The organism is Acinetobacter sp. YZS-X1-1, from assembly GCF_000804305.1.
GTDB classification, from domain to species: domain Bacteria; phylum Pseudomonadota; class Gammaproteobacteria; order Pseudomonadales; family Moraxellaceae; genus Acinetobacter; species Acinetobacter variabilis.
On the sequence record NZ_JWHB01000017.1, the window covers coordinates 1 to 57,671 of the forward strand.

The window sequence follows — 57,671 nt, forward strand, 5'->3', positions numbered from 1 at the left end:
CTGGTGTAGTTGCTAAAGTAACTGCATAATCATAGAATAGAAAATAAGCTGGAGTTTCGGCTCCAGTTTATTTACAGGCCAGTAGTTCAATTGGTAGAGCGTCGGTCTCCAAAACCGAATGTTGGGGGTTCGAGTCCCTCCTGGCCTGCCAAGTTTTTTTCAAAAGACGCTTGATGTCGGCAAAACTGGTCATATAATAAGTCGCGAAACCTACGACGAGTACAAAAATGTCGAATGATAAATCACGCGACGCATTAAGCGAAGCGGCAATTCCTCAAAGAAATAATCCTGCTGTAGATGTAAGTTCTGGTTCTCCATTAGACATTGTTCTATGGGTTATCGCCTTGATTTTATTGGTCGGTGCTATGGTGGTAAACCAATATTTACCTGCATACTGGGCGCCTGCGAATGATATTTGGGTGCGCGTTGGGGTAATTTTGGCTTGTATCGTTGTGGCATTCGGTTTATTATACGCCACCCATCAAGGCAAAGGCTTTGTTCGTCTTCTTAAGGATGCACGAATCGAGTTACGTCGAGTGACCTGGCCTACCAAACAAGAGACTATGACCACATCTTGGCAAGTCCTTGCTGTTGTAGTGATTGCAGCCATTGTTCTATGGTGCTTTGACTATGTTTTAGGCTGGTTAATGAAGTTTATTATCGGGTAAGAGAGCTATGAAACGTTGGTACATTATTCATGCCTATTCAGGTTATGAAAAACAAGTGATGCGTTCGCTTAATGATCGAATCCAGCGTAGCGCTGTTGCCGATAGCTTTGGTGAAGTCCTTGTTCCTACCGAAGAAGTGGTAGAAATGAAGGATGGCAAGAAGCGTAAATCAGAGCGTAAGTTCTTTCCTGGCTATGTATTAGTTGAAATGGAAATGAACGATGACACTTGGCATATTGTTAAAGAATGTCCAAAAGTGCTTGGTTTTATTGGTGGTACGGCTGAAAAACCGGCTCCAATTACGCAAAAAGAAGCTGATGCAATCCTTGCACGTGTACGCAATACTGGTGAAGCACCGCGTCCTAAGACCATGTTTGAACCAGGCGAAGAATTACTCGTAATTGACGGTCCATTCACTGACTTTAAAGGTGTGGTGGAAGAAGTGCTTTACGACAAGTCGCGCTTAACGCTGACGATTAATGTATTTAACCGACCAACTCAGGTTGAACTGGAATTTCGCCAAGTCGAAAAAACAGTTTAATTTGTTCGGGTTGAAAACGCCTGATTTGCGTGCAAATCAGGCATTGTTGTTGTAACGGTATCGTTACTTGAAATCATTGGGGAGCCTAGCGGCGTTTGCACCCAGAGGTAATTTGAAATGGCTAAGAAGATTGACGGCTATATCAAGCTGCAAGTTCCAGCTGGTAAAGCGAATCCATCTCCACCGATTGGTCCTGCACTAGGTCAACGTGGTGTTAACATCATGGCATTCTGTAAAGAATTCAATGCTGCTACACAAAAAGTTGAAGCTGGTCTACCAATTCCAGTCGTGATCACTGTGTACAACGACAAGTCGTTCACATTCATCATGAAAACTCCACCTGCTGCAGTTCTTCTTAAGAAAGCTGCTGGTATCCAAAAGGGTTCTTCTGTACCTAACAAAACTAAAGTTGGTAAGTTGACTCGTGCTCAATTGGAAGAAATCGCGACTACTAAAGAACCAGATTTAACTGGTGCTGATTTAGACGCGCGTGTACGTACCATCGCTGGTTCTGCACGTTCTATGGGCTTGGAAGTGGAGCTATAAGACATGGCAAAGTTAACTAAACGTCAAAAAGCCATTGCTGCTGCTGTAGAAGCACAGAAAGTTTACACTTTAGAAGAAGCTGTAGAAGTTCTTACTAGCCTTCCAGCTGCGAAATTCAAAGAATCTTTGGACATCGCTGTAAACCTGGGTGTTGACCCTCGTAAATCTGATCAGGTTGTTCGTGGCGCGACTACTCTTCCTGCAGGTACTGGTAAAACTGTACGCGTAGCTGTATTTGCTCAAGGCGCTGCTGCTGAAGCTGCGAAAGAAGCTGGTGCAGACGTTGTTGGTTTCGACGATCTTGCTGAAAGCATCCAAGGCGGAAACCTTGACTTCGACGTAGTGATTGCTGCTCCTGATGCAATGCGCGTTGTTGGTAAACTGGGTACGATTCTTGGTCCACGTGGTTTAATGCCAAACCCTAAAGTGGGTACTGTAACTCCTGACGTTGCGACTGCAGTTAAAAATGCAAAAGCTGGTCAAGCACGTTACCGTGTAGACAAAGCGGGTATCATTCACGCTGCGATCGGTCAAGTAGGTTTCTCTGCTGAAGCTGTTCGTCAAAACGTTGAAGCTCTTGTAGCTGACCTTAAGAAAGCAAAACCTGCTACTTCTAAAGGTGTTTACATCCAGAAGATCACTCTAAGCTCTACTATGGGTCCTGGTCTGATCGTTGATGTAGCAAACGTTTCTAAATAAGTTTTAAACTTATACAGAATTTTAAAGCCCTGAGTAAAAATCAAAGCGCTGCTTTGATTTTTACGCAAGAAACGCTCCGTCTCTTGCGAACTTAGGCAGACTTTGAATTGATAAATGTAAATTTATCAGCGTCAAAGACCTCAGGCGAGGGGAGTTTTATGCTTCTTTCTTAATATTCTAGCCTGCGTAGACGCGGTGGTGTGATTTGTTCATCCTCCGCGTGTGATTTCAGAGATGAATTCACGAATTGGGAGTGTGCTTGTATCAGGCACATAAATCACCGTTAGGAGGTTTTACAATGGCTCTTCTTATTGAAGGCAAAAAACAGATCGTAGCTGAAGTAAGTGAAATTGCTTCTACTGCATTTGCCGCTGTTGTTGCTGACTACCAAGGTTTAACAGTTGAGCAATTAACTGCTCTTCGTGTTGAAGCTCGTAAACTAGGTGTTAAAACACGTATCGTGCGTAACACTCTGGCTAAACGCGCTCTTCAAGATACTCAATTCAATATCTTGAACGACAGCCTTGTTGGCCCAACAATCTTAGCTTTCTCGACTTCTGAAGACGACATGGGTGCAGCTGCACGCTTGTTCGAAGAATTCGCAAAAACTAACAAAGCATTCGAACTTAAAGCTGCTGCATTTGATGGCAAAGTTTACGAAGGTGCTGAAGTTAGCGTAATCGCGAACCTTCCGAACCAAGAAAAAGCGCTTACTATGCTTGCAAACGTTCTTCAAGCTCCTATTTCGAAATTGGGTCGCCTTATTACTGCGCTCAAAGAGAAAAACGAGTCAGAAGCAGCTTAAGCTTAAATTTATTTCCACACCATTCAATTTCCATTTGGAGTTATTCTCATGGCTTTAACTAACGAAGAAATCCTAAACGCAGTTGCAGAAAAAACTGTTCTTGAACTTGTTGAACTAATCTCTGCTTTCGAAGAAAAATTCAACGTATCTGCTGCTGCTGTTGCTGTTGCTGCTGCTCCTGGCGCTGCTGCTGCTGCTGAAGAACAATCAGAATTCAACGTTGAGTTAACTTCTTTCGGTGCTAACAAAGTTGCTGTAATTAAAGCAGTTCGTGAAGCTACTGGTCTTGGCTTGAAAGAAGCTAAAGACATGGTTGAGGGCGCACCTACAGTTCTTAAAGAAGGCGTTTCTAAAGAAGAAGGCGAAGAGCTTAAGAAAAAACTTGAAGAAGCTGGTGCTACAGTTACTCTTAAGTAATTTCTTAAAGGAGCCGGTTTTTTATAATCGGCTCCAAAAATTGGCTGATGGCTCTTGGGTCATCAGCCTTTTTGCGTTACAATAATCGGCTCGATTTTTGTTTGCATGATATAAAATTCATACAAATTAAAAATAAACATAATGAACAAACGCTTACCAATATTTTTCATTAAAAAAATATTGTTAAGCGTTTTAATACCACTAAAAATTGCAGCATTTGTAAAGAGTGGTGGCCATATCGGCCAGCGTAATTCCTTCTGAGCCCGTTCTGCAGGCGGGCTTGGTTTACACTTTCCGAGGACTCCAGATGGCATACTCATATACCGAAAAGAAACGGATCCGTAAGAATTTTGGTAAATTGCCTAGCGTCATGGATGCTCCGTACCTGCTCGCGATTCAAGTCGACTCGTACAGAACATTCTTACAAGATGGCAAATCACCAAAAAACCGCGAAGATATCGGTCTCCAAGCCGCATTTCGTTCAGTTTTTCCTATTGAAAGTTATTCTGGCAATGCTGCTTTAGAATTCGTTGAGTATAGTCTTGGTAAGCCTGAGTTTGATGTACGCGAATGTATCCTTCGTGGCTCAACTTATGCAGCACCAATGCGCGTAAAAATTCGTTTGATCCTGAAAGATCGCGAAACTAAATCAATCAAAGACGTACGTGAACAAGAAGTCTACATGGGCGAAATGCCGCTTATGACAGACAACGGTACTTTCGTGATTAACGGTACCGAGCGTGTAATTGTATCGCAATTGCACCGTTCACCGGGCGTATTCTTTGACCACGATAAAGGCAAGACTCACTCAAGCGGTAAAGTCCTTTATTCAGCTCGTATCATTCCTTACCGTGGTTCATGGTTAGACTTTGAATTCGATGCCAAAGACCTGGTCTACGTACGTATTGACCGTCGTCGTAAATTGCTTGCGACTGTGGTGCTTCGTGCGTTGGGTTATGCCAACGAACAAATTCTCGACATGTTCTACGAGAAAGTACCTGTGTATCTGGACATGGGTAGCTATCAGATTGACCTTGTTCCAGAGCGCCTGCGCGGCGAAATGGCACAGTTCGACATTGCTGACAAAGACGGCAAAGTCATTGTTGAACAAGGTAAACGTATTAACGCACGTCATGTACGTCAAATGGAAGCATCTGGTCTTGAGAAGCTTTCTGTTCCTGATGAGTACCTGTACGAACGTATCACTGCTGAAGACATCCCACTGAAAGATGGTGATGTGATTGCAGCCAATACTGTTCTGAGCCATGAAATCATGGTGAAAATTGCAGAAGGCGGCGTGAAACAGTTCAATATCCTGTTTACTAACGATATCGACCGTGGTCCGTTTATTGCGGATACATTACGTGCGGATACCACAGTAAGCCGTGATGAAGCGCTTGTAGAAATCTACAAAGTCATGCGTCCAGGTGAGCCACCAACAAAAGAAGCTGCTGAGAATCTGTTCAACAACCTGTTCTTCTCTTCTGAGCGTTATGACCTGTCTCCAGTGGGTCGTATGAAGTTCAACCGTCGTTTGGGTCGTCCTTACGAAGTGGGTACTGACCAGAAGTCACGCGAAGTTGAAGGCATTCTCTCGAACGAAGATATCACTGATGTATTAAAAACATTAGTAGAAATCCGTAACGGTAAAGGTGAAGTCGACGATATCGACCACTTGGGTAACCGTCGTGTTCGTTCTGTGGGTGAAATGACCGAGAACCAATTCCGTGTAGGTCTGGTTCGTGTAGAGCGTGCGGTTAAAGAACGTCTGTCTCAAGCTGAAACGGATAACCTGTCTCCGCAAGACCTGATCAATGCGAAGCCAGTGGCTGCTGCAATCAAAGAATTCTTTGGTTCAAGCCAGTTGTCTCAGTTCATGGACCAAAACAACCCGTTGTCTGAAATTACACACAAACGTCGTGTATCAGCACTTGGGCCTGGTGGTTTGACTCGTGAACGTGCGGGCTTCGAAGTACGTGACGTACATCAAACTCATTACGGTCGTGTATGTCCAATTGAGACTCCTGAGGGTCCAAACATTGGTTTGATCAACTCGCTGTCTGTTTATGCGAAATGTAACAACTTCGGTTTCCTAGAAACTCCATACCGTAAAGTGGTTGATGGCCGCGTAACTGATGACGTTGAATACCTGTCTGCGATTGAAGAAGTAGGTACTGTGATTGCACAGGCCGACTCTGCAGTAGATAAAGATGGCAACCTGTCTGAAGAATTCGTTTCTGTACGTCACCAAGGTGAATTCGTACGTATGCCTCCTGAAAAAGTGACGCATATGGACGTATCTGCTCAGCAGGTTGTATCTGTAGCAGCATCACTGATTCCGTTCCTTGAGCACGATGACGCCAACCGTGCATTGATGGGTTCGAACATGCAACGTCAGGCTGTTCCTACGTTAATTGCTGACAAACCACTGGTTGGTACCGGTATGGAAGCGAACGTAGCACATGACTCTGGTGTATGTGTAATCGCGAAACGTGGTGGTCGTATTGAATTTGTTGACGCTTCGCGTGTTGTAATTCGTGTCAACGAAGACGAAATGGTTGCAGGCGAAGCAGGTGTAGATATCTATAACCTGATCAAATACACACGTTCTAACCAAAACACTTGTATCAACCAGAAAGTTCTTGTGAACCTGGGCGATAAAGTAGGTCGTGGTGACGTTCTGGCTGACGGTCCATCAACTGATGGCGGTGAGCTTGCGCTTGGTCAAAACATGCGTGTAGCGTTCATGACCTGGAATGGTTACAACTACGAAGACTCGATCTTATTATCTGAGCGTGTTCTTCAAGAAGACCGTTTAACGTCTATTCACATCCAGGAACTTTCATGTGTTGCACGTGATACCAAATTGGGTGCTGAAGAAATTACTGCCGATATTCCGAACGTGGGTGAAGCAGCGCTTTCTAAACTGGACGAGTCAGGTATCGTTTACATCGGTGCTGAAGTGACTGCGGGTGACATCCTGGTAGGTAAAGTAACGCCTAAAGGTGAAACTCAGTTAACTCCTGAAGAAAAACTGCTTCGTGCAATCTTCGGTGAAAAAGCGGCTGACGTAAAAGATTCTTCTTTACGTGTTCCATCGGGTACTAAAGGTACTGTGATCGACGTTCAAGTGTTTACACGTGACGGTCTTGAGAAAGACGAACGTGCTCAGGCAATTGAAAAAGCTCAGCTTGATGCTTACCGTAAAGACTTGAAAGAAGAATACAAAATCTTCGAAGAAGCAGCACGTGAACGTATTGTACGTCTGTTGAAAGGTCAGGAATCTAACGGTGGCGGTACCACTAAACGCGGTGACAAACTGTCTGAAGAATTGTTATCTGGTTTAGAGCTTGTTGATCTGCTTGATATCCAACCAAGTGATGAAGCAATTGCTGAACGTTTAACTCAAATTCAAGTGTTCCTGAAAGAGAAGAGTCTTGAAATTGATGAGAAATTTGCTGAGAAAAAACGCAAACTTTCTACAGGTGACGAACTGACAACTGGCGTATTGAAAGTTGTTAAGGTTTACCTGGCAGTTAAACGTCGTATCCAGCCTGGTGATAAGATGGCGGGTCGTCACGGGAACAAGGGTGTAGTTTCTAACATCCTGCCTGTTGAGGACATGCCGCACGATGCCAATGGTGTACCAGTAGATATCGTACTGAACCCGCTCGGTGTACCATCACGTATGAACGTGGGTCAGATTCTGGAAACTCACTTGGGTATGGCTGCTAAAGGTCTTGGCGATCAAATCGACAAGATGCTGAAAGAACAGCGTACAGTTCTTGAACTGCGTGATTTCCTAGACAAGATTTATAATAAGGTTGGCGGTCAGCAAGAAGATCTTGACAGCCTGACTGATGAAGAAATCTTGAAACTGTCTGGTAACCTGCGTAAAGGTGTTCCTCTGGCAACTCCAGTATTTGATGGTGCTGAAGAAGGTCAGATCAAAGAATTACTTGAGCTTGCTGGCTTGTCACGTACGGGTCAAACTGTATTGTACGATGGCCGTACTGGTGAACGTTTCGATCGTCCTGTAACTGTAGGTTACATGTACATGCTGAAATTGAACCACTTGGTTGACGACAAGATGCATGCGCGTTCTACTGGTTCTTACTCTCTAGTAACGCAACAGCCGCTGGGTGGTAAAGCACAATTCGGTGGTCAGCGTTTCGGTGAGATGGAAGTCTGGGCACTGGAAGCATACGGTGCAGCATATACGCTTCAAGAAATGCTTACTGTGAAGTCGGATGACGTTGAAGGCCGTACCCGTATCTATAAGAACATTGTAGATGGTAACCATTATATGGACCCAGGTATGCCTGAATCGTTCAACGTATTGACCAAAGAGATCCGTTCTTTAGGTATCAACATTGAACTGAAAAATGGTGACTAATTAATCCCCCCGGCCCCCTTTTTCAAAGGGGGAGTTCCCCCTCTTTAGTAAAGAGGGGTTAGGGGAGATTCCAAATTTCAGTTAAAAAACAATATTTGTGACCCAGTCGGGAAGTGAAAATCTCCTCGACACACGGAGAAAAAAATTGAAAGACTTGCTCGATATCATGCGCAAAAAGACGGATTCCGACGGTCATGCTCCAGTAGAGTTTGATCGCATCCGTATTGGTCTTGCGTCACCAGAAATGATTAAGTCGTGGTCTCATGGTGAAGTTAAAAAGCCAGAAACCATTAACTACCGTACGTTCAAACCAGAACGTGACGGTTTATTCTGTGCCAAAATCTTTGGTCCAGTAAAAGATTACGAATGCTTGTGTGGTAAATACAAGCGTATGAAATACAAAGGCGTCATTTGTGAAAAATGTGGCGTTGAAGTAACAACTGCGAAAGTTCGTCGTGAGCGTATGGGTCACATCGAGCTTGCGTCTCCAGTTGCGCACATCTGGTTCCTGAAATCACTGCCTAGCCGTATCGGTCTTTTATTAGACATGACGCTACGTGATATCGAACGCGTATTGTATTTCGAATCTTATGTTGTCACTGACCCAGGTATGACTCCATTTGAGAAATACCAACTTCTTAACGATGAAGAATATTTCAATGCGTTAGAAGAACACGGTGACGAATTCACCGCGAAAATGGGTGCAGAAGCAGTTCAAGACTTGCTTAAAGATATCGATCTTGAAGCTGAAATTGCGCGTCTTCGTGAAGAAATTCCAAATACAACTTCAGAAACTAAGCTTAAAAAAGCCTCTAAGCGTCTGAAATTGATGGAAGCATTTAACGATTCGAACAACAAGCCAGAATGGATGGTGATGAACGTACTTCCAGTACTTCCACCAGATCTTCGTCCGCTTGTACCACTTGAAGGTGGTCGTTTCGCGACTTCTGACCTGAACGACCTTTACCGTCGTGTGATCAACCGTAACAACCGTTTAAAACGTCTTCTTGATCTTGCGGCTCCAGACATCATCGTACGTAACGAAAAACGTATGTTGCAGGAATCTGTAGATGCATTGCTGGATAACGGTCGTCGTGGTCGTGCGATTACTGGTTCTAACAAACGTCCGCTTAAATCTTTGGCAGATATGATCAAAGGTAAACAAGGTCGTTTCCGTCAAAACTTATTGGGTAAACGTGTCGATTACTCTGGTCGTTCGGTAATTACCGTAGGTCCAAGCCTGCGTTTACACCAATGTGGTCTTCCTAAGAAAATGGCGCTTGAACTGTTCAAGCCATTCATCTTTGCGAAACTGCAAGCATCTGGTCAGGCTACAACCATTAAAGCTGCGAAGAAAATGGTTGAGCGTGAAACTCCAGAAGTTTGGGACGTTCTAGCATCAGTCATTCGTCAGCATCCAGTGATGTTGAACCGTGCGCCGACGCTTCACCGTCTAGGTCTTCAAGCATTTGAACCTATCCTGATTGAAGGTAAAGCGATCCGTCTTCACCCACTCGTATGTGCTGCGTTCAACGCCGACTTCGATGGTGACCAAATGGCGGTACACGTACCATTAACACTTGAAGCTCAGTTAGAAGCTCGTGCGTTAATGATGTCGACCAACAACATTCTGTCTCCAGCGAACGGTGAGCCAATCATCGTACCGTCTCAGGACGTTGTCTTGGGTCTTTACTACATCACTCGTGATGCGGTAAATGCTAAAGGTGAAGGCATGGTGTTCGCGGATACTGACGAAGTAAACCGTGCGCTTGCGACTGGTCAGGTGGATATGCACGCTCGCGTGAAAGCACGTGTACACCAAACCGTGATCAACGAAAACGGCGAACGTGAACAGCAAACGATTATCGTAGATACGACTCCTGGTCGCTGTCTGCTTTGGGAAGTTGTGCCTGAAGGTATGGACTTCCAGCAAATTAACGTTGAGATGACCAAAAAGAACATCTCTAAGTTAATCAACTCTTGCTACCGTAAACTGGGTCTGAAAGACACTGTTATCTTCGCTGACCAATTGATGTACCTTGGCTTCCGTCAAGCGACTCGTTCTGGTGTTTCTGTTGGTATGGAAGACATGGTCATTCCACCACAAAAACAAGCGATTATCGGGAAAGCAGAAGCTGAAGTTCGTGAAATCGAACAACAGTTCGAACAAGGTTTCGTAACTGCTGGCGAACGTTATAACAAAGTGGTCGATATCTGGGCGCGTACCAACGACCAGGTAGCGAAAGCGATGATGGACAACTTGTCATTCACAACTGTTAAGAACAAACAGGGTGAAGACGAGAAGCAGAAATCATTCAACAGCATCTACATGATGTCTGACTCTGGTGCCCGTGGTTCCGCAGCTCAGATTCGTCAGTTGGCTGGTATGCGTGGTCTGATGGCGAAACCGGATGGTTCGATCATTGAAACGCCTATTAAAGCAAACTTCCGTGAAGGTTTGACAGTACTTCAGTACTTCATTTCAACACACGGTGCGCGTAAAGGTTTGGCCGATACAGCACTGAAAACAGCGAACTCTGGTTACCTGACTCGTCGTCTGGTAGACGTTGCGCAAGACTTGGTCATCACTGAGCCGGATTGTGGTACGTTGTCTGGTCTTGTCATGACTCCGTTCATTCAAGGCGGTGACGTGATCGAGAACCTGGGTACTCGAGTACTAGGTCGTGTAGTAGCTGAAGATGTGAAACGTGCGGGTACTGAAGAAGTTATTCTGCCGCGTAACACATTGATCGACGAAAAACTTGCAAACTACCTGGAAGAGCAAGGTGTCGACGAAGTTAAAGTACGTTCAGTGGTATCTTGTGAATCTACTTTCGGTGTTTGTGCGAAATGTTACGGTCGTGACCTTGCACGCGGTCACTTGGTAAACCCAGGTGAATCTGTAGGTGTTATGGCTGCTCAGTCGATTGGTGAGCCGGGTACACAGTTAACCATGCGTACCTTCCACGTCGGTGGTGCTGCGAGCCGAACTTCTGCTGCAAACAGCGTACAAGTTCGTAACAAAGGTACTGTACGTTTCCACAACGTGAAAACTGTACAACATGCCAAAGGTCACTTGGTATCAACTTCACGTTCAGGTGAAATCGGTATTGCAGATGACTTAGGTCGTGAACGTGAACGTTACAAACTGCCATACGGTGCGTCTATCTTGCTGAAAGATGGCGAAGCTGTAGAAGCAGGCGGTATCGTAGCGACTTGGGATCCGCATACACATCCACTTGTAACAGAAGTAGCTGGTAAAGTTCGCTTCAGCCAAATCGCTGATGGTGTAACTGCAACATCGAAAACTGATGATGCAACTGGTATGACCACTGTTGAAATCTTGCCTGTAACAGCACGTCCTGCATCTGGTAAAGATTTACGTCCAGCTGTTGTGCTTGACACAGTAGATGGCGGCGAACAGTTCTACTTCTTGCCACAAAACACCATTCTTTCTGTCCGTGATGGCGAAACCATTGGTGTGGGTGACGTAATTGGTCGTGTACCACAAGAATCTTCACGTACTCGTGATATTACCGGTGGTCTGCCACGTGTTGCTGACTTGTTCGAAGCACGTAAACCGAAAGAACACGCAATCCTTGCAGAAGTGTCAGGTGTTGTAAGCTTCGGTAAAGAGACCAAAGGTAAAAACCGTCTGGTGATTACTCCGGATGATGGTTCTGAGATCTACGAAGAATTGATTCCGAAATGGCGTACTATTAACGTGTTCGAAGGCGAACATGTGAACCGTGGTGAAACCATTTCTGATGGTCCACAGAACCCGCATGACATTTTACGTCTGAAAGGTGAAGTGGCGTTGACCAACTACATCGTGAACGAAGTTCAGGACGTTTACCGTCTGCAAGGTGTAAAAATCAACGATAAACACATCGAAGTGATCGTACGTCAAATGCTGCGTAAAGTGGATATCACTGACGGTGGCGATACAAGCTTCATCAAAGGCGAACAAGTGGATTACATCCGTGTGATGCAAGAGAACCAAGCTGTTCTTGCGCAGAACAAGTTCCCTGCGAAGTTTGAACGTCAATTGATGGGTATTACCAAAGCGTCACTTTCTACTGATTCGTTCATCTCTGCTGCATCGTTCCAGGAAACCACTCGTGTGTTAACTGAAGCGGCTGTAACAGGTAAAGAAGATGATCTACGCGGTCTGAAAGAAAACGTAGTTGTAGGTCGTCTGATCCCAGCGGGTACAGGTCTGGCTTACCACTTAGAGCGTCGTCGTCAAGAAGCAGAAGCTGCAGAATTTGAACTGCACAATGACTTCTCTGATGTAGATCAAGCGTTGAGCCAAGCATTCAGCGATGAATTTAACGGTCTGTAATTAGCCGCTAAATCATTTTAAAAAGCCACCTTCGGGTGGCTTTTTTATTTCCCAAATTATTCATATTTATATCGCTAGAAAAGGTCAAATGATCTGGAAGTTACTTGTTCTAAATATAGATAAATCATCAATAGAACATGATCTTTCATGCGCTCTTTACAAAATAAATCATGAGGGTTTCAAGATTTAACATCTTGTTATGAATCGCTCCTTAAAATCAGGTTAATCTTAAGTCAAAGCACGAAGGAAGGCCAAGATCATGAAAAAGTTAATGAGTGTAATGGCTGTTGCAACTATCTCTACTTTTATGTTGGCAGGCTGTGAAAATATGTCTGCTAAAGATCAGCGTATTGGCGCAGCTGCGCTTGGTGGTGCAGTGGGTGGTGGTGTAGGTAACAGAGTGGGTGGTGGTGTTGGTGCAGCAGTTGGCGGTGGTGCGGGTGCAGCAGTCGGCAGTAAAGCTCAAGGCGGTTCAAACCGTAATGCGACCTATAGCGGTGTCGGTGGTGCTGTAGGTTCTGCTGTGGGTAAAAGCATCTTTGGCGGTACAGGTGGTGCTGCAATTGGTGGTGCCATCGGTGGTGGTGCTGGTGCAGCGATCGAACAGAATAACCGTCGTCGTTAATCGACAGAACTATCCTCCAGATAGATTTAAAAGCGCCTCCATGGCGCTTTTAGTTTATTCATATTTTGTTATTTAGCCTCTCGAGGCTTGCCTTTGCTCTGTTTAAGGCGGATATAAACGGTCTTTTGTACCTCAGCGATACGCACACCGGAATCATCATAAATATTAAGCTGATACTGGCGATAAACCGGACTATGGTTAGCTGCCAGTTCTTTTACTGTTTGTACTTCCTACCTAGAAATCCGGATGTCAGAATAGACTGTTCCACGTCCTGGCGCTAGAAACTGAATGGTAGAGCTTTTATCCCAGACAATATATTTCGGACCCAGATGGTGCATCAGTAATAACATATAAAACGGGTCGACCATGGAATACAGGCTGCCACCAAAATGTACTCCCACAATATTCTGATTCTTGCGAGTCATTGGCATTTTCACGCGAACGTGATAATTGGCAAAGTCCATTTCATCAATGACAATGCCTGCTCCACGATAAGGGGCATAGCGATTCAGGATAAATTTGGATAATAAAGGCAGTTGCTGAATTTTTCGTAATAGGCTCATGCGGATATTCTTTTTTCTGGTCTTGTATGCATACTAGAACAACAAAAATAAGCTGGCATTGATAAATCATGCCTATTTCAACAATAAAAGAGTCAATTAGCGAATAAGGATACATCTATGCAAAAACATAGCCTGTGGGTAGATACCAGCGATCATCAACGTCTCTATGTGAAAACCTGGGGCGAGCCTGAGCGACCGGCTTTGGTGCTGGTTCATGGTTATCCTGACCATCAGGATGTCTGGCAAGCGGTGATTTCTCACCTCGTTCAGGATTATTTTGTGGTGACCTATGATGTGCGCGGAGCAGGAGACTCCAGCGTTCCCAAAAAAATTAAGGACTATCGTTTGGAACGTCTGTGTGCAGATTTAGAGCAAGTGGTTGATCAGGTCCTGCCGGGACGAGCTTTCCACCTCGCGGCTCATGACTGGGGTTCAATCCAGGCTTGGGAAGCAGCCACCGAACCTAAATTTAAAGGTCGGATTTTGTCTTTTAGCACCATGTCAGGCCCATGTCTGGATCATGCTGCTTTCTGGATGCGTGAACAGTTTAAACAGCATAAGGCCAAGTTTTTTAAACAGATGACCAGGTCCTGGTATATCGCGGTATTCCAGCTGCCTTTTATAACGCCTACAGCATGGAATTTCTTTAATGCAGAACGTTGGGGCAAAATGATCAGTCAGCTGGAACAGCAGGAAAATCTGCCGCTAAACCAGAATATTGTCAAAGACGGCAAATATGGTGTCAATCTGTATCGGGCGAACTTTTTGCCGCGTTTATCTCGGCCTAGACAGCGTTTTGCGGTCTGTCCGGTACAGGCAATTGTGCTCAAGAAGGACCAGTTTGTTGGCTCGGATCTGATTGATGAAATGCCAAAATGGGTAGAAGATTTTTCCCGGGTAGAACTAAATGCCAATCACTGGGCAATTTTGAGCCAACCGGAACAGGTGGCTCATCTGATTCATAATTTTATTCAGCAAAAATTAACAGCGGCCACTTGATACGGAGATTGGGAATGTGACTCGGCAATGGATAAGTGGAAGAATTTTTATCCGGATTTTCTGATAAAATAGCCGTTTTCTCTCATTCCCAATTCATTATGTTCGCAATTCTTGCTGCTATTGGAGTCATGTTTGGACTCTCATTGGCACGTGTACCTGTGGTTTTTGCCCTGGTCATTGGTGCTGTTACGGGTGGTTTGCTGGCAGGTCTTGGCCTCCAGGGAACTTTAGACGCATTTAACAATGGTCTGGGTGGTGGCGCTAAAATTGCCTTGGCTTATGGCATCCTGGGTGCCTTTGCTTTGGCCTTGGCACGTTCCGGTCTGCCTGACTTGCTGGCCTATAAAATGATTACTACCTTAAAAGGTGAGGCATCAGAAAAGGCACAGAACAAGGTTAAATATCTGATCTTCTGTACCGTGGCATTGGCTGCCGTTTTCTCGCAAAACGTGATTCCGGTACACATCGCCTTTATTCCGGTTCTGATTCCACCGTTATTGCTAGTATTTAACCATCTGAAGCTGGATCGCCGTTTGGTGGCCTGTCTGCTGACCTTTGGTTTGGTGGGAACATATATGCTGGTTCCAGTCGGTTTTGGTGCCATCTTCCTGAACGATATTTTGGGCCATAACATCAATACTTTTGGTAAGCCCTATGGCTTTGAGATTACTTATGACCAGATTCCCGCTGCGATGGCGATTCCGGTCTCAGGTATGTTCGTGGGTTTGCTGGTGGCCATGTTTATCAGCTACCGTAAGCCGCGTCTGTATAGAGATATCCATGTGGAACAGCAGCAAAGTATCTCTGCTGAACTGGGTGTAGAACAAAAATCAGCAAAGCCACAAATTGCTAAATTCACTATCTGGATGGCAGCGGTTGCTGTCTTTGCAACCCTTGCAGTACAGCTCTATTCAGATTCGATGATTCTTGCCGGTCTGGTCGGTGTAGCAATCTTAAGCTGTGCCGGAATCTTTAAATGGAAAGAAGCAGACGATGTGATCATTACCGGTATGCGTATGATGGCCCTGGTTGGTTTTATTATGATTGCCGCGCAAGGTTTTGCTGCCGTAATTGAAGCGACTAATCAGGTACCAGCCTTAGTCGAAGCTTCGGTGAACTGGATTGGCGATAGCCAGGCACTGGCTGCTTTCCTGATGTTATTGATTGGTCTGTTAATTACATTAGGGATCGGTTCATCATTCTCGACTGTTCCAATTCTGGCGATTATTTATGTACCGCTCTGTATTCAATTTGGTTTTAGTCCTGCGGCAACTATTGCGATCATCGGGACTGCGGCTGCTTTGGGCGATGCCGGTTCTCCAGCATCAGATTCAACCCTAGGCCCAACATCCGGTCTGAATATGGATGGTCAGCATGACCATATGAAGGATAGTGTGGTTCCAACCTTCATTCATTTTAATATTCCACTTATGATTTTTGGCTGGATTGCAGCCATGGTTCTGTAAGTCAATTTTAATCTGCTCTGATATAAACCGGAGCAGATTTTCTTAGATTTAAAATAAATTATAAGATGTATTTAAAATATATATTTAAATATAAAATTAATATAAACCTGATTATTTTACTCTGAATATTGTTATATTAACCTGATTAATTTACTGGGTATTTAAAACCAACTAATATAGTCAATTTAAAATAAATATTTAATAATTATATATACTTAAATAATAAATAAAATTTAGTTTTATAATCTCTATTGCATATTAATTTAAGCCATGTTTATTATTATTTAAGAAATATTTTCTTAATAATTATTCTTCCCTTGGGGTATTTTAAAATGTTAAAGCAAGTAGCTCTAATTGCATTAATGGGTCTTTCAGCATCTGCGATGGCAGGTCAATGGCAAGTGAAAGTGGGGGCTTCTGTATTAGCACCTACTCAGGAAACTGACCTGATTCCTGGTGTAGTTGAAGATGTTAAGGCAAGTAGCGAACTCAATTTTACTCCTTCAGTCGAATATTTCTTCAATGACAACATTTCAGCCGAATTATTATTGGCTACCCCATTTAAACATGATGTTGAAATGGCGGGTGATGTGAAAATTGCATCATTAAAACATCTACCACCAACAATCACAGCCAAATATAATTTTAAAAATTCAAGCCGCTTTACTCCATATATCGGTGTAGGTGCTACAGTATTCATTCCATGGGATGAAGAATTTAGCCAAACTGCAAAAGACGCATTAGGTGTAGCAAAGCTTGATGCAGATGTTGCTTATGGGGTAGCTGGCCAAGTCGGTTTTAACTTCCAGCCAGCGGATGCAAAAAACTGGGGTGTCTTTGTTGATGCACGTTATGCAGACTTAGATACAGATCTGGAAGCAAAGGCTGCTGATGGGACAAAAATTAATTTAGGTGAATTTGGAATCGATCCTTGGGTTTATACGATCGGTTATAGCTATAAATTCTAAGCTCCAATTTTTGGGTTTACTTTTTCCAAAAGCTTCATCAAGAATGGGGCTTTTTTCAAAATAACAACGATTTATAACGTATTGAAATTGAGCAGATTGGCAATACTCAAATATATTAAAACGAATAAAGTAAATATTAATTGAATACGACTTAATAATAAGGAAGATCAAAGCATGAGTTTTTTGTCGAAGAGTCTTTTGATCTTCAGCACGCTGTTTATTTCACAGAGTTATGCTGCCAGTTTTAATTGTCAGAAAGCGACAACCGCGACTGAGAAAACAATTTGTGAACATCGTTTGCTGAATGATGCGGATGTCAAAATGAGTACCAGCTATAACATCTTGCGCCGTATGGTGCCGATGGGAACACGTTCGGTGATTCAACGCGATCAGGTGAAATGGCTGCAGTTTCGTGACCGCTGTCAGGAATCTGTATCCTGCTTGAGTCAGGTCTATAATATGCGTCAGCAACAGCTGGATCTGCATTTTGATCGTATCTATAAAATGGGGCCTTATTAAGTCTTGTCCATCCAATCAATTAAATTGATAAAAATAAAAGCCATAAAAATATTTTTTGCGAAAAAATTATTTTGAGGCTATTGAAAATTATTGAACTCACTCCATTCATATAGGCAGCAGTTAACGTCTGTATCTAAAATAATAGGAGTGATTCATGAGCGATTTAAGCGTACAAAAACACAGTTTCCAGGCTGAGGTAGCGCAGTTACTGCACCTCGTGACCCATTCGCTTTATTCAAATCCTGAAATTTTCCTGCGTGAATTGATTTCTAATGCTTCAGATGCGTGTGACAAATTACGTTTTGAAGGGATCAACCATCCTGAATATTATGAAAATGATCCTGACCTCCGCGTACGTGTCAGCCTCGATCCAGAAAATAAAACTATTACCATTTCAGATAACGGGATCGGTTTAAGCCAGCAAGAAGCCATTGAAAATCTGGGGACGATTGCCAAATCAGGGACCAAAGACTTTATGTCAAAACTGACGGGTGATCAGAAAGCTGATGCGCAGCTGATTGGCCAGTTTGGTGTAGGTTTCTACTCAGGCTTTATTGTGGCTGACAAGATTACCGTAGAATCACGCCGTGCCGGTACGGATACCTCAGAAGGGGTGCGCTGGATCAGTGGCGGTACCGGTGAGTTCGAAGTTGAACAGATCACCAAAGAAGGCCGTGGTACCGATATTATTCTGCATCTGCGTGAAGATGCGCTGGATTATCTGCAAAGCTATAAAGTCAAACAGATCATCAATAAATATTCAGATCACATCAGCCTGCCAATCCAGATGCAAAAAGAAGTCTGGCAGGAAGAAGAAACTGCTGAAGGTGAAACACCAAAAGGCGGTCAATATGTGAAGACCGATGAGTGGGAAGCGATTAACTCAGCCAGCGCACTGTGGACTCGGAATAAATCTGAGATTACTGAAGAGCAATATACCGAATTCTATAAGAACCTGACTCATGATTTTGCTGCACCATTGGCTTGGGCGCATAACCGTGTTGAAGGTAGTACTGAATATACCCAACTGCTTTATATCCCAAGCAAGGCGCCACAGGATATTTTCACCCGTGAAGCCAAAGCCGGCATCAAGCTCTATGTGAAACGTGTCTTCATTATGGATGATGCGGATAACCTGATTCCAAACTATCTGCGCTTTGTACAGGGTGTGGTGGACAGTGCCGATCTGCCATTAAACGTGAGCCGTGAATTGCTACAGGAAAGCCGTGATGTGAAAACCATCCGTGAAGGCAATACCCGCCGTATTCTGACCACTTTGGATAATCTGGCAAAATCTGAAGATGAAAAAGATCAGGAAAACTTCAAAACTTTCTACCGCGAATTTGGTGCAGTGCTGAAAGAAGGTCTGGGTGAAGATTTCGGTAATCGCGAACGTATCTTGAAACTGCTGCGCTATGCAACTTCAACGAATGATGAAGTAAGCACTTCATTGGCGGACTATACAGCACGCATGAAAGAAGGCCAGAAAGCGATTTACTACATTACTGCTGAAAGCCTGAATGCTGCGAAAAACTCACCGCAACTGGAAGTGTTCAAGAAAAAAGGCATTGAAGTATTGCTGATGTCAGAGCGTGTTGATGAATGGGCAATGAACTTTGTGCATGAGTTTGATGGTACGCCATTGCAAAATGTTTCTAAGGGTGCAGTCGATCTAGGTGATCTGCAAGATGCGGAAGAGAAGAAAGCACTTGAAGCTGCTGCTGAACAGTTCAAACCTGTGGTTGAAAAGCTGACAGATTCTTTGAAAGATAAAACTAAAGAAGTACGTGTAACGACTCGTCTGGTTGATTCACCAGCCTGTCTGGTCACAGGGGAAGGAGAGCTTTCTCCACAACTGATCCGTATGTTGAAAGATGCAGGTCAGCCTGTACCGGATGTGAAGCCGATTCTGGAGATTAACCCGGAACATCCATTGGTGAAAAAACTGGAAGGTTCTGCTCAGTTTGATGATCTGGCCAATGTAATCTTTGATCAGGCAATGATTGCAGAAGGTGGTCTACCAGAAAATCCGGCTGAGTATGTAAAACGTATTAACAGTCTATTATTGGGTTAATTTTTTATACTTCAAAAATCCCTCTACAGAGGGATTTTTTATGTTCTGAATCTAGTGTTTAAAACTTCAATTTTTCCTTAATGATTTAAAAAAGCGATAGCTAGAATAAAAAAATACTTTTAAGTTTTAAATCTATAAAATAGATAATAATTAAAATATCAATTTATAGTAACGATTATTAAGTTAAGAGAATTCTCCCATGAAAAAATCACTGATGATGAGTCTGAGTACAATCATTCTGATGTCAATGAGCGCAGCCACAATGGCTGATACTGAGTCCAAAAAAGTGACTCGCAGTGATCGTATTAGTTTTCAGGCACCAATGAAAAAAGAAGCACCAAAAGTAAAACGAATTCAGCGTACAGACCGCGCAGTATGGAATATGCCACAGATGGAACAACCTTCTTTGCAGCAAAAACGTGTAATTCGTAGTGATCGTATTGCTTTTACAACGGTTGAGCACCGCCAATAAAAACTCATTGGATTCAGACATTAAAAAGCCCATATTTTATGGGCTTTTATAGTTTCGGATTTGTTCAAATTTAGAAAATGGCCTCAAGACGTACCATCGCACCGAGATAATGGCTGCGGTCCAGTCGGTCATCATTCAGATAGTTCAGGTCGCCTTGCACAAAGAACCATTCACGTAAGAAAGGCTGTCTCCAGGACACATAAGGCCCCCAGCGATTTAAGCGTAAATCTTTATCATCCAGATAGCCGCCCGTATAGATACCATAGTTAAAGCGGTTGCCCTGGAAAAATTGATGCTGTCTGAAGGTATAGTTATCCCAAGTCAGATCGTCTTCCTGCTCATCTGCATAGGTCAAACTTAACTGATTGGAAAAAAAGGCCTCATTGGGACGGGCATGGATCAGTTCTAGGTTGGTCCGCAAATAATTTTCACTCTGCAATCCATAGCGATAAATCTGTTCGGCATGAAAAGAGAAGTCATTCTGCATCGCCCAGTCTTTACTGATTTTGGCCCGTACATAGATATCATCCCCAGAACGTACCCCCAGATCCAGATCGCTATCGAAAGGTAGACCTTTCGAAAATTCTGACCAGCGGAGTGCAAACGAGCTGTTGTTCTCGCGGGTACGGCGAATATCCAGATTTTTATCCCGGGCATTGCCAGGATTTTCATTGGTAATCGCGACATTGGTGTCCAGTTCGTTATCCAGACTGTCATCACCAAAGACCAGACTTAACTTTTGTTCCAAGGTTGGAAGCTTGATTTTTCCTCGAATCCTCGGCTTGATTTCATAGTTTTCATATTTGTCCCAGCTATTATCCAAGATGATTCGCAAAGTCGCTGTTGCTGGCTCATCCGGGTTGGTCTGGCCAAACCAGTTATCAATCTTATGTGCGGTGCGGTCTGCCCATTCACGGATTCTTTTCTGCTTTTTGTCAGCCCAAGATTTATCTTCTGTTTCCTCAGTAGTGGGCACCATCGCTTCGTCTGACTGTTCAGGTAAAATCGTGGGCGTGGCATCGATCAAGCGTGGAATCTGATCTAAAATACCTGTACCTGTACCTGTACCTGTACCTGTACCTGTACCTGTACCTGTAGGCTGTTCTGTTTCTATAGGTTCTGTAGGAGATACTTCTGCCCAAATTGGGCTACTACTTAATCCCACGCCAAATGATAGCAATAAGATTCGAGTAATTTGGTTTATTCGCATGAGTTGATTCTTGCTCTTATCGTATTTTATTTACTGCGCTAGTTTTCTAAAAAATAAGGGAAAAAAGCAAGGATAAACTACATAACTACATCAATTATTTAATGATTTGTGCCTGAATTTCCATATAAAGATCTAAAACCTGTACCGGCTGTGACAATCCTAAAACAATTTGATGAATTTTTTGCCAATTCAAATCCTTATCACGCTTGAATATTAAATAAGGATAAGCGATTTCCTGATTGGACAATGCCAGGCGGCGTTCCCCATGAATCACCCGAATTTTCTGATGTTCCTGTAGTAATAGAATTGGAGTGGAAAAATCAGCGGGTGCTTCCTCAAAATTGATAAATTTCTTTTGATGAATACGCCGAGCCGGAATATAGGCATAGCTTTCCTCAGGCATCCAGACCGTTTCGGCGTGTTGCAGATACATTTCACTGAAAAGGTCTATCTGATCAAGGCAGGCACCTAAAGCTGCCCATGATATGGATTTTATCTCTATACAACGCCATCCACGCTGTATGCCCCAGTGCTGGATACATGAATTGGCCTGCAAGAGACTCGGTGCACCCAAGAGCATCAGATATTTCAAACCTTGCCCTTGCTGATCGGTCTGCATGGCAAGATAAACAGGGCGTGCCTGCCAGTAGTCTTCCTCAGCATAATATAGCGCCATTTCCAGATCAGCCGGTTGGGAGGTAGCCGGTTGCAATTCTAGGACACAGAGACGCCGTATAGTCGCTCCAGCATGTTCTAATGGATGCAGCAGGGCAGAGAATTCACCTAGCTCTATAGATTCAGGGAAAGTAATATTTTCATCTATTATCAAAATAGAGGATGAACTACTCGTATTGTCTATTTCTATAGGCAGTTCAGCTGTTTTGGCTTCTTCTGTTTCGCTAGTTGCTCTGTCTAAATCAGGTTTAATTGTTTCAGATAGTTGAGGTACAGTGATCTTGGTCTGAATCTGCAAACTGCCCTAATGATAGCGCGCGATTTCCAGGGTAAGCGTATCGAATTCGGCATCCTGAACAGATAAAGCCGGAATATCCAGTTGGGGATCGAGAGGAAAATATGCGCCTTGTTGCTGTTGCTGCAAAAGCCAGTTGTGGGAATTTACTAATTCATCCCATTCACTATGTAAAAAATCAGATTGCTTTACAGGACCCAGCCAGATTTGCCAGCCTTGTTGTGGCTGATGCAAAAAGGCCCAGCCTGTTTCTCTATGCGCAGTCAGTACCTGTTGCAGCTGGACAGGATCCTTAAAATAACCGCGATAACAGTGATGAAACTCGGTGCTCGCCGCAAACTGATGTGCTGCCAGCTCAGGCTGGACACGGGATTTAAAACTTAAAATCTGATTTTTAAAAACAGGTTCATCACAGAGATGAAAAATATCCTGGAGTCGTTTTTTGGATCGAGCGGCTTCATATAAACTGAGGGATTTATGTTCTAGTTGCTGCCCTAATTCATTTAATTCTTTAATTAATTTTGCTTTTTCTAAAGCATTCATTTTAGCTCTCTAGATATATTTGAGTGCTTTATCCAGTGACTTGGCCATGATTATATTGACTGCAAGTTCTACCAGTTTGTATTCGGTAGAGTTGGGATCTGGATAACGCTCAGCCATTTCAATCAAAAAATCTACAGAAATTGCCTGTGGAGAAATTTTTCCCTGTATTAATGCTTGAAGCTGGTTCATAACAAGAAAGTCTGAAATCCATAAAAAATCAGGTTCTGATTATAAGCATCTGATTGACAAAATGCTTGATTATTTTGAGTATTTTTTAAGCGAATTTAGCAGTTGTTTTTGAACAAAAAATGAACGAAATCAAAATAAAATAAAAAATAATGAGGTTTTTAATGCTCTTTAAATAGAAGAACAAGTTAAATTTTCGAAGCCCTGAAATAAAAACAGGCTGAATAATTCAGCCTGCTGGGAGATTTTGCTTAAAGACTTAAGCCGCTTTTGCAGTTTCTGCAGTTGCAGTATCTGTTGCTACAGTTTCAACTGGTGCTTTGCTTACAGGGAAATCTGGAAGATAAACCACTTGAGCCATTTGTGCTGAAGCTTGTAGAGAAAAAGCCATCACAGTTGCTGCGCATAAAAATTTAACAGTTTTCATAACATGACCTTTTGATATCTGGGTGTTCAAGAGTTTGAACAAGAAAAAAGTTAGTCCTAAATCACGTGAAAAATAATATCAAATGGCAATTAATAAAAAATGATCAAATCGGCAAGAAAAGCAACTAAATTTAGATAAAATACTCTATAAAACAATATCTTAGAGTATTTTCTCTAGACGGTTTTAGGTTGTTTTTTATACATTTTTTAGATGTTTTAGAAGTTTTTAAGTAAACATTTATTTGTTGATTATTTAAAACTAGAGATCTAGATTTAAATTTTTTTAAAGCAGTAAGGGTAGATTAGTATTTGTTCATTCCCTGTAAGTTTTTGCTATCGCTTGTTTGCTAAGAGCTGTAGAGAAATTTAAATCAACTAAGATGAATGTTTCTATCTTCACAGAGTGAGTGTTAAATCATGGCAATTGCAAAAGTGGTAGAAGTCAATTCAAGCAGTAGTAAAAGCTTTGAGGATGCAATTCAGACTGGCATCGCGAAAGTCACAGAGACGATTAAAAATGTTCAAGGTGCTTGGATCAATGAACAGAAAGTTGTGATTAATGACAATAAAATTACCGAATATCGTGTCAATCTAAAGATTAGTTTTCTGGTTGAATAGTTCATATCATTCATAAAAAATCCCCATCTTGAATGGGGATTTTTTGATTTGATTTAATTTTTATTCAGGCTTTGCCGGAACATCACAAGCATCTGTAGAACACTGATCAGCTGTTGGCTGTTCCTGTGGCTCCTCTAAAGCTTTTTCAAGAACTTGCAAGAAAACTTCCTTCGGCTGAGCACCTGCCAAAGCAATGCGTTGATCAAATACAAAGAACGGAACACCGGTAACTTTGAGCTGGTCACGCGCTACTTCCTGGTCAAATTTAACAAAGTCCGCAAATTCATCCGAGTCGAGTAAATCATCTACTTCAACCGGGTTCAGGCCAATACGCGCTGCGACATCTTCCAGCGTTTCACGTTCACCAATTGGCAGGCCTTGCGTCATATAGCTGTAGAAAAAGGCTTCCTGAGCTTCATTGCCTAGACCTTTGCTTTGTGCCAAGTGAATGATGCGATGCGCATTCAAGGTATTGCCAGAATTGGCACCTTCCCAGTTAAATTCAATGCCTTCCTGTTTAGCCATGGCTGCAATATTGCGCTGCATGTCTTCAACTTCTGGCACTGAGCGGCCATATTTTTGTGCCAAACGCTCAGAGTTAGAAACTTCCTGACGGACTGGTGCTTCAGGATCTAGCTGAAAACTATGCCAATGGACTTCAAGTTCAATCCCACTTTCCTTTGCAGCAGCTTCCAGACGTTTTTTACCAATATAGCAAAAAGGGCAGACCACATCTGACCAAATATCTACGCGCATGTCATGTCTCTAATCTTTGTCTTGGTAGAAGTATGAGGGTGAAGAACTGGAATTTAAAGCCCTACATCCAGACTAAGTGCAGTTTAATCATTCAAAATATTTAAGAAGTTAATCTGATCAGATTTTTATAGATGGATTTGTCTTTGTTTATTTATTATGTTTCCATAAAAAAACGCCCCGTAGGGCGTTTTGTGAATGCAGTCAATTATGCAGTTTTTACCGCAGCTTCAACAGCAAGCATATGACCATTTTCTTCGAAGTTTGAGTGCCAAGAAAGCGCTTCACGAAGAAGATGAGGGGTATGGCCACCTTTCGCACATGCACGGTCGAAGTAGTCATTCAATGCATCACGGTACATTGGGTGGGCACAGTTGTCGATGATCGCACGAGCACGTTCACGTGGCGCCAGACCACGAAGATCTGCCAGACCTTGTTCTGTTACCAAGATATCTACATCGTGTTCAGCATGGTCTACGTGAGACGCGAATGGAACTACTGAAGAGATGTCGCCACCTTTCGCGATTGATTTGGTCACGAAGATTGCTAGGTGCGCATTACGTGCGAAATCACCTGAACCACCAATACCGTTCATCATTTTGGTACCACAAACGTGAGTTGAGTTCACGTTACCGTAGATATCGAATTCAAGCGCAGTGTTGATACCGATAATACCTAAACGACGTACCAGTTCAGGGTGGTTAGAGATCTCTTGTGGACGCAATACCAGTTTGTCTTTGTATTGTTCCAGGTTGTTAAATACTTTCTCGCCATATTTAGCAGAAAGTGTAATTGAAGAACCTGAAGCAAACTTCATCTTACCTGCGTCGATCAATTCAAAGGTACAGTCTTGTAGTACTTCTGAGTACATGATCAAGTCTTCGAAGTTTGAATCTTTCAGACCCGTCAATACCGCATTTGCGATTGAACCAATCCCTGCTTGAAGAGGCCCGAGGTTTTTCGGTAAACGGTCTTCAGCCACTTCTTTTTCAAAGAAAGCGATCAAATGGTTGGCAATGCTTTGAGTCTCATCATCTGGTGCGGTCACAGTAGATGGAGAGTCATGCAATTCGCTGTTAAATACGATACCGACAATTTTAGATGGATCGATATTGATCGCATGCGTACCGATACGCTCATCCACTTGAGTTAATGGAATCGCTTGACGCGTTGGACGATATGTCGGGATGTAGATATCGTGCAAGCCTTCAAATGCCGGGCTTAGGTTGGTATTGATTTCTACAATCACTTTTTCAGCAAAAATTGCAAAACTTGCAGAGTTACCTACAGAAGTTGTTGGAATGATGCCGCCATCTTCAGTGATCGCAACTGCTTCAATTACCGCTACATCAGGTTTTTTCAACTGCTGGTTACGCATCTGTTCAACTGTTTCAGACAAATGCTGATCGATGAACATCACTTCGCCTTTATTGATCGCTTTACGTAAAGTGTTATCGACCTGGAACGGTAAACGGCGTGCCAATACGCCTGCTTCAGTGAGTTGCTTGTCCAAATCGTTACCGAGTGATGCACCTGTGATCAACGTGATTTTCAATGGATTTGCTTTTGCGCGTTGTACTAAAGCTAAAGGAACCGCCTTCGCTTCACCAGCGCGAGTAAAGCCACTCATACCCACAGTCATACCATCTTCGATGAATTCAGCAGCTTGTTCAGGGCTGATGACTTTGTTGTGTAGGGAGGCTAAACGGATACGATCTAAAGACATTTCAACTCTCATAAATTCTTAAATAATGATACGGATTGTACCGATCAAAAAATGTATTTTGCATAGGTGTTAGGCTAAGGTCTAATTTTTTAGCTAAATGCAGGTATAATGAAAAATGATGTTTTTTAAATAATTGAATTATTGAAAATTAAAATGAATTGTATAGAAATACTAAAAAGTCGTTTGATGCTTTTGTGATCACTTGCTAGAAGTGATCAGTGAGCGTTTGACGGATTTTATCCAAGGTGGTTGGGGCAGTAGGTGCCTCTGAATCTGCTGTTTTCAGAGGTAAGGCAATAATGGCTTCTAGACCGCCTTCAGGCCGATTCTGGATATGCAGCTCACCTGAGTGAATATCTACAATACGTTTGACAATGGCCAGACCCAGACCACTGCCTTGTACGGTACGCGCAGAATTTCCACGAACAAAGGGTTGCATCAGCGCTTCAATCTGGTCTTCTGGAATCCCTTCACCATGATCGGCCACACTGATCATCAGTTTATGGTCCTGCACATAAGTAGTAAGCTCAATCGGTTCCGCACCATAGCGTTTCGAGTTGTTGATCAGGTTACCAATCAGGCGTTTCAGCGACATACTGCGTACTTCAACCAGTGGTATCTCTTGAGGTGTAAAGCGAATATCGAGTGGCTTAAACTGCTTGACCAGTTCCTGTAACAGTACATTGACATTGGTTTCTTGCAGCTCTTCATCGGAGCCATCCCGCATATAGGAAATGAACTGGTTCAGAATGGCATCCATATCCTCGACGTCATAAATCAGCCCTTCTTTGAGGAAGTCTTCATCCGGCATCATTTCTGCGCTCAGACGGATACGGGTTAACGGTGTACGCAGGTCATGTGAAATCCCCGCGAGCATGATTCGACGATCACGCTCGGTTTGATCCAAGGTATAAATCATCTGGTTAAAGGCATGATTCACCTGACGGATTTCCAGCGGACCATGATTGGTATCCAGATAAGGAGCAGAGCCATTTTTACTATAGCTGTTTGCTGCATTCTGCAAGCGGCGTAAAGGACGGTTCAGCTGACGCACCAGGGTCAGAATAATAATGCCGGCAATGAGTGGTGTACCAAGCAGCCAGCCTAGAATCAGTTCAGGGCTATAGTTGGCATAGGTCTTAAGAGGTTCACGTACCCAGTTGCCATTCATTTCAGGGGTTTGAATCCAGATGCGTGGACTTGGCTTGAACTGGAAATAAACGGTTGCCTGTTCGATTCTTAATTCTTTGGCTAGTTTGGTTTCAATCTGATTGGTAAAGAATTCGGCAATGACCTTGTCTTTTACATTGGGGTATTCAGCAGGATTGGTGACATATTCGATTCCGATCCGGTTTTTGAGCCAGCTATCAATATCGACTTCCTGTTCTTTATGATAAAGACGCAGGTCCGGATTGTTGAGAATCTCCAGCTCCATGGCCAGATAACGCGCGTGTTGCTGAATTTCAGGTAAATAAAGCGTACGCCAGAAAAACCAGATTGACATGAACAGGCTGAAACAGACCACAAAGACCACCAATACAGTGGTTCGCATTGCTGCAGAGCGCGGTTTGACTTTGTCCAGAAAGCGTTCCCAAGGGGTACGTTTTTTTTCTGAATAGCTGACAAAATCGGTAAATTTTTGTGGGTCGATGGGGTCGAGTTTCACTGAGCAATCCTGTGCTATGACTTCAGCAAATTATTATAAGTTGATTAAAAGGCCTTATCACACCGGAGTCAAACCATCTGTAATTTAGATATAGGTTAAAACCTTTGGTTCGACCTACTTTTGTTTCGGCAAAAGTAGGCAAAACCATTTTCATTTGTAAAACTCGTCAAATTGCGGCAAGTAATCAATTTATCGCAGAAACATTAGAGATGAATACCTCCTGCCTCAGACAATTGCGAATGAATTTGTCACGTAATTCAAAACTAGATTTATAGACGGACGAATATTTTACTTTCTTCTAATAAGAAAATTATTCAGCACCATCTGGAACAAACACATAACCGACACCCCAAACGGTTTGAATATAACGCGCACGGGCAGGGTTTTCTTCAATCAGTCGACGTAAGCGTGATACCTGAACGTCAATTGAACGTTCCATCGCACCCCATTCACGGCCACGTGCCAGATTCATCAGCTTGTCACGAGTTAAAGGTTCACGTGGATGTTGGACTAAGGCTTTCAATACGGCAAATTCACCGGTAGTTAAGGTGACGACCTGTCCTTCACGAGTCAGAGTACGAGTGGACAGATCCAGTGACCATGGGCCAAAGGATACCACTTCCATTTGCTGGCTAGGAGCGCCTGGAACTTCACGGACTTGACGACGCAAAACTGCACGAATACGTGCTAGCAATTCATTTGGATTAAATGGTTTAGGCAGGTAATCATCTGCACCAGCTTCCAGACCTGCAATACGATCTGAATCGCTACCACGTGCGGTGAGCATAATGATTGGAATATCAATATTCGATTGGCGTAGGCGACGACAGATGCTGAGGCCATCTTCTACAGGCAACATAAAATCGAGCACAATCAGAGAAAACAGTTCCCGCTGTAATAATCGATCCATCTGGGTGGCATCGTGCGCAGTTTTAACGACGAAGCCTTTATCTTCAAGGAAACGTTGTAACAGGGTACGCAGACGCACATCATCATCGACAACCAGGATGCGCTCGACCCGGTCGGTTTCGGTATGTACAGCATCGGGTTTTTCAGCAGGTACCACTAAACTCATGAGGTGCTCCTTTATTCTTTATTGTCGTCATAAACAGAAAATGAAATATGCTTTGAGTATACGATTCATTACTATTAATTGACTATGCTCTAAAGCATCAAATATTGCAGTTAAAATCAAGACATAGATACCAAATATATACATCTATATGCGAAAAAAATCGTCCCGGAACAAGAATAAAATGCAAAGTTCATGCAAACTTTAGTGGAAAAACTGGAAAACGATCGTATACGGTTATCTGAAGCTTATATAAATTAATAAAAACAATGGTGGATTTTATAGACCTGGTCTTTATAATCATGCCATTTAGTACTTATCCTTGTGGGATCAAACACGATGACTGACTTAGTTCAGCAGTTGGCAAAAGAACTTGCCGTACGTCCAAATCAAGTAGAAGCTGCCATCAAACTGATTGATGAGGGTGCCAGCGTTCCTTTCATTGCACGTTACCGTAAAGAAGTAACGCAGGGCTTAGACGATACGCAACTACGCCAGCTCGATACACGTTTATCGTATTTGCGTGATTTGTATGAACGCCGTGAAAAGGTGATCGAATCACTAAAAGAACAAAATAAATTATCTGATGATTTATTGGCACGGGTGAATGCGGCAGAAACTAAAAATGCCCTAGAAGAAATTTACGCACCATACCGTCCAAAACGTACCAGCAAATCGTTTAAAGCGAAAGAAGCCGGTTTAGGTCCGATTGCAGAAAAAATCTTTACTGAAGCCGTGGATCCGGCAGAAGCTTTGGCGGGCTTTAGCCATGAAGATTATCCAGATCAGGAAAGCCAGCTCGATGCGATCCAGCACATCCTGATTGATGACTGGGCACAGAATATTGCGTTGACCACTGAACTTAAAGCAATGTTTGCTAAAACTGCTGTGCTGAAAAGTCTGGTCGCTAGCGAAGAGAAAAAAGAAGTTGGTAAAAAATTCCGTGATTACTTCGATTTCTCTGAAAATCTGAACAAGGTACCTTCACACCGCTTATTGGCAATGCTACGTGGCCGCCAGGAAAATGTACTGGGCCTTAAAGTAGATGGTGAAGATGATGCACCATTGGCACGTATTGAAACTGAATACAACCTGGATACCATTCAGCCGCAATCCCGTCAGGATTTCTTAAAGCAAACTGCGAAACTGTTCTGGCTTGGTAAAGTTCGTCCAACGATCGAACATTCATTATTGACTGAAAAACGTCTGGCTGCTGAAGCTGAAGCAATGCAGGTCTTTGCTGAAAACCTGCGTCATTTACTGCTTTCTGCGCCTGCAGGTGCCCGTACAACTCTGGGTGTAGACCCTGGCATCCGTACCGGCGTGAAACTGGCGGTGGTGAATGAGTCTGGTGATGTACTGGCACATAGCACCATTTACCCGTTTGCACCGAAAGATGATAAAGAAGTTTCACTGACTGAATTAGCACGTCTTTGCCGCGAATTCAATGTTGACCTGATTGCAATCGGTAATGGTACGGCAAGCCGTGAAACTGAAGCATTAGTTGCTGAAATGATGGCTGCAAATAGCGATCTGAAATTGACTCGTGTTTCTGTTTCAGAAGCGGGTGCTTCTGTTTACTCAGCATCTGAACTGGCTTCTCAGGAATTGCCTGAACTGGATGTATCGATCCGTGGTGCAGTATCAATTGCACGCCGTCTGCAAGATCCATTAGCTGAACTGGTGAAAATCGATCCTAAATCCATTGGTGTAGGTCAGTACCAGCATGATGTAAACCAGACCGGTCTGGCAAAAACTCTTGAAGCAGTGGTTGAAGACTGTGTGAACTCGGTCGGTGTGGATGTAAATACTGCATCTGCTGCGATTTTGGGTTATATCGCAGGTCTGAACAAATCAATCGCGCAGCAAATCGTGGACTTCCGTAAAGAAAATGGCCGTTTTGACAATCGTCAGGATTTGAAAAAAGTGCCACGTCTAGGCGAGCGTACTTTTGAACAGGCAGCGGGTTTCTTGCGTATTCAGCAAGGTTCAGAACCACTAGATGCATCTGCAGTTCACCCTGAGTCATATACGCTTGTGTCTAAAATTGTTGAAGCGAAAGCAACAACGGTAAAAGACATTATTGGCAATACTGAAATCATTCGCCAGGTCAATGCAGAAGAATTTGTGGATGATAAATTTGGTTTGCCAACCGTTCAGGACGTTTTGGCTGAACTGGAAAAACCAGGCCGTGACCCGCGTCCAGAATTCCGTACCGCAAAATTCCGTGATGATATTACTGAAGTGGCTCAATTGACTGAAGGCATGCAGCTGGAAGGTGTAGTCACCAATGTGACTAACTTCGGTGCTTTCGTGGATGTCGGTGTACATCAGGATGGCTTGGTACATATTTCTGAATTAGCCAATGAATTTGTGGCTGATCCGCATAAAGTGGTGAAACCAGGTCAAATCGTACAAGTTCGTGTACTGAACGTCGATGTTGAACGTAACCGTGTCAATCTGTCGATGCGTCCTGAAGGTTCCGAAGCGCCAGTGAAAGCACCACGTCAACCACGCCGTGACAATGAGCAACGCGGTGAGCGCAAGCCACAAGGTAAACGTCCACAGCATGCGCGTCCGCAAGGTGATCGTCCGCATGGCAAGAAACCTCAAGCGGCTAAACCACAAGAAAATAAAATTGGTGGTTTAGGGGCATTGTTATTGCAAGCAGGAATTAAAGGTTCGAAATAAACTGATGAGTTTGTTTGAGAAGTAATTTAATATAAAAAGAGCCGAAAGGCTCTTTTTATATTTTGGGGTGGTTTGTGAATAAAAAGCTTAATGTTATAGTAAATTTTCATCGTTATAGAGCAGAAATAAAAAATTTATTACAACAAAACCTTGAGAGTGCTGAAAAAGTAGATTTTAATATTTTTTTATTAGATATTGATAAATTGTTAATTGATATAAGAAATAAAAAGCAGTCTCTTAAAAAAGGTCTTTATGATCAAAAAAATGATGATTTTTATAAAAATATAGATTTTTTATATAATGAAGAAGATATTGATAATAATACTATAAAAAAGGAAAATCATTTAAAGTTTTGTTAGTTACAAGAAAAATACTTTAAAAATATTAGAAGTATTGTTTTAATATATAGGGTGTTGGAACTCAAAATAAAGAATGAAATCAATGAAGATGAGTTTTTTAATATAATTAATAAAATAGATTTTAGAAGTGGAGTTTATTTTTATAATTTAACTTATTATCTATATTTAATAAATTTCTACTCAATAAGATTTAATGATTTAGATTTTATTGAAAAGATTTTTTCCGATTTTCTAAATTAGACTTCTTGCGTTAGTCAAAATTTAAACAGCCCAAAGCTACATTTTATAAGGTTTTAGCCAATTCAAAAATTAGGTAAAACGATACTTTCGCAAGAGATCTATTATAAAGTTTTAAATATATCTACACACTTTAGTGATGATTATTTTAAAGTATATTACTTCCCGGATAGATTTTATGATCAGAACTTCACCTCTATACTGTTAAATTATAATGAAAATTTAAACAATAGGGTGAGAGTTAGAAAAGACTTAGATTTTGTTCTTTTTTTAAAAAATGTTGCTAATATAAAAATGCTAGATCTTCAAAATCATGTTATTGAAATGCTAACTAATCTTTTAGTTGATTTTGATAGTGAATATGAAAGAAAAGTTGCACATTATACTAATTTTAGTGTTGCTCAATTGCTAGGAACAAATAAAACTAAATTTAGACTAAACTCAACTGACTTTATGAATGATCCATCTGAAGGGAATATTTTATTTGAATACTTGCATCTTAATAAAATTGAATATGATTCACATAATAAAACTTTTTTAAGTTGTTTTACTTTTAATCATAATAGTTTAAATCAATTCAGGTTATATGGTCTGCAGGATAATAAACCGTGTACAGGTGTAAGTTTAGTTTATAACTCAAATTTTTTCTTTAATACCGATACTATGATTATTGATTCTATTAACGAAAATAACTTAGATTCTGTAAATAAAGAAGATTTTAAAAATGGTCTTAAAATTCCTTTATTTCGCTGTGTATATTTAGATTCTTTTACTGGATATTTTGAGGTTGCTAAGAGAAATAAATTTACTTTTTTTCAAGAGATTCAAGATAAATCTTTAAGTGTCAAAAGCTGGGAAGACTATACGAGAAAAATGTCGGGTATCGAAGAAAAAGTAAATAATTCAATGGGTTTTATATTGGTTACATTAAGTGCTATAAAAGGTGAAAATCATAATCTAAAAGTAGATGATCTAAAATCAGCTAATAAAATTATTTCACCTATAAGTTTTCTTTTTAAACATTTTGCATTTCAAGAAGAACAAGAATGTAGAATGGTTGTAATAGATAAAATTGAAAGCGATCATGTAATTTTAGATGAAAATGATAAAACTAAGTCGTATATCGAATATAGTCAGCCCACTAATAGAGATATAAGAAATATTTATATTGGACTTGCGTCTTCATATAAAATGTCTGATTTATTGAAAAAAATGAAAGATTCAGGAGTAAAAAAACTACCCAAAACAATTATCTCTGAAAATCCATATCGTATTTAAATAAAAAACCTCCCGATGGGGAGGTTTTTTATTGGATATTTATGAGTTAATTATCGGAACAATCCAGCTGGTAATAATCAATAAAATACCCAGATGTCCCAGTTTACGTGTCACATAAACCAGTTTAGACGGTGGCTGTTCCAGCTGTTTGGCATACTCTTCCATGGTGATGCCTTGTTTACCTTTACTGGTATATAAAAACACACCCAAATCCAGACAGATCAGAATGGTGCCAATATCTGCCACCAGTTCCATCAGCTCAAATTGCTGGGTATAGAGCGACATGCTAACGCTATAAATCAGATAAAGTCCAAAGGCTATACATGCATATTGCAGGATCACTAAAAATTTCTGCATAAATTTCAACAGTTCAAAAAATTAAGGCAATTATACAAACAATTCGGACAGTCTGCGCCCATTACAAGCTTTGCATCACATCGGCAAAATTCTGCTTCTCGACCAGCTCCAGAAATTCATCTCCCAGGCGCTGACTTTCAGCAATACATTGCTTCCAGAGCTGAATCCGCTGGGCTTGATCCAAACCTTTCAAAGTGAAGTCCTTACGATCCGGTAAACGACCCAAAGGTAAAGTTTGCAGATATTCCTGAGAAGGTGAAATTAGCAAAGTTCGTGCCTGATTTTCTGGGCTTGCCGTGCGTTTAAACAGTTTATCGAACCAGCCAGGAGTAATGCTGTCAGTAAAATGCGGATACAGCACGATGCCTTTGCTCTGAAATGGCAGGTCAATATGATAGTCAATCAGACCGCCATCGCGATAATAACCTTGCGGTGCATCCGGAATATTATTGACCGCTGCCATGACGCCCGGAATAGAGGCAGAGGCCATCAGCCAGGACAAAACACTTTGCTCAGTTAAAGCATGATAGTGTGTGGTAAATCCATCATCGGCAATTTTAAACTGTTCACCTGCATTCGGCTGGCTGATCACACGTTGCATAAAATGGCGGCTGTGTTTACGTGCCACAGCGGTAGTTCCGACAATGCCAGCTACAGAAGCGAGTAGGGGGAGCGCCTTATCACTCTGAAAAATGTGCTGGGCTTTAATCGACAATACCGTAAGATGATAATCTGGATGATTCACCAGATCGGTTTCTTTGCCTTGTACCAGATCCAGCAGCATGCCACGACAAACGTCACTGACTTCTTGGCGAGTCATTTTCTTGTGAAAGTATAAATGGGTATACAAGTCGGCAAGACGTTCAGTGCCTGCTTTGGCTCCCCAGGCCGCGACACTGGCAAAACGCCAGCTGCCAATGGATGAACCGACTAGCGTTCTACGCTGAGGGGCACGGGGGAAAAACTCGCCAAAAATGGCCTGATCCAGTCCCTGAATGCCGATGCCTTTGGGGCCACCTGCGGCACCTGGCATGATATCAATCTGTTCGGGTTGTAAACCTTCTTTCAGAATCAGCTCACGAGCCTGTTGCCCAGCGCAGATTTTCAGAGCAGGCGCATGTTTTTGTAAAATCTGCATAGAGGTTCAACCCATATTCGACCAGTGAGGGCTTATTTTAAGTATCTGGTCACAGAGCCCAATGGCAAGATGTATCCTAAGGTGACTTTGCAGTCATAGGAGAGGAGAAAAATAAAAAACCTGAACAATGTCAGGTTTCTTAAGCAGGTTATTTCAGTTATTTTGCAATCCGCCAGACTGCGAGTATGCTTGCTAGCACAATCAGAATCACTGATACAAACCATGGTGAAATGATCGCAATTGAAAGCAGAATGGCCATGATACTGCCAAAAATCCAGCTACGTTTTTGCTGATGTTCCATTTGCAGGCGCATGCTTTGTAATTCATTGAGCTGCTTGGCATGCCAAGCGGACTGGTTTTTCAAACCGTTCAGGCTGTCGATCATCAGAGTCGGTAAGTCCTGCGCACCCAAAAGTAGATCCGGGATTTTTTGCCCCAGTTCTTTAATATTCTTTTGCGGATTTACCTGAGCCTTGATCCAGTCCGTCAGAATCGGTTTGGCAAGACTCCAGATATCCAGCTCAGGATACAAGTCTGTTCCCAGACCTTCTACATGAACCAGCGTTTTCAGTAATAACATCAGTTGTGGCGGAATTTCTAGGTGGAAACGACGGGCAATATCCATGACCTGAATCAGAATACCGGCAAAATCCAGTTCATGCATCGGTTTGGAAACCATTGGACCCACGGTACGACGCATTTCGCGTGCTAGCGCGTCCTGGTCGGTACCTGGTGGAATCCAGCCTGCCTGATGCACAATCTGAATCAGCTGCATAAAATCGCTGTTCATGACTGCCAGCAGCATACGCGCCACGGTCATCTGATCGTGCTTGGATAGCTCACCCATAATCGCGCAGTCCAGCGCAATAAAGCGCGGATTGGCCGGATTGATGGTTTCTACAAAGACATTGCCCGGATGCATGTCTGCATGGAAGAAGTTGTCACGGAACACCTGGGTAAAGAAAATGGTCAGACCCTTACGCGCCAGATCAGCACGATTCATGCCCAGCTTATCAAAGGTAGCAATATCTGAAATCGGTACACCGGTAATCCGTTCTGCGACCAAGACATCCTTGCTGTCCATATAGACTTCAGGCACATACATCATGCTGGAGCCAGTGAAGTAATGACGCATCCGGCGGGTATTATCCGCTTCCAGAGTCAGGTCTAGCTCATTCAGAATGATCTGACGATAATCCTGAATGATTTCTGACAAATGTAGGGCACGTGCTGCTTCCAGACGCTTTTCCAGAAAATCACCTAACCAGGTGAGAATCTCAAAATCCTGCAAAATCTGATTGCGGATATTCGGACGCGTGACTTTGACGACGACTTCACGACCATCATGCAGGGCAGCGGTATGCACCTGCGCAATAGATGCAGCAGCCAGTGGCTGGGCATCAAAACGGGCGAACAGGGTATTTACATCGGCTTTCAGCGATTCCTGAATGCGCATCTTGGCGACATCGTTGTCAAAGGGCTTAACGCGATCTTGCAGTAATACCAGCTGTTGCAGCACTTCAGGTGGAATCAGATCACGACGGGTCGAAAGTAACTGTCCCAGCTTGATCGCCAGCGGTCCCATTTCTTCCAGTGCCAGTTTCAGCTTGAGCGGATTTTTACGCTCACGGCTGGACCAGGCTGCCGGATGCATACGGATTAAAGATAAAATGTGCCGGGCTTTTTCAGGAAGTTCTTCCGCAGGAAACAACGTGTCGAGTCTATAGTGCGCGGCGATGCGCCAAAGTTCGAGTAAACGTGAAACATGCGGAATCATAAAGCGGTGTACCTAGTATTGAGAAGGAATATGAGGTGTAGCAGGAGTAAATGGCTGATCAGTAGAATCGTCAGATTCAATCTGTGCCTGAAGCTGACGGATTTTGGCTTCAACGCGATCCAAATTCTGGTTCAGGATACGAGTATCCTGATTCAGGTCATCCATTTGCCAGCGCGGGGCAAAGAGACCACTATCTTCTTTCAGAGCATCTTCAGCAAAAAATAACTGGCTTTGTAAAGTGCGTTTTAAATGCTTCGGAGCCAGCTGCAACTTGCCAATTTCATGTGCCAGAGCAGGGCCAATCCAGGGACTTAAATGCGCCGCCAGATCAGGTTCCGCTTGCTGCATGATGCGCTGGATTTCTTGCAGAAGTTTATAGTCACCTTGCAATGGAATATTGCCGACTTCATCAGCAAGCAGCAGCTTGAGCAGCTCTACGACATTATTCACCTGTAGTGTCGCCGTTGCTTCAGGAGTTTGAACATTATTGGCTTCATAAGGGCGCTGTTCAAATATCGAAGAGTCTTCAGTATGACCGCTTGGCGTTGGCTCCAGACGAACCTTGCCTTCATCAAAGAAGACATCGACGGACAGCTGCGGTGAAGTAATGACCACTCGCAGCATTTTTCCAGCCAAAGCATTGAGCTGAATGCGGGTAATCGCATCCAGATCAATCATATGATGAATCAGGCGTTCAACAGCACCGAGTGCGAGAAGTGACCACATATCGGGTACGACCCTTAAAGTTTGAAGCCACGGTGAACGGCAACGATACCGCCGGTCAGATTGTGATAATCACAGTTCTGGAAGCCAGCATTTTCCATCATACCTTTTAAAGTACGCTGGTCTGGATGCATACGGATTGATTCAGCCAGGTATTTATAGCTTTCCGAGTCATTCGCCACGATTTTACCCATGATTGGCAAAGCGGTGAATGAATACAGATCATACAGTTTTGAGAATGGCTCAAAAACTGGTTTAGAGAATTCCAGAATCAGTAAACGACCGCCTGGTTTAAGCACGCGATACATGGCTGCCAGTGCTGCATCTTTATCGGTCACGTTACGCAGACCAAAAGAAATCGTTACCAGGTCAAAGCTGTTGTCGGCAAATGGTTCTAGAGTTTCTGCATTCGCCAGAACGAAATCAACATTGGTACAGCCGGCATCAATCAGACGGTCACGGCCAACATTCAGCATGGATTCGTTAATATCAGACAGTACTACATGACCGGTAGGGCCCACTTCACGGCTAAATACTTTGGCCAGGTCACCTGTACCGCCCGCAATATCCAGCACATGCTGGCCACGGCGCACGCCTGACATATTAATCGCAAAACGTTTCCATAGACGGTGAATACCGAATGACATCAGGTCATTCATGATGTCGTATTTGCTGGCTACCGAATGGAATACTTCAGCCACTTTCTGGGCTTTTTCATCACTGCTCACGGTCTTGTAGCCGAAGTGTGTAGTTGGACCGACGTTACCGGTATTGGCACCGCGTGGCAGGTTATATTTAGGGACAGTTCCAGTCACAGGCGTATCGGTCAGGCGTTGTTCTAGAGATTGTTGCTGACCTTGTGGAGCGCCTTGCGGAAGCGGAGTGGTTAAGAATGGGCTCATTTTGTCTGTCTGTTGTGCCGACTCGGGTGTAGGGGTAGGCGTTTGATTTTCATTCGACATTGGAGTCACTCCTAACATATCAATCGGGTTAATCTTGCATTGCCTGCATAATGACAGATTCTTGGATGTTATTCAGCAATCATGATGCAATTGTTATGAATAATATACAGAAAAATAGGAATATGGGCGGAAATCTTCACCGCCAGTGATCGAATAATTCATATGATTTATCACTGGCAATGTTCTGCCATACAAACCCGAAAATATCAGGATCAGGCAGGACCGCAAGCCTTCCTCATCATGGATGGGAAAGGAGTGTATTATTGGAATGGTGTTGGATCGCCTGAATGCACCTTATCAATAATGCCACGTTCAATCGCAGTAAAGTCATGCACGAATTTTTCTGCCGATTTTAAGGGTTTCATGGCCTGGAAACCGTCCTGCATAAACTCATACATCACCTGAAAATGATATTTATTGGCTGCGCCTTTACACATCTTGAAGGCGGTATAAACCACAAAGGAACGCATATATTTATCCAGGCTGACACCCAGCTGATCCAGCAATGCCAGCTGTTTCAAGCGTGCTTCCCCCTGATCCAGTTTTAGATAGGTCACACGCATCATTTCATCGGTCAGTGGTGCGTTGGCAGGATAATCCTCTAAAAGCTGGATTGCGACCTGTTCATCCAGTTGTACCGCCAGAATCGCCAGCTCGACGCCTGAGGTTCCGGTTTTCAGGGCATTTTCCGGAATCATTTTTTCTGCTTTATGCGCATATTTCATCAGTCGGGCAATCTGCTCGGCCAGTGCGTCAAAGTCCGGGCCACCGTAGAGCCGGTTCAGGAAATATTCGGCCATCAGCTGGTTATCTTTTTCAGAAAAATGCTGATGATGGCTACGCTGCATCCGTGCCTTTTGCCATGCCTGCACATCCTGTAAACGGCTTAAAATTTCAGGCTGAGTGTGATACTTCAGCTGATAATACTGTTCTAAGAGTTCATCTAATCGGGCAAGTTTGGACATGTATTTTCAAATATGATTTTTCGATCTCAGAATCTTAGAGGGTGTGGAGCAATCTCGCTATGACAAATTGATCAATGATTCCTTATTTGAATGTCAATTTGCTGTTTAAACAGACAATCTAATCGTGTGAAAAACGTTGCTAACGCTATTTTTGCCTTCAGACTCCTCGCTATACTGTCCACAAGAATAAAAGATGAGGGATCTCCATGCGTACAGAAGAACAAATTTTCCAGTTAATGGATGAAGACGAGCTATCCCTTACGCTGATCAATGCCCAGTATGATCTGAGAAAAACCCAAGGTCAGAAAAATGGCAAAAGCCTAATTGTTCTGGTCAATGGAATTGAGCTGGCAGGTAAGGGCGAAGCAGTCAAACAGTTACGTGAATGGATAGATCCTCGTTATTTGCAGGTGAAGGCCGATCAGCCGCAAGTATTAGGAGAAAAACAGACCTTCTGGCAACCTTATACACGGTTTATTCCTGCCCAGGGCCAGATCATGGTCTTGTTTGGTAACTGGTACAGCGATCTGCTGAGAACCACGATGCAAACCGGCGCCATTGATGATGCCCAGTTTGATGCCTATCTGGAAGATATGCGTGTCTTTGAGCAGGATCTAAAAAATAACTATGTTGATGTGGTCAAGGTCTGGTTCGACTTGCCCTGGAAAGTGCTACAAAAACGCCTGGATCAGATTGATCCGAGTGAAATGCAATGGCACAAACTGCATGGCCTGGACTGGCGCGACAAAAAAAAGTACGACACCGTGCAGCGTTTGCGAGAGCGGTTTACTAAAGACGAAGACTGGCTGATCATTGATGGGGAAGATGAAAAACAGCGTGACCAGCAGTTTGCACAACATATTTTGCAATCTTTAAAATATTGTCCGAATCATCCGGTTCGAGCCAAGGGACAATGGAAGCAAGCCAAAATTCCGGAATTATTGCAGCATCCTTCGCAAGAGCTTGCCAAGACAGAGGACTATAAGGCGGAACTGAAAAAACTGTCTCCTCAGGTGGCCAAGGCGCTGCGCTCAGACCCACACAATGTGATTTTACTGTTTGAAGGGATGGATGCAGCAGGCAAGGGTGGAGCGATCAAGCGGATTGTGAAAAAGCTGGACCCCCGTGAATATGAAATCCAGACCATCGGGGCGCCGGAAAAATATGAACTGAATCGTCCTTATTTATGGCGTTTCTGGAACAAGCTGCAGACCGATGATGATATCTGTATTTTTGACCGCTCCTGGTATGGTCGGGTGCTGGTAGAACGGGTAGAAGGCTTTGCCAGCCCGGCAGAATGGCAGCGGGCCTATGATGAAATTAACCGATTTGAACAGAGCCTGATTAACCATCAAACCGTGATTATCAAATTCTGGCTGGCGATTTCCCAGGAAGAACAGGCCGCCCGTTTCAAGGCGCGTGAAGATACTCCGCATAAGCGCTTTAAAATCACCGATGAAGACTGGCGTAACCGGGAACGTTGGGATGATTATTTAAAAGCGGCAGCTGACATGTTTGAACGTACATCGACAGAACAGGCGCCATGGCACATTATCGCCACTGATGATAAAAACACCGCTCGGGTTGAAATTTTAAAAACAATTTTAAAGCAGCTTCAGGCAGATTAATCTGCCTGAATTTTGAAAAGTTTGGGGATAAAAAATGAGACGGGAAATTTATTTGCTTTGAGCAATCTGTTTTTGCTGAATATTTTTTGCAGTACGATAGCAATCTTCAACATGTGCTTCAGCAATTTTTTTCATGACAAAATAACCGAGGCTCGCAGCTACCAGTTGACCACCGAGTGGAATGAATTTTGTGACTTGCTTTGTGATCACTTTCGCTGCAACATTGTTCAAAGATTTTTTGACTGCTGTACGTGCCACCACCAGACCGGAAAACTCGATTCCGCGTTTACGCAGTTCATTCCAGTGCACCTGTTTGGTTGCAGGATCAAACACACTGATCTGTTCAGGGGCCAAACCAAAGCGGGCATTGATCTCCGGTATCAGTTGCGACAGAATGCCGACATCAATGACCACGTCCAGAAATGGCACCGGAATCACGGCTGCTCCGGCAGAATAGTAGGCACGTTTTTTGGTTAGCTCTAAGCACTCGTTGCGAATTCTGTCTAAATCTAAACTTGGATCGATACGATCTGGAATTTTGTCTAATTTCATGGGCATTACCTAAAGCTAGATGTTGTTTTTTTCTGTTCAAACATCAATAAGATGCTTTTTTCAAAGAACTTTTTTGACTGAAGTATGAGTTTTAAAGTGACATAGACAGTTCGGTAAGTATAGTAAATAATCTTTATCATTTTGTAGTACTGCTCCATCTCATTTTTCAGGGGAAACGATGGCAATTCATGTTATTCAGAGTCAACGCATTGATGTGCTTTTGGATAGTATGCTGCGTATCGTCAACCAGAGCGCAAAAAATCCCTTGGCCGTGTTACAGCCGCGGCATTTTATTGTGCCGTCTCCTGCAGTCGAAGCCTGGCTCACTCAAAAAATTGCTGAGAAAAAAGGCATCAGCGCCAATACCCAGTTTCATCACCGGATCCGTGCCTTTCAATGGACTTCCTATCAGTGGGTGCTGAATAATCCCAAAGAAGTCGAACAGGTTCGTGAAGCCAATATTCCCAGAATTATTATTAAATGGCGGGTATTTCAGGCACTACGCAAATGTATTTTGCCTGAGCAGATTCCATTAGAGATCGATCATCCGCTGTATTCGATTATCAAACGGATTTATGACAGTGCAGATCGCCTGGAGCAGGGCACAGAAAAGCAGCTGAAAAAACAGAGCATGCTGTATTGGGTATCCGAACAGGTCTCGCGCCTGTTTAGCCATTATATGGATTATCGTGGTTATTGCGCGCGGAATTGCCCGCCACAGGAATGCCGTTGTCCCACCAACTGGCTAGCGTCCTGGGGGCAGGATATCGCGCTCGATCTTGAGCAGATGATCTATATTCCTAAAGATGAAAATGGCCATGAAATTCCGGTGGCAGACTTCGTCAAGATTCAGGCACGCGAACTGGAAGCCTGGCAGCGCTGGCTGTGGCAGCATGTCTTTCAGGATGATTATGCCAAGATTCTGGACATCGAACAGATGTACTGGGAACGTTTGGAAAATGAAGATACTCAGGCACAGGCTTTAAAACGTTTGCCACAACAGGTCGTGGTCTTTACCTTGCTAGAATTGCCACCGAGTCAACTGGATTTCTTGCGCCGTCTCGGTCAATACATCGATATTTATATTTTCCACTTTAACCCATCACAAGAATACTGGGCCGATAGTGTCGATCCGGACTGGAAAGCACGTTATGACCTTGGCGTGCAGGAACGTTTCATCAAGAAATTTGAAAAATCTCAGGGATGTTTGCCGACTGATACCGAAATCCAGCATTTCTTTGCTGCCTTTCAGCTGAACTTTAATGCCGAAGACCGGGAATCGCGTCATCCCTTGCTGACCCGCTTTGGCAAACAGGCGCGTGATCATTTCTCGTTATTATCCAAACTGTCTTCAGGTGAAGAAGGTCTCTGGGCGGATGCTTTCGTGGATGAATATCAGGATAGGTTACTGGCCAAGATCCAGTCGGATATTCTGTACCTGCTGGAACCGGAAAAACACCAGTATCCGCTTAAACCCGACGATGATTCGGTACAGATTCATGTCTGCCATTCTTCACTGCGCCAGCTGGAAGTTTTAAAAGAACAGATGATTCACTGGCTGGCTCAAGGTACCGAAGATGCCCCACGGCAGCCGAGCGATATTCTGGTGCTGGCCCCGAACTTGAAAGAGCTGGAGCCGGCGATTCGGAGTGTCTTTGCACCACCACCGCGAGAACGGGAAGGCAATAGTCAGCGTTTGCAAAAGGATAATCTATATTTACCTATTCAGATTGCCGGGGTATCCCGACTCGATGTCAGTAATGCCTGGCGTGCGGTACTGGGCCGGATTCAGCTGGTGCATCGACGTTTCAGTATTGAAGATTTTGCCGACTGGCTCAGCCTGAATGCCACCCAGCAACTTTATGCACTGGACTATACCCAAGTTGAGCGCATGTTACAGTTACTGGGTGAAGCGGGCTTTAAACGCGGTCTGGATCAGCAGCATTTACAGCAAAGCCTGACTGCCGGTGATGAAGACTACCGCTTCAGTTTTAAGTTTGCGCTGGATCGGCTGGCACTCGGACTTGCAGTGCCAGAACATGCTCTGTTTCAGGACACCTTAAGCTATGCTCAGGTCTTGAGTAGTGATTTTCCTCTCATTTCGACTCTGATCCAGATTTATCAGGATCTGGTACAGCGCCGTGACTGGCTGATTTTGCATGAACAGGGACAACGTACCCCGGTAAAAACCTGGCTGGAATATCTGCGTGAAGACTTGAATGAGTTCCGTGAAGCCGGGGTTGAGTCCTTAAAGACGGTCGCAGAAATCATTGACAAGCAGATGCGGATGCTGACGTTGGCCGATTACCATGATCAGGATGATCCGCAGGCCAGCCAGGAGCTGGTCGCCTTAAGTCTGCCATTGCCTTATGTACTGGAAGAAATTCAGAATACGCTGGAGATGCAACTGGATCAGGCCGAGCCGACCGGACAAATTACCTTTAGTCAAATCGGTCAGATCCGTCCGTTGCCGTATAAGCTGGTGGTGATGCTGAATCTGGATACCGGTAAATTCCCGAGCCGGAATCAGCAGGTGCCATTTGACCTGATGAACAGTTTGAAGCCGCAACTAGGGGATCGTTCCCGTCTGGATGATGACCAAGGCGCTTTTCTGGATGCATTGCTACTGGCGCAGGACAATTTATGGCTATTCTATAATGGTTTTGATGTTGATGACGGAGAAGCACGTGATCCATCCACTTCATTGCAAGAACTGATCCAGCATATTGCCTTGATTTGTCACTCAGACCAGCCCGATGCTGAAGTCGATGAAACGGTTGAGCTCAATGGTTTGAGCGTGGCCAAGCATATCCGTCAGCTCTATCATGTGCATTCATTACAGCCTTTTGACCCGATCGGTTATGTGGAATCTCATACTCCACGTTATCAGACTCAGTGGTTTGCTGTAGCAGAATATATTCGCAGTGCAGAGGGCAAGCGCAGCAGTTGGATCAATGCCCATTATCCGGCACTGATGCAGAAAGAAATCCGGGTGCTCAAAGGGGATGAGTGGATTCGTGACATGATTTTCCCGGCACGCCTATTCCTGAAAAGTGTCGGTATTTCCAGTGTGAGATATGCCGATCTGCCAAGTTCACGAGAACCCTTATTGCTGAATAAACTGGAACAGTATCAGGTTCGGGATTTTCTGCTGCAACAGGATCAAAAGATTGAGCCACAGCTGATGCTGGACCGCTTGCCGGTCGGAAAAACTCAGGAAGCGACTTGGCTCAGCAGTCAGCAGGAACAGCAATCGCTGAAAGAACGTTTATTGCAACTAAATAAAGAACTGACACCTGTAACGCAGCAAACCTGGCAATATAATCCTGAGCTGCTGATCCATATTACCTTGCCACAAGTGCCGCACAGCAGTTACTGGCTCAGCATGCAGTCTTCTTCGGCTTCAGAGAAACGTCGGGCACAGGTCTGGCTGGAATATCTGCTCTGGCTGGCCTATCTGAATAATGACGAGTTGTCGCCACAGCTGGAGCGGATTGTCATTTTTAGTAATAAAACCCTGAAATTTTCTGGACTGCGTTCTAGTCAGGCACGTCATCATTTACAGGCTTGGTTGAACGCTTGGGAAGTCGGACAGACCCAGCCGCTGGTATTACCAGCCGAATTGCTGATGAAAAAGGCCTGGGAATGGACCGAAAATGAACAGGGGCAGATCACCATTGCCGAGATGCAGGAACTGCTAAAGGCTTGGAATAATAGTTACAACCCTAAAGAAGCCAAGCCATTGACCTCAGATGAATCTAGTCAGCTACATCAGGACTGGCAGTTTATTTTGCAGGATCAGGACCCGGATCTGGCCTTGCAACGCTGCTGCCATGACTTTGCCCATGCGTTATATGCACCGATTCATGAATATCTGGAATGGATAAAAGAATAATGACCATGTTACCCAACCAGAACAAAAAGATTTCAACCAATCCGATTCAGGACATGCGCTTTAGCGGCCTGCACTGGATTGAAGCTTCCGCGGGTACGGGTAAAACCTATACCTTATCCAGTTTGATGGTACGGATTTTTCTGGATCAGTATTATCCGCATCAGGTCATTGCCACAACCTTTACCCGTAAGGCCACAGCTGAACTGAAAAACCGGGTACGTCTCAGAGTCGAGGAAACGTTGGCCTTCATTCAGCGTCATCAGGAGCTGAATTCAGTCGAAATCACCGCCAAAATCCAGGCTGAATCGGATCCGCTGTTCCAGCAGGTGTTGAAAGATTATGGATCACGCATGGATTACGCCCGGCGCCGTTTACGTCTGGTTCTGAACCAGTTGGATGAGCTGTTTGTTGGAACACTAGACAGCTTTAGTCAAAAATTATTGCGTGAATTTGCTTTTGAAAGCGGCAGGATTGAACGGGCTGAACTGACTGAAGATCAGGACCTGTATATCCAGCAGCTGATTCATGATGTACTGCGGGAATGGATCCAGCAGCAGCCGCAATATATGGTCAATCATCTGTATCTGCAAAACCTGTTAAAACCAGTGGAGCACTATACCGGGCTGGTCCGTGATGCTCTAAATTTCCGTGTGCAATACTTTCAGAAGGTAGAAAAAGTCGAATGGGATCTGGCTGAACTAGAGCACTGCATCCAACGCCTGTTCGATGTACATGAACATGAAATTGAGATCATTCGGGAGTATTGCCAGAATTCTCCGAAGTATTTTCATAAGAGTTTTTTCACCAGATTAAGTGACGTTTGTGAAAACTTTATGACCTGGATGGCGGCACTGAAAACTAAAGGTGTGATGAGCTTTTTTGATCCAGAACTGCATGCGATCTTATTGAACCTATGTTATTTGCGTCGTAAAAAAACCGATTTTCAGCCGACGACACAAGTGTTTAACAAAAGCTGTCCGGAAGCAGAGCAGCAGCAGATTCTACATAATAATCTGATTCAAGCCATTGATGGATTGTGCGAAGTCAAAGAGAAGATGGATGCCCAGCTGAAGCAGCTGACCACCTATCTTGAATATCATATTATTCGCAGTGTGCAGAACCGTCTACCACAAACCTTGCAAAAACAGGGTGAAACCACATTTTCCCAACAAATCCGTACCCTTGCTGAAGCTTTACAGGGACAGCAAGGTCAGCGTTTTGCCCAGTTTGTACAGGCGCGTTATCCACTGATTCTGGTGGATGAATTCCAGGATACCAATCAGGATCAGGATGATCTGCTCTCTAAAATCTGGCGTGATCCGAATCGGGTCAAAGCCGGCTGTATGATCATGGTCGGGGACCCGAAGCAGGCGATTTACGGTTTCCGTGGCGGCGACATGCTGACCTATAACAAGGCGCGTGCCGACGTGCGGCAAAAGCAGGGCCGTGAATACACTCTGATCCAGAACCATCGCTCGGTAAAGCCTCTGGTCGAGGTGGTGGACGCGCTGTTTCAACGCCAGATGGATTTTGGTGAACAGGTGCATTACACCCTGATTCAGGCGGGAAGCCGGCCACATCCGGATTTAATCGATAAAACGCTGAGTAATCCGTATCCACTACGCTGGATTCAGCTCAGTGAGCAGGACGTTGAAGCCGATCAGGTGGTCTGGAAAATTCGCCAGTTATTAAATCAGTCTGAACAGCAGCAGCTATATTTTCAGCAAGGTGACAACGTTCAGCACTTAAAAGCGGATGATATTGCAGTCCTCAGTTTTGGTCATTATACGCTGGAACAGGTCAAGCAGCGTCTGCAACGCATGGGGATTCCCTGTTATAAGGAATCCAAGCAGAGCGTCTTTGCCAGCCCAGTGGCTCAGGATGTTGCAGCTGTTCTGACCGCGATCATGGAGCCTTTTAACGAGGCCAAAGTCAAACGTGCCTTATTGACCCGTTTATTGGGTTTTAACCTGAAAAAGCTAATTGAACTGCAAGAGCAGAGCGAAGGTCTGAGCCGCTATATTGCCGACTTTGACGCCATCCGGGAAATATGGTTTGAAAAAGGGTTTCTGACGGCCTGGAATTATGCCTTAAACCTGTTTCAGGTCTGGACCAATCTGGTTGCAGGCCAGAGTCTGGACAATGAACGGGTAGTAGTAAATTTACGTCACCTGACCGAAATTCTGTGCCAGCAAAGCGAATATTATCAGGGTGCTCAAAAGCTGTATCACTGGTATCTGCGTCAGTTGCAATCACCTTCAGGCAAGGACAACGAAAAAGAACGCAAACTCTCTGGCGATCATGGGGTACAGCTCTTAACCATCCATGCTTCCAAAGGCCTAGAATTCAAAGTGGTGTTCCTGTTGGGTGCCGATGCACCTTTTGATGTAAATAAGGGGAATCTGAACTTTTCCCTGTCAGCCGCGGAAAATGTACTGGAACAATCCCGGGTGATTGCGGTTAACCATAAGGACTTGCATGAGCAGGCGATTTTGCAAAATGCGGCTCGGAATGCCGCAGAAAATCACCGGCTTTGGTATGTGGCACTGACCCGGGCCAGTCACCGGGTTTATGCCATGCTGCAAGATCAGAGCGGACAAGCGGATTCAGGTCTGGCGTTCTGGCGTGGACAAGGTGAGGCGGTCTTTCAGCATGCCTTAAGTCTGCTTGAACCACCTCTGGCTTCTGAGCCGCCTAGAATTGTGGCAAAACAGACAGAAGCACCGTTACAGATGCAGGCTCATCCTTTACCGGAGCGACAGTTCTATCCGCGGACCAAAACCAGTTTTACTGCACTGTCAAAGCATCTCCCGCATCAGGCAATATTGCAGGATGATCTGGTCATCGCTTCTGAACGTCCAGACAGTGCCGCAGATGAAATGAATCTGCTGGAACTAGAACAGCAGGTAGCCAGTCAACCACTGGACTGGATCAAGCTAAATTTTCCAAAAGGCACGGTGGCGGGAACTTTCCTGCACAGTATTTTTGAGCATATCGATTTTCAGGATCGCAGTTACTGGAATCTGGAAATCCGTCGCCGTTTTAAAAATACGGCACCACAAATCTGGCAAGAACTGAAAGAGAAATTTCATCAGGCCTTTCATGTTCGTCCATTGTTACAGCAAGCATTTACTCCGGGCTATCAGACGGCCTGTGTGAATTTACAGACCCTGTTCAGTCAGGTGGCCCGTCAAGGTCAAATGCAGCCGGAGAAATTGCAGCAGAGTATGCAAAAAGTACTCTCCAGCCTGAATTATAAAATCCTGACCGGAATTCGCCTGCATGATCAGAGTGAAGCTTATCGTCAGGAATGGCAGCAGTTTTTCCGTTCCGCTCAAACATTCGATCACTCTGAATGGTTGAACTTCTTAGGGCAGTTTCAACGCTATGTTACAGAACTTGATGATGAGCCTTTTATCCAGTTTTTCGAACAGGAAATGGCGCAGATGACGCCTGCTGAGACAGCAGCACAACTGGATGTAGAAACCGTTTTTCAGCAGGCATTCGATCATTTCATTGATGAGATGATTGAAGATCTTCTGCTCAATCGGGTTCATGACTGGCTCAAAGAAATTCTGGCTGCACCCCTACAGGCAGAGTTCAGCCTGGAGCAGTTGCAGCAAGGTACTTATTTGTCTGAATTCCCGTTTTATCTGTCTTTAACCGATGCGCCGTTACAGATTCGTCAGATCCAGCAACTGTTTGCCGAGCATGATATTCTCATGCCTGATTTTAATGAGGCAAAATCAGCACGCTATCTGACCGGGTCTATCGATTTGGTTTATTTTGATGGCCAGCGCTATCATATTGCCGATTATAAAAGCAATTTTCTCGGGCCGGATCAGCAGCATTACACGGCCGAAGCCATCCAGCAGAATATGACTCACTCCAGTTACTGGCTGCAAGCGGCATTATATCTGGTGGCACTGCATCGTTATCTAAGCGTGAACATGCAGGGATATGACATGCAGCAGCATCTAGGTGGAGCGACTTATCTGTATCTGCGCGGTATGAATGGTCAGGCTGAACAAGGCGCTTATCACTGGCAGTCTAGTCTGGAATTTATTCTAAAACTGGATGAAATTCTGGGCTATTTTGAGCAGAAAAAATCAGCATAATTTTGATGATTTATAAAATTTTAAGAGTTTAAACAGAAGATTATCCTGTGGATAACTTTGAGGATAACTGTGTGGAAAATGAGCAAATTCACGTGTCTCAGCAATCAGCCCATTTAATGGCCTGGATTGACTATCTATGTCAGCCACCATTCAGTTCGGCGACTTTTGATGCTGCCGCAAAATTGCTGATTCAGCAGCTCCTTGAGGCGATGCAGGAGGGCAATAGTTGTATTCCGGCCAGTGCCGAGCAAACAGCTCTATTGCATCATCTGGTGCTGGATCGGAGTCAGCAGGCTCAGGGTATTGCACCCTTTATTTTTGAAAACCAGCAATTGTATTTATACCGCTACTGGCAGCTGGAGCAGGCGGTCGCCACCCAGATCGCCCGGATCAAGTCACAAGCCATCACGCCAGTAAATTTAAGTGAGAGTGATCATAACCTCCTGACAGATCCACAGCAAAAGCAAGCGCTGGAAATGGTCGCTAAGCAGGGACTAAATATTATTACTGGTGGGCCAGGAACAGGTAAAACCTATACCTTGGCACATATGATTGCGGTACTGCATGAAGCCTTACCCAATATCCGGATTGCGATGGCCGCTCCGACGGGTAAAGCGGCGCAGCGGATGCAGGAAGCCTTGCAGAAAGCCTTACATAGTGAAAAGTTACAAGCTTTTGAACTGGAGGCTTTAAAGCAGGTTCAACCCTTTACTTTGCACCGCTTACTAGGCTTGGGGCGGTTGGGACGCCCACGGTTTCATGCCAAGCAGCCTTTACCCTATGATGTGATCGTGGTCGATGAAGCATCCATGCTGGACTTAAGCCTGTCACAGATGCTCCTTGCTGCAGTGCCAGATTCAGCCCGCTTAATTCTGTTAGGCGATGCAGACCAACTGGCCTCGGTGGATGTCGGCACTGTACTGGCAGACTTGCAGCAGACTTCTGTTCTGGCAGATAACTGGGTCAATTTAATCACGACGCGCCGTTTTGCCTCAGGCGCCCGAATTGGTGCGATGGCACACTTTATCCAGCAGGAGCATGTTCCAGCATCAGTTTTAAACCAGTTTGAACAGCAAGTGGTTGCTGCGAGTGAGCTGCAAGTAATTGCACTGGACCAGGTAGAGATTGACCAGCTGCAACTGCAATATCTGCCAGAAATAAACCCAACTACAGGTCTCCAATTAGACCCATATTATGATCAACTGATGTATGGCTATCAGGCTTATGCGGACGCGATCAAACAGGCTCAGGATCAGACTGATTTCGAGCAATATGTGCAGCAGGCAATTCAGCACTTTGATCATTACCGGATTCTCACCGCAATCCGGCATGGTGATCTGGGTTTGAATAAAATCAATCAGCAGATTGAACAGCGTTTTCTGGCCAGTGTAGGCAAGTTAAAACAGGGCGACTGGTATACCGGCCGACCAGTGATGATGACTTATAACGATTATCAGCTGGGTCTGTCCAATGGTGATATTGGAATCTGTTTCTGGAGAGAACAAGAAGGACAATCACAATTTGAAGTATATTTCCCGAGTCTGGAAAAATGGGTGCTGGCGACACGCCTGCCAAAAAGTATAGAAACAGCTTTTGCTTTGACGATTCATAAATCGCAAGGTTCAGAATTTACTCATACGGCTGTAGTACTTGATCAACAAGCCAAAAATTTACTGAGTAAGGAACTGATTTATACAGCGATTACTCGAGCTAAAAAAGTCGTGAGCTTGCTGGTAGATCGTGATGCGTTTACACAAGCGCTATGTGTAAGAACCACACGAATAAGTGGTTTAAGCGAAAAAATACTTGAACAATGTAACAATGTATTGGCAAAAAATAAATAACTTTTGTAGGTAAATGCTTACATGGATTCAGGAAATTGGCGCATGGAGCTTTTAATCGGTTTTTGAGAAGATTGGTCACACAAAAGAACTCAACACGGAAAGTTGGGTATAAATCGCATAATAAGAACAAGAATGTCACCAGACAGCGAACTTACAGTGAAGTAAGTGAAAGAGGAAACTTACAGCCGCTAAGCCTTGTAGTTTTGGGAGAGACTACAAGGCTTTTTTATATCTGCCGTTAATGGAATTTTGCCGTAATCTTATAGAACGATAAAATTGGCAGAATAAGTAAATTTAAGTAAATAGCGTAATTAAAAGATATATAAGTGTAACATTTTGCAAATTTCGATGATAATTTTGTACGCAATGGCTTACAGCGAGTGAGGATAAATGCCTCTATGAGCATTTCGACAATATGGCAAAATCTACCACACAAGGAAGTTATTTTTAGTCAGGAAGATTTGAAAATAATAAAGCGTAAAACGCACTAAAAAAACAATAAATAAAAAATGATAATAGAAGAAACTACAGCGCGAAAAAGCCCGAGTTTACTCGGGCTTTTTTTTATCATTTATTTCTAAGCGCGATCAGAAATATTTTAAATATAAAAAGATCAGTTAATTCCTGCAGTTATCTAAACAGCTACTCATAAGCCAGATCAAGTCCAATTCCTGAAATTATGTGTAAATTGAACCATATGGAATTTATTCATATCAGTAAATAAGCCAAGGCAGCTTGGCAGCCAATACCATCAAAATTCATGATCTATTTTTGCAATCTGACGCAATTTCCCTTAAAATATGCAACTTGCTGTAGTGATGCACGGCAGTCAATGTATTGAATTCTCATTACTTTGATTTTTATCAAGATATATAAGCATCTCGGAGAAATCGAATGGCTTTAACAAACGCAGATCGCGCAGAGATCATTGCTAAATTTGCTCGCGCTGAAAACGACACTGGTTCACCAGAAGTTCAAGTAGCTCTTTTAACTGCTCAAATCAATGACTTACAAGGTCACTTCAAAGAGCACAAACACGACCACCATAGCCGTCGCGGTCTGATCCGTATGGTTAACCAACGTCGTAAGCTTCTTGACTACCTAAATGGTAAAGACCACGGTCGTTATGTTGCATTGATCGGTGCTTTAGGTTTACGTCGTTAATTCGATTTAAACTTTATTTTCGGGTTTATTGCATGCCTTGTGCTTTATTACTGAAAACTAAAGTCGGTTTAGCCTTTGGCTAGATCAGGGGAAGGGGCGAATGTTCGCTCCTTCTTTGTGTTTAAAAATAGTGTTTATTTCTGGTGAGGTCGGCTTCTAAGCTTTGTCATTTACCCGTCCATTTGGATGTGAATGCCAAACCTTAGGGGTCTCCACTAGAATAAAATCAGGAAAAAATAAAACATGTCGATGTTTAATATTGTTCGTAAAGAATTCCAATTTGGCCAACATCAGGTTGTCCTAGAAACAGGTCGTGTTGCGCGTCAAGCCAATACCGTATTGATTACCATGGGCGGCGTAACTGTATTAGTTGCTGTTGTTGCTCAACCCACTGCTAAAGCAGGTCAAGACTTTTTCCCGCTGACTGTTAATTATCAAGAAAAACAATACGCAGCTGGCCGTATTCCTGGTGGTTACGGTAAACGTGAAGGCCGTGCATCTGAAGCTGAAACGCTGATTTCACGTCTGATCGACCGTCCAATTCGTCCATTGTTCCCAGAAGGTTACTATAACGAAATCCAGGTGACTGCGACTGTTGTGTCTTCTGACAAGACTATGGAAGCTGACATTGCAGCAATGCTGGGTACTTCTGCAGCACTTGCGATTGCAGGTACACCATTCCGTGGTCCAATCGGTGCGGCACGTGTGGGTCTGATCAACGGTGAATACGTTCTAAACCCAAGCTTTGAACAATTGAAAGAAAGTGATCTTGATCTTGTCGTTGCAGGTACGGAATCTGCAGTACTGATGGTTGAATCGGAAGCGAAAGAACTTTCAGAAGACCAAATGCTGGGTGCAGTATTGTTCGGTCATGATGAAATGCAAATCGCGATCCAAGCAATCAAAGAATTCGCGACTGCAGCTGGTGCGAAAGAATCAACTTGGGTTGCACCTGAGAAAAACGAAGACCTTCGTGCAAAACTGAAAGAAGCATTCGAAGCGAAAATCTCTGAAGCATATACCGTTGCGGTGAAACAAGACCGTTATGCAGCACTTGATGCACTTCAAGCAGAAGCACTAGCTCAGTTCGTTCCAGAAGGCGACGAAACTGGTCTTGCTGATGACGTAAACGAATTATTTGAAGATCTTAAATACCGTACCGTACGTGACAACATCCTGTCTGGTAAACCACGTATTGACGGTCGTGATACTAAAACTGTTCGTGCCCTTGATGTACAGGTTGGCGTATTAGAGCGTGCTCATGGTTCTGCATTATTCACACGTGGTGAAACTCAGGCATTGGTCACTACTACTCTGGGTAATACTCGTGATGCGTTGATGGTAGATACCCTGGCTGGTACCAAAACTGATAACTTCATGCTTCACTACAACTTCCCTGCATACTCTGTAGGTGAAACAGGTCGTGAATCTGGTCCTAAACGTCGTGAAATCGGTCACGGCCGTCTAGCTCGTCGTGGTGTTCAAGCCGTGCTTCCAGCAGCTGACCGCTTCCCGTACGTGATCCGTATCGTATCTGACATCACTGAATCTAATGGTTCATCTTCAATGGCGTCTGTATGTGGTGCTTCTCTATCATTGATGGATGCCGGTGTTCCACTTAAAGCACCAGTTGCGGGTATTGCAATGGGTCTGGTGAAAGAAGGCGAACGTTTCGCAGTTCTTTCTGACATCCTGGGTGACGAAGACCATCTTGGTGATATGGACTTTAAAGTAGCGGGTTCTGCTAACGGTATTACTGCGCTACAAATGGACATCAAGATTGAAGGTATTACCGAAGAGATCATGGAAGTTGCATTGAACCAGGCTTATGCAGGTCGTATGCACATCCTGAATGCAATGAACCAAGTGATTTCACGTGCTCGTCCAGAAATTTCTATGCACGCACCAACTTTCCAAGTGATCAACATCAACCCTGACAAGATCCGTGACGTGATTGGTAAAGGTGGTGCAACGATTCGTCAAATCACTGAAGAAACTAAAGCTGCGATTGACATCGAAGATAACGGTACAGTACGCGTATTTGGTGAAACTAAAGCTGCTGCACAAGCTGCGATTGCAAAAATCCAAGCGCTGACTGCTGAAGTTGAGCCAGGTACCATCTACACAGGTAAAGTGATTCGTATCGTTGAATTCGGTGCGTTCGTGAACATTCTGCCGGGTACTGACGGTCTGCTTCACATTTCTCAAATCTCTAACGAACGTATTGCCAACGTGGCTGACGTATTGAAAGAAGGTCAGGAAGTGAAAGTACAAGTTGCTGACGTTGATAACCGTGGTCGTATTAAATTGACAATGAAAGACATCGAACAAGCATAATTCGATGACTTTTTAAGTCTGAAAAAGCCCGCATCATGCGGGCTTTTTTATTTGGACAGATTCTTTATTTAAGAGCCAAGATCATTTAATAATCACATTTTAAGTAAAACGGATGCTTAAGCCTTGTATTGAAACACTCTTGGTTGAGAAAGCTGTTCTCATTCAGGTAAGCGGATCGGCTTCAGAATTTTTTAACATGCGATAAATCTCGTCTTTTAATTTCAGTTTTTTGCGTTTAATCGCATCGATATCATCATTGATATGATTGACTGGATCGAGTTCAAGCTGGCTAATCTGTTTGTCCAATTCACTATGTTCCTCAAACAGTCGGGCAAAGTACGGATTTTCCTCACGTAATTGCACAATTAAATCACGGTATTCTGGGAACATATATTTGATCTTTTTATTGCAGTCTTTGGTTTTCATAGGGATATTTATCACTCAAAAAATAAAAGAAAAAAGCAAAATATGCCCTAGTCCGCATTGATTTAACTCAAGCAGACCGGACATTAAAAGACATTACTTGAAATGCAGATGTTTCACCTCGCGACGTAATTCCTGCACTTCATCAATGAGATCCAGCATCATGGCAACGGCACTAAAGGAAGCATCAAAATCACGCTGCAAACGGTAAGCCCGTTGTGCTCGAGTAATATCTTCCCCGAGGAAGGTACCAGGATGCGTTTTAGAACGGTTCGGCAAAATTCCATGTTCAATGAGTTGCATCACCCATTCCGGACTTTGGCCACATGCTTCAGAAAAGTGGAACAAATCAAAGGTACGATCATCCATGATTTCAGAGGGGATATAACCGTTGGAAAAGTTTTCTCTATATTGAATTGTAGTCATAGCTCTACTCCTTAAACAGCCAGGCTTGAGACATTCAGAAAGGAAGGTCGTCCTGAAGTAGGGGAATGCCATAATATTTTATGGCCGCTGCGCTGTGCCCTAACGGTATGGGATGCTATTTGAACCAGCATCCTACCTAGAAGAGGAACTCTTATCCTATGGAAATCCTGCTTGAACCTGAACAGCTCAGTCTGAGCAGGGAAACAAAGATCTAGGCGGGCATCTGTTTTTATAGTTTTATCTGTCATTTGCAAACCATCCGTTGTTTGCAACACACATTTACCCATGCCTATCAATTGAGGAATACATGTTGCATGGATACTCTGTTCCAGAGTCCGTAGCAGATTGAATTGCAGCTGAAGATAGATCATTGTGTGAATAAAAAATAACCGTCTTCGATTCATTATTATGAGTTTGGGCTAAGGGAAACAGTTTTTATTTGTACTTAATTGTTTCAAATCATAACCATTAAAAAAGCCCCTGAAACAGGGGCACGGAAAACTGAAAAAAATTAGTATTTTATCCAGGTAACACTGCGTCCGATAACCGAAACGCCTACATAACCACGCAGGGTCAGGCGTTTGCCATTGGCGCTTAAACGTGCTTTACCTTTGTAAACTTTACCGCTGATTGGATCAAGTACCTTGCCATCATGGAATTCGCGAGGTTTTTTTGGGTCTGCCTTAAAATCCCAGATAAATGGCAAGCCAATAAATGGTTTATTCTTAAGCTGTCCTGGACATTTGCTACAGATTCCCAGTTTTTCTGCACCTGGCAGGCTGCGGGTTTCTACGATAATTCCCTCATAGCTACCATCTGGTTTTTTGCGGATTTCGACATCAGCACGAGAATAACCGGATTGATCATCGATAGTCTTCCATTTCCCCAGTAGTGGATCTTCAGAAGCAAGGCTTAAACCTGCTACTGTTGCCAATGTGATCCCCATCATTAAGCGACTTAAAATTTTCTTCATAACATGCCTGTTGATCAATGATTATTCATATTAGACTTATTACTCTAATTTATTTATAAATTGTAACAAAATCAATAGTATAAATTGTGATGAGATTGGCATAAAATTAATGAATACATGTGAATTATCACATGAGATAAAAATAAAAAAGCTCCTTAGGAGCTTTTTTTCTTAATAGTCTGAATTCGAAACTAGTTTTTAATCCAGGTCATATTGCGTCCGACCGTTGCACCTTCAGCGCGGCTATGAATGGCGAGATGCCTGCCATTATTTTTCAGGCGGGCACGGGCCTGATAAAGCTGACCAGAAGCCGGGTCGAGCAGAGTGCCGTTGATAAATTCATTGCTATGGTCGGGATGACTACTCAATCCCTTGAGCATCGTCAGTCCAATGAGAGGCTGATCTTTCAATGCGCCTTTGCATAGAGTGCAAGTCTGCTGTCGAGCTGCCCCAGGAATCTCACGAACATACACAATTTTGGCAATATAGCGGTTCTGGGCATCCTTACTAATTACCACATCTGCCAAGGAATAACCGGTACGGTCATCAAT

At 43.6% G+C, this 57,671-nt stretch carries 46 protein-coding genes, 1 tRNA gene and 1 pseudogene (1 of these 48 running past the window's edge); 26 read left to right on the forward strand and 22 right to left on the reverse strand.

The window, feature by feature from the left end:
- The first annotated feature begins 75 nt into the window (after positions 1-75).
- The 7 genes from RJ01_RS10050 to rplL all read left to right on the forward strand — a co-directional run bounded on the left by RJ01_RS10050 (position 76) and on the right by rplL (position 3,676).
- A tRNA-Trp gene (locus RJ01_RS10050) sits at positions 76-151 on the forward strand.
- A 76-nt stretch (positions 152-227) separates the two neighbouring features.
- Positions 228-668 carry a preprotein translocase subunit SecE gene (gene secE / locus RJ01_RS10055; RefSeq protein ID WP_034170978.1) on the forward strand — a complete coding sequence of 147 codons (441 nt, stop codon included), beginning with the start codon at positions 228-230 and terminating at the stop codon, positions 666-668.
- Between the two features lie 7 nt (positions 669-675).
- A complete protein-coding gene (gene nusG, locus RJ01_RS10060) occupies positions 676-1,209 on the forward strand; it encodes a transcription termination/antitermination protein NusG (protein WP_005232530.1) in 534 nt (177 codons plus the stop codon).
- 117 nt (positions 1,210-1,326) lie between these two features.
- Positions 1,327-1,755, forward strand: a complete 429-nt coding sequence (rplK, locus tag RJ01_RS10065) for a 50S ribosomal protein L11 (RefSeq protein WP_004781668.1) — start codon at positions 1,327-1,329, stop codon at positions 1,753-1,755.
- 3 nt (positions 1,756-1,758) lie between these two features.
- Complete coding sequence (rplA, locus tag RJ01_RS10070; protein ID WP_004781669.1) at positions 1,759-2,454, forward strand: 50S ribosomal protein L1; 696 nt, start codon at positions 1,759-1,761, stop codon at positions 2,452-2,454.
- A 298-nt stretch (positions 2,455-2,752) separates the two neighbouring features.
- The gene (rplJ, locus tag RJ01_RS10075; protein ID WP_004781671.1) at positions 2,753-3,259 is read left to right on the forward strand and encodes a 50S ribosomal protein L10; all 507 of its coding nucleotides are present in this window, start codon (positions 2,753-2,755) and stop codon (positions 3,257-3,259) included.
- A 48-nt stretch (positions 3,260-3,307) separates the two neighbouring features.
- A complete protein-coding gene (gene rplL, locus RJ01_RS10080) occupies positions 3,308-3,676 on the forward strand; it encodes a 50S ribosomal protein L7/L12 (RefSeq protein ID WP_004781672.1) in 369 nt (122 codons plus the stop codon).
- Positions 3,677-3,738: 62 nt separating this feature from the next.
- Here the strand turns inward: rplL and RJ01_RS16315 are convergent, their stop codons facing one another.
- Positions 3,739-3,990 (reverse strand): hypothetical protein, encoded by a 252-nt coding sequence (locus RJ01_RS16315; RefSeq protein ID WP_034170979.1) that lies wholly within the window; start codon positions 3,988-3,990, stop codon positions 3,739-3,741.
- Here RJ01_RS16315 and rpoB point away from each other — a divergent pair.
- The 3 genes from rpoB (at position 3,984) to RJ01_RS10100 (ending at position 13,042) form a co-directional block, all read left to right on the forward strand.
- The gene (rpoB, locus tag RJ01_RS10090) at positions 3,984-8,072 is read left to right on the forward strand and encodes a DNA-directed RNA polymerase subunit beta (protein ID WP_004781674.1); all 4,089 of its coding nucleotides are present in this window, start codon (positions 3,984-3,986) and stop codon (positions 8,070-8,072) included. The genes RJ01_RS16315 and rpoB overlap by 7 nt on opposite strands.
- Before the next feature lie 145 nt (positions 8,073-8,217).
- On the forward strand, positions 8,218-12,417 hold the full coding sequence (gene rpoC / locus RJ01_RS10095; RefSeq protein WP_004781676.1) for a DNA-directed RNA polymerase subunit beta': 4,200 nt from the start codon (positions 8,218-8,220) through the stop codon (positions 12,415-12,417).
- A 259-nt stretch (positions 12,418-12,676) separates the two neighbouring features.
- Entirely contained in the window at positions 12,677-13,042 is a 366-nt protein-coding gene (locus RJ01_RS10100; protein WP_034170980.1) for a DNA transfer protein p32, read from the forward strand.
- Positions 13,043-13,110: 68 nt separating this feature from the next.
- Here RJ01_RS10100 and RJ01_RS10105 read toward each other — a convergent pair.
- Positions 13,111-13,605 (reverse strand): annotated as a pseudogene (locus RJ01_RS10105) (DUF4442 domain-containing protein).
- A 117-nt stretch (positions 13,606-13,722) separates the two neighbouring features.
- Here RJ01_RS10105 and RJ01_RS10110 point away from each other — a divergent pair.
- From RJ01_RS10110 to RJ01_RS10135, 6 genes are all read left to right on the forward strand, one after another.
- Positions 13,723-14,604, forward strand: coding sequence for an alpha/beta fold hydrolase (locus RJ01_RS10110; RefSeq protein ID WP_034170981.1), 882 nt, complete (start codon positions 13,723-13,725; stop codon positions 14,602-14,604).
- A 98-nt stretch (positions 14,605-14,702) separates the two neighbouring features.
- Positions 14,703-16,070, forward strand: a complete 1,368-nt coding sequence (locus RJ01_RS10115; protein WP_004781683.1) for a Na+/H+ antiporter family protein — start codon at positions 14,703-14,705, stop codon at positions 16,068-16,070.
- A gap of 332 nt (positions 16,071-16,402) precedes the next feature.
- Positions 16,403-17,038: an OmpW family protein gene (locus RJ01_RS10120; protein ID WP_034170982.1), complete on the forward strand. Its 636-nt coding sequence runs from the start codon at positions 16,403-16,405 to the stop codon at positions 17,036-17,038.
- A gap of 174 nt (positions 17,039-17,212) precedes the next feature.
- Complete coding sequence (locus tag RJ01_RS10125) at positions 17,213-17,557, forward strand: lysozyme inhibitor LprI family protein (RefSeq protein WP_034170983.1); 345 nt, start codon at positions 17,213-17,215, stop codon at positions 17,555-17,557.
- 154 nt (positions 17,558-17,711) lie between these two features.
- Positions 17,712-19,631, forward strand: a complete 1,920-nt coding sequence (gene htpG / locus RJ01_RS10130; RefSeq protein WP_034170984.1) for a molecular chaperone HtpG — start codon at positions 17,712-17,714, stop codon at positions 19,629-19,631.
- Positions 19,632-19,830: 199 nt separating this feature from the next.
- Positions 19,831-20,103, forward strand: coding sequence for a hypothetical protein (locus RJ01_RS10135; protein ID WP_004781691.1), 273 nt, complete (start codon positions 19,831-19,833; stop codon positions 20,101-20,103).
- A 70-nt stretch (positions 20,104-20,173) separates the two neighbouring features.
- Here the strand turns inward: RJ01_RS10135 and RJ01_RS10140 are convergent, their stop codons facing one another.
- The 5 genes from RJ01_RS10140 to RJ01_RS16390 form a co-directional block, all read right to left on the reverse strand.
- Positions 20,174-21,313: a hypothetical protein gene (locus RJ01_RS10140; RefSeq protein WP_034170985.1), complete on the reverse strand. Its 1,140-nt coding sequence runs from the start codon at positions 21,311-21,313 to the stop codon at positions 20,174-20,176.
- A gap of 94 nt (positions 21,314-21,407) precedes the next feature.
- Positions 21,408-22,286 (reverse strand): hypothetical protein, encoded by an 879-nt coding sequence (locus tag RJ01_RS16565; RefSeq protein WP_227504419.1) that lies wholly within the window; start codon positions 22,284-22,286, stop codon positions 21,408-21,410.
- A gap of 6 nt (positions 22,287-22,292) precedes the next feature.
- On the reverse strand, positions 22,293-22,826 hold the full coding sequence (locus RJ01_RS16570) for a hypothetical protein (protein WP_227504420.1): 534 nt from the start codon (positions 22,824-22,826) through the stop codon (positions 22,293-22,295).
- A 9-nt stretch (positions 22,827-22,835) separates the two neighbouring features.
- Entirely contained in the window at positions 22,836-23,015 is a 180-nt protein-coding gene (locus RJ01_RS10150) for a hypothetical protein (protein ID WP_034170986.1), read from the reverse strand.
- A 256-nt stretch (positions 23,016-23,271) separates the two neighbouring features.
- Positions 23,272-23,439, reverse strand: coding sequence for a hypothetical protein (locus RJ01_RS16390; RefSeq protein WP_162835334.1), 168 nt, complete (start codon positions 23,437-23,439; stop codon positions 23,272-23,274).
- A 416-nt stretch (positions 23,440-23,855) separates the two neighbouring features.
- Here RJ01_RS16390 and RJ01_RS10155 point away from each other — a divergent pair, with 416 nt between their 5' ends.
- Positions 23,856-24,056 (forward strand): dodecin family protein, encoded by a 201-nt coding sequence (locus RJ01_RS10155; RefSeq protein ID WP_005232506.1) that lies wholly within the window; start codon positions 23,856-23,858, stop codon positions 24,054-24,056.
- A gap of 60 nt (positions 24,057-24,116) precedes the next feature.
- On the opposite strand, the gene RJ01_RS10160 is transcribed toward RJ01_RS10155, so the two are convergent.
- From RJ01_RS10160 to ompR, 4 genes are all read right to left on the reverse strand, one after another.
- The gene (locus RJ01_RS10160; protein ID WP_034170987.1) at positions 24,117-24,812 is read right to left on the reverse strand and encodes a DsbA family oxidoreductase; all 696 of its coding nucleotides are present in this window, start codon (positions 24,810-24,812) and stop codon (positions 24,117-24,119) included.
- Positions 24,813-25,017: 205 nt separating this feature from the next.
- Complete coding sequence (locus RJ01_RS10165; RefSeq protein ID WP_004781704.1) at positions 25,018-26,535, reverse strand: acetyl-CoA hydrolase/transferase family protein; 1,518 nt, start codon at positions 26,533-26,535, stop codon at positions 25,018-25,020.
- Positions 26,536-26,740: 205 nt separating this feature from the next.
- Complete coding sequence (locus RJ01_RS10170; RefSeq protein ID WP_034170988.1) at positions 26,741-28,201, reverse strand: ATP-binding protein; 1,461 nt, start codon at positions 28,199-28,201, stop codon at positions 26,741-26,743.
- A gap of 310 nt (positions 28,202-28,511) precedes the next feature.
- On the reverse strand, positions 28,512-29,276 hold the full coding sequence (ompR, locus tag RJ01_RS10175) for a two-component system response regulator OmpR (RefSeq protein WP_004781707.1): 765 nt from the start codon (positions 29,274-29,276) through the stop codon (positions 28,512-28,514).
- A 336-nt stretch (positions 29,277-29,612) separates the two neighbouring features.
- On the opposite strand from ompR, the gene RJ01_RS10180 reads away from it, so the two are divergent.
- The 3 genes from RJ01_RS10180 (at position 29,613) to RJ01_RS10190 (ending at position 33,838) form a co-directional block, all read left to right on the forward strand.
- Entirely contained in the window at positions 29,613-31,964 is a 2,352-nt protein-coding gene (locus tag RJ01_RS10180; protein WP_004781708.1) for a Tex family protein, read from the forward strand.
- A 74-nt stretch (positions 31,965-32,038) separates the two neighbouring features.
- The gene (locus RJ01_RS10185) at positions 32,039-32,323 is read left to right on the forward strand and encodes a hypothetical protein (protein ID WP_034170989.1); all 285 of its coding nucleotides are present in this window, start codon (positions 32,039-32,041) and stop codon (positions 32,321-32,323) included.
- Positions 32,324-32,794: 471 nt separating this feature from the next.
- Positions 32,795-33,838, forward strand: a complete 1,044-nt coding sequence (locus tag RJ01_RS10190; RefSeq protein ID WP_051065355.1) for a DUF2971 domain-containing protein — start codon at positions 32,795-32,797, stop codon at positions 33,836-33,838.
- Between the two features lie 39 nt (positions 33,839-33,877).
- Here RJ01_RS10190 and RJ01_RS10195 read toward each other — a convergent pair whose 3' ends face one another.
- The 6 genes from RJ01_RS10195 to RJ01_RS10220 all read right to left on the reverse strand — a co-directional run bounded on the left by RJ01_RS10195 (position 33,878) and on the right by RJ01_RS10220 (position 39,760).
- Positions 33,878-34,195 carry a hypothetical protein gene (locus RJ01_RS10195; RefSeq protein ID WP_004781714.1) on the reverse strand — a complete coding sequence of 106 codons (318 nt, stop codon included), beginning with the start codon at positions 34,193-34,195 and terminating at the stop codon, positions 33,878-33,880.
- A gap of 61 nt (positions 34,196-34,256) precedes the next feature.
- Complete coding sequence (locus tag RJ01_RS10200) at positions 34,257-35,333, reverse strand: patatin-like phospholipase family protein (RefSeq protein ID WP_034170990.1); 1,077 nt, start codon at positions 35,331-35,333, stop codon at positions 34,257-34,259.
- Between the two features lie 157 nt (positions 35,334-35,490).
- Complete coding sequence (locus tag RJ01_RS10205) at positions 35,491-37,110, reverse strand: AarF/ABC1/UbiB kinase family protein (RefSeq protein WP_034170991.1); 1,620 nt, start codon at positions 37,108-37,110, stop codon at positions 35,491-35,493.
- A 12-nt stretch (positions 37,111-37,122) separates the two neighbouring features.
- Positions 37,123-37,836 carry an SCP2 domain-containing protein gene (locus RJ01_RS10210; protein WP_004781719.1) on the reverse strand — a complete coding sequence of 238 codons (714 nt, stop codon included), beginning with the start codon at positions 37,834-37,836 and terminating at the stop codon, positions 37,123-37,125.
- Positions 37,837-37,850: 14 nt separating this feature from the next.
- The gene (gene ubiE / locus RJ01_RS10215) at positions 37,851-38,795 is read right to left on the reverse strand and encodes a bifunctional demethylmenaquinone methyltransferase/2-methoxy-6-polyprenyl-1,4-benzoquinol methylase UbiE (RefSeq protein WP_004781720.1); all 945 of its coding nucleotides are present in this window, start codon (positions 38,793-38,795) and stop codon (positions 37,851-37,853) included.
- A gap of 260 nt (positions 38,796-39,055) precedes the next feature.
- Positions 39,056-39,760, reverse strand: coding sequence for a hypothetical protein (locus RJ01_RS10220; RefSeq protein WP_034170992.1), 705 nt, complete (start codon positions 39,758-39,760; stop codon positions 39,056-39,058).
- 206 nt (positions 39,761-39,966) lie between these two features.
- On the opposite strand from RJ01_RS10220, the gene RJ01_RS10225 reads away from it, so the two are divergent.
- Positions 39,967-41,388 (forward strand): phosphate--AMP phosphotransferase, encoded by a 1,422-nt coding sequence (locus tag RJ01_RS10225; protein ID WP_034170993.1) that lies wholly within the window; start codon positions 39,967-39,969, stop codon positions 41,386-41,388.
- Between the two features lie 48 nt (positions 41,389-41,436).
- On the opposite strand, the gene RJ01_RS10230 is transcribed toward RJ01_RS10225, so the two are convergent.
- Positions 41,437-41,940, reverse strand: a complete 504-nt coding sequence (locus RJ01_RS10230) for a hypothetical protein (RefSeq protein WP_004781723.1) — start codon at positions 41,938-41,940, stop codon at positions 41,437-41,439.
- 178 nt (positions 41,941-42,118) lie between these two features.
- On the opposite strand from RJ01_RS10230, the gene RJ01_RS10235 reads away from it, so the two are divergent.
- From RJ01_RS10235 to pnp, 5 genes are all read left to right on the forward strand, one after another.
- Positions 42,119-45,835: an exodeoxyribonuclease V subunit gamma gene (locus RJ01_RS10235; protein ID WP_034170994.1), complete on the forward strand. Its 3,717-nt coding sequence runs from the start codon at positions 42,119-42,121 to the stop codon at positions 45,833-45,835.
- Positions 45,835-49,953, forward strand: coding sequence for a UvrD-helicase domain-containing protein (locus RJ01_RS10240; protein ID WP_034170995.1), 4,119 nt, complete (start codon positions 45,835-45,837; stop codon positions 49,951-49,953). Before RJ01_RS10235 ends, RJ01_RS10240 begins: the two co-directional genes overlap by 1 nt.
- A 71-nt stretch (positions 49,954-50,024) precedes the next feature.
- On the forward strand, positions 50,025-51,797 hold the full coding sequence (gene recD / locus RJ01_RS10245; protein WP_034170996.1) for an exodeoxyribonuclease V subunit alpha: 1,773 nt from the start codon (positions 50,025-50,027) through the stop codon (positions 51,795-51,797).
- A gap of 894 nt (positions 51,798-52,691) precedes the next feature.
- Complete coding sequence (rpsO, locus tag RJ01_RS10250; RefSeq protein WP_004637724.1) at positions 52,692-52,961, forward strand: 30S ribosomal protein S15; 270 nt, start codon at positions 52,692-52,694, stop codon at positions 52,959-52,961.
- Between the two features lie 249 nt (positions 52,962-53,210).
- Positions 53,211-55,298 (forward strand): polyribonucleotide nucleotidyltransferase, encoded by a 2,088-nt coding sequence (gene pnp, locus RJ01_RS10255; RefSeq protein ID WP_171064785.1) that lies wholly within the window; start codon positions 53,211-53,213, stop codon positions 55,296-55,298.
- A 162-nt stretch (positions 55,299-55,460) separates the two neighbouring features.
- Here the strand turns inward: pnp and RJ01_RS10260 are convergent, their stop codons facing one another.
- The 4 genes from RJ01_RS10260 to RJ01_RS10280 form a co-directional block, all read right to left on the reverse strand.
- Positions 55,461-55,724, reverse strand: coding sequence for a YdcH family protein (locus RJ01_RS10260; protein ID WP_004781728.1), 264 nt, complete (start codon positions 55,722-55,724; stop codon positions 55,461-55,463).
- A gap of 93 nt (positions 55,725-55,817) precedes the next feature.
- Complete coding sequence (locus RJ01_RS10265; RefSeq protein ID WP_004781729.1) at positions 55,818-56,147, reverse strand: chaperone modulator CbpM; 330 nt, start codon at positions 56,145-56,147, stop codon at positions 55,818-55,820.
- A gap of 511 nt (positions 56,148-56,658) precedes the next feature.
- The gene (locus RJ01_RS10275) at positions 56,659-57,120 is read right to left on the reverse strand and encodes a DUF2147 domain-containing protein (protein WP_004781731.1); all 462 of its coding nucleotides are present in this window, start codon (positions 57,118-57,120) and stop codon (positions 56,659-56,661) included.
- Between the two features lie 191 nt (positions 57,121-57,311).
- On the reverse strand, positions 57,312-57,671 hold the 3' portion of the coding sequence (locus RJ01_RS10280) for a DUF2147 domain-containing protein (protein ID WP_034170997.1). 102 nt of this gene lie beyond the right edge of the window; only the last 360 of its 462 coding nucleotides appear in the window; its start codon lies off the right edge, out of view; the stop codon is at positions 57,312-57,314.

What these genes read in the sequence shown, in the direction of transcription:
- secE (WP_034170978.1), top strand. Translation starts at nt 228, where the DNA reads ATGTCGAATGATAAATCACGCGACGCATTAAGCGAAGCGGCAATTCCT.
- nusG (WP_005232530.1), top strand. Translation starts at nt 676, where the DNA reads ATGAAACGTTGGTACATTATTCATGCCTATTCAGGTTATGAAAAACAA.
- rplK (WP_004781668.1), top strand. Translation starts at nt 1,327, where the DNA reads ATGGCTAAGAAGATTGACGGCTATATCAAGCTGCAAGTTCCAGCTGGT.
- rplA (WP_004781669.1), top strand. Translation starts at nt 1,759, where the DNA reads ATGGCAAAGTTAACTAAACGTCAAAAAGCCATTGCTGCTGCTGTAGAA.
- rplJ (WP_004781671.1), top strand. Translation starts at nt 2,753, where the DNA reads ATGGCTCTTCTTATTGAAGGCAAAAAACAGATCGTAGCTGAAGTAAGT.
- rplL (WP_004781672.1), top strand. Translation starts at nt 3,308, where the DNA reads ATGGCTTTAACTAACGAAGAAATCCTAAACGCAGTTGCAGAAAAAACT.
- rpoB (WP_004781674.1), top strand. Translation starts at nt 3,984, where the DNA reads ATGGCATACTCATATACCGAAAAGAAACGGATCCGTAAGAATTTTGGT.
- RJ01_RS16315 (WP_034170979.1), bottom strand. Translation starts at nt 3,990, where the DNA reads ATGCCATCTGGAGTCCTCGGAAAGTGTAAACCAAGCCCGCCTGCAGAA.
- RJ01_RS10100 (WP_034170980.1), top strand. Translation starts at nt 12,677, where the DNA reads ATGAAAAAGTTAATGAGTGTAATGGCTGTTGCAACTATCTCTACTTTT.
- RJ01_RS10110 (WP_034170981.1), top strand. Translation starts at nt 13,723, where the DNA reads ATGCAAAAACATAGCCTGTGGGTAGATACCAGCGATCATCAACGTCTC.
- RJ01_RS10115 (WP_004781683.1), top strand. Translation starts at nt 14,703, where the DNA reads ATGTTCGCAATTCTTGCTGCTATTGGAGTCATGTTTGGACTCTCATTG.
- RJ01_RS10120 (WP_034170982.1), top strand. Translation starts at nt 16,403, where the DNA reads ATGTTAAAGCAAGTAGCTCTAATTGCATTAATGGGTCTTTCAGCATCT.
- RJ01_RS10125 (WP_034170983.1), top strand. Translation starts at nt 17,213, where the DNA reads ATGAGTTTTTTGTCGAAGAGTCTTTTGATCTTCAGCACGCTGTTTATT.
- htpG (WP_034170984.1), top strand. Translation starts at nt 17,712, where the DNA reads ATGAGCGATTTAAGCGTACAAAAACACAGTTTCCAGGCTGAGGTAGCG.
- RJ01_RS10135 (WP_004781691.1), top strand. Translation starts at nt 19,831, where the DNA reads ATGAAAAAATCACTGATGATGAGTCTGAGTACAATCATTCTGATGTCA.
- RJ01_RS10140 (WP_034170985.1), bottom strand. Translation starts at nt 21,313, where the DNA reads ATGCGAATAAACCAAATTACTCGAATCTTATTGCTATCATTTGGCGTG.
- RJ01_RS16570 (WP_227504420.1), bottom strand. Translation starts at nt 22,826, where the DNA reads ATGAATGCTTTAGAAAAAGCAAAATTAATTAAAGAATTAAATGAATTA.
- RJ01_RS10150 (WP_034170986.1), bottom strand. Translation starts at nt 23,015, where the DNA reads ATGAACCAGCTTCAAGCATTAATACAGGGAAAAATTTCTCCACAGGCA.
- RJ01_RS16390 (WP_162835334.1), bottom strand. Translation starts at nt 23,439, where the DNA reads ATGAAAACTGTTAAATTTTTATGCGCAGCAACTGTGATGGCTTTTTCT.
- RJ01_RS10155 (WP_005232506.1), top strand. Translation starts at nt 23,856, where the DNA reads ATGGCAATTGCAAAAGTGGTAGAAGTCAATTCAAGCAGTAGTAAAAGC.
- RJ01_RS10160 (WP_034170987.1), bottom strand. Translation starts at nt 24,812, where the DNA reads ATGCGCGTAGATATTTGGTCAGATGTGGTCTGCCCTTTTTGCTATATT.
- RJ01_RS10165 (WP_004781704.1), bottom strand. Translation starts at nt 26,535, where the DNA reads ATGTCTTTAGATCGTATCCGTTTAGCCTCCCTACACAACAAAGTCATC.
- ompR (WP_004781707.1), bottom strand. Translation starts at nt 29,276, where the DNA reads ATGAGTTTAGTGGTACCTGCTGAAAAACCCGATGCTGTACATACCGAA.
- RJ01_RS10180 (WP_004781708.1), top strand. Translation starts at nt 29,613, where the DNA reads ATGACTGACTTAGTTCAGCAGTTGGCAAAAGAACTTGCCGTACGTCCA.
- RJ01_RS10195 (WP_004781714.1), bottom strand. Translation starts at nt 34,195, where the DNA reads ATGCAGAAATTTTTAGTGATCCTGCAATATGCATGTATAGCCTTTGGA.
- RJ01_RS10200 (WP_034170990.1), bottom strand. Translation starts at nt 35,333, where the DNA reads ATGCAGATTTTACAAAAACATGCGCCTGCTCTGAAAATCTGCGCTGGG.
- RJ01_RS10205 (WP_034170991.1), bottom strand. Translation starts at nt 37,110, where the DNA reads ATGATTCCGCATGTTTCACGTTTACTCGAACTTTGGCGCATCGCCGCG.
- RJ01_RS10210 (WP_004781719.1), bottom strand. Translation starts at nt 37,836, where the DNA reads ATGTGGTCACTTCTCGCACTCGGTGCTGTTGAACGCCTGATTCATCAT.
- ubiE (WP_004781720.1), bottom strand. Translation starts at nt 38,795, where the DNA reads ATGTCGAATGAAAATCAAACGCCTACCCCTACACCCGAGTCGGCACAA.
- RJ01_RS10220 (WP_034170992.1), bottom strand. Translation starts at nt 39,760, where the DNA reads ATGTCCAAACTTGCCCGATTAGATGAACTCTTAGAACAGTATTATCAG.
- RJ01_RS10225 (WP_034170993.1), top strand. Translation starts at nt 39,967, where the DNA reads ATGCGTACAGAAGAACAAATTTTCCAGTTAATGGATGAAGACGAGCTA.
- RJ01_RS10230 (WP_004781723.1), bottom strand. Translation starts at nt 41,940, where the DNA reads ATGAAATTAGACAAAATTCCAGATCGTATCGATCCAAGTTTAGATTTA.
- RJ01_RS10235 (WP_034170994.1), top strand. Translation starts at nt 42,119, where the DNA reads ATGGCAATTCATGTTATTCAGAGTCAACGCATTGATGTGCTTTTGGAT.
- RJ01_RS10240 (WP_034170995.1), top strand. Translation starts at nt 45,835, where the DNA reads ATGACCATGTTACCCAACCAGAACAAAAAGATTTCAACCAATCCGATT.
- rpsO (WP_004637724.1), top strand. Translation starts at nt 52,692, where the DNA reads ATGGCTTTAACAAACGCAGATCGCGCAGAGATCATTGCTAAATTTGCT.
- pnp (WP_171064785.1), top strand. Translation starts at nt 53,211, where the DNA reads ATGTTTAATATTGTTCGTAAAGAATTCCAATTTGGCCAACATCAGGTT.
- RJ01_RS10260 (WP_004781728.1), bottom strand. Translation starts at nt 55,724, where the DNA reads ATGAAAACCAAAGACTGCAATAAAAAGATCAAATATATGTTCCCAGAA.
- RJ01_RS10265 (WP_004781729.1), bottom strand. Translation starts at nt 56,147, where the DNA reads ATGACTACAATTCAATATAGAGAAAACTTTTCCAACGGTTATATCCCC.
- RJ01_RS10275 (WP_004781731.1), bottom strand. Translation starts at nt 57,120, where the DNA reads ATGAAGAAAATTTTAAGTCGCTTAATGATGGGGATCACATTGGCAACA.